The organism is Palaeococcus sp. (in: euryarchaeotes) (assembly GCF_053987695.1).
Map to the genome: position 1 here is coordinate 1 of NZ_JBMXHE010000002.1, position 49,438 is coordinate 49,438.

The 49,438-nt window shown below is 45.7% G+C and carries 47 protein-coding genes, 1 other RNA gene and 2 pseudogenes; 14 read left to right on the forward strand and 36 right to left on the reverse strand.

Going from position 1 to position 49,438, the window contains the following annotated elements; genetic code table 11:
- From ACXJGZ_RS00055 to ACXJGZ_RS00065, 3 genes and pseudogenes are all read left to right on the forward strand, one after another.
- Positions 1 to 322 (forward strand): annotated as a pseudogene (locus tag ACXJGZ_RS00055) (hypothetical protein); the annotation flags it as partial.
- Positions 323 to 326: 4 nt separating this feature from the next.
- Positions 327 to 1,115 carry a 4-phosphopantoate--beta-alanine ligase gene (locus tag ACXJGZ_RS00060; protein ID WP_456397698.1) on the forward strand — a complete coding sequence of 263 codons (789 nt, stop codon included), beginning with the start codon at positions 327 to 329 and terminating at the stop codon, positions 1,113 to 1,115.
- A gap of 89 nt (positions 1,116 to 1,204) precedes the next feature.
- On the forward strand, positions 1,205 to 1,351 hold the full coding sequence (locus ACXJGZ_RS00065; RefSeq protein WP_456321860.1) for a hypothetical protein: 147 nt from the start codon (positions 1,205 to 1,207) through the stop codon (positions 1,349 to 1,351).
- A gap of 10 nt (positions 1,352 to 1,361) precedes the next feature.
- Here the strand turns inward: ACXJGZ_RS00065 and ACXJGZ_RS00070 are convergent, their stop codons facing one another.
- From ACXJGZ_RS00070 to ACXJGZ_RS00080, 3 genes are all read right to left on the reverse strand, one after another.
- Positions 1,362 to 2,093, reverse strand: coding sequence for a helix-turn-helix domain-containing protein (locus tag ACXJGZ_RS00070; protein ID WP_293257636.1), 732 nt, complete (start codon positions 2,091 to 2,093; stop codon positions 1,362 to 1,364).
- A gap of 129 nt (positions 2,094 to 2,222) precedes the next feature.
- Positions 2,223 to 2,717 (reverse strand): PUA domain-containing protein, encoded by a 495-nt coding sequence (locus ACXJGZ_RS00075; protein WP_456397699.1) that lies wholly within the window; start codon positions 2,715 to 2,717, stop codon positions 2,223 to 2,225.
- Positions 2,689 to 3,210 (reverse strand): YkgJ family cysteine cluster protein, encoded by a 522-nt coding sequence (locus tag ACXJGZ_RS00080; protein WP_456326235.1) that lies wholly within the window; start codon positions 3,208 to 3,210, stop codon positions 2,689 to 2,691. The genes ACXJGZ_RS00075 and ACXJGZ_RS00080 overlap by 29 nt, the downstream gene beginning before the upstream one ends.
- A 62-nt stretch (positions 3,211 to 3,272) precedes the next feature.
- Here ACXJGZ_RS00080 and ACXJGZ_RS00085 point away from each other — a divergent pair, with 62 nt between their 5' ends.
- Entirely contained in the window at positions 3,273 to 4,958 is a 1,686-nt protein-coding gene (locus ACXJGZ_RS00085; RefSeq protein WP_456397700.1) for a M1 family aminopeptidase, read from the forward strand.
- Positions 4,959 to 4,967: 9 nt separating this feature from the next.
- Here the strand turns inward: ACXJGZ_RS00085 and ACXJGZ_RS00090 are convergent, their stop codons facing one another.
- Positions 4,968 to 6,710 carry a tRNA uridine(34) 5-carboxymethylaminomethyl modification radical SAM/GNAT enzyme Elp3 gene (locus ACXJGZ_RS00090; RefSeq protein ID WP_456397701.1) on the reverse strand — a complete coding sequence of 581 codons (1,743 nt, stop codon included), beginning with the start codon at positions 6,708 to 6,710 and terminating at the stop codon, positions 4,968 to 4,970.
- A 74-nt stretch (positions 6,711 to 6,784) separates the two neighbouring features.
- Here ACXJGZ_RS00090 and ACXJGZ_RS00095 point away from each other — a divergent pair, with 74 nt between their 5' ends.
- On the forward strand, positions 6,785 to 7,540 hold the full coding sequence (locus tag ACXJGZ_RS00095) for a Nif3-like dinuclear metal center hexameric protein (protein ID WP_456397702.1): 756 nt from the start codon (positions 6,785 to 6,787) through the stop codon (positions 7,538 to 7,540).
- 32 nt (positions 7,541 to 7,572) lie between these two features.
- Here the strand turns inward: ACXJGZ_RS00095 and alaS are convergent, their stop codons facing one another.
- The 3 genes from alaS to ACXJGZ_RS00110 all read right to left on the reverse strand — a co-directional run bounded on the left by alaS (position 7,573) and on the right by ACXJGZ_RS00110 (position 11,274).
- Positions 7,573 to 10,299, reverse strand: coding sequence for an alanine--tRNA ligase (alaS, locus tag ACXJGZ_RS00100; protein ID WP_456397703.1), 2,727 nt, complete (start codon positions 10,297 to 10,299; stop codon positions 7,573 to 7,575).
- Between the two features lie 187 nt (positions 10,300 to 10,486).
- Complete coding sequence (locus ACXJGZ_RS00105) at positions 10,487 to 10,852, reverse strand: hypothetical protein (protein ID WP_456321854.1); 366 nt, start codon at positions 10,850 to 10,852, stop codon at positions 10,487 to 10,489.
- 158 nt (positions 10,853 to 11,010) lie between these two features.
- Entirely contained in the window at positions 11,011 to 11,274 is a 264-nt protein-coding gene (locus tag ACXJGZ_RS00110) for an initiation control protein YabA (protein WP_293255102.1), read from the reverse strand.
- Between the two features lie 275 nt (positions 11,275 to 11,549).
- Between ACXJGZ_RS00110 and ACXJGZ_RS00115 the strand changes: the two genes are divergently transcribed.
- Together ACXJGZ_RS00115 and ACXJGZ_RS00120 are read left to right on the forward strand one after the other, a co-directional pair.
- Complete coding sequence (locus ACXJGZ_RS00115; RefSeq protein WP_456321344.1) at positions 11,550 to 13,097, forward strand: alanine/glycine:cation symporter family protein; 1,548 nt, start codon at positions 11,550 to 11,552, stop codon at positions 13,095 to 13,097.
- Positions 13,098 to 13,136: 39 nt separating this feature from the next.
- Complete coding sequence (locus ACXJGZ_RS00120) at positions 13,137 to 14,516, forward strand: alanine/serine racemase family protein (RefSeq protein ID WP_456397704.1); 1,380 nt, start codon at positions 13,137 to 13,139, stop codon at positions 14,514 to 14,516.
- Between the two features lie 179 nt (positions 14,517 to 14,695).
- On the opposite strand, the gene ACXJGZ_RS00125 is transcribed toward ACXJGZ_RS00120, so the two are convergent.
- From ACXJGZ_RS00125 to ACXJGZ_RS00135, 3 genes are read right to left on the reverse strand one after another with little or no spacing between them, the layout of a single operon-like run.
- A complete protein-coding gene (locus tag ACXJGZ_RS00125; RefSeq protein ID WP_456321346.1) occupies positions 14,696 to 15,697 on the reverse strand; it encodes a tetratricopeptide repeat protein in 1,002 nt (333 codons plus the stop codon).
- Positions 15,685 to 16,212 (reverse strand): methylated-DNA--protein-cysteine methyltransferase, encoded by a 528-nt coding sequence (gene otg, locus ACXJGZ_RS00130; protein ID WP_456321347.1) that lies wholly within the window; start codon positions 16,210 to 16,212, stop codon positions 15,685 to 15,687. Before otg ends, ACXJGZ_RS00125 begins: the two co-directional genes overlap by 13 nt.
- Entirely contained in the window at positions 16,199 to 16,927 is a 729-nt protein-coding gene (locus ACXJGZ_RS00135) for an RNA methyltransferase (RefSeq protein WP_293255091.1), read from the reverse strand. The genes otg and ACXJGZ_RS00135 overlap by 14 nt, the downstream gene beginning before the upstream one ends.
- 46 nt (positions 16,928 to 16,973) lie before the next feature.
- Here ACXJGZ_RS00135 and ACXJGZ_RS00140 point away from each other — a divergent pair, with 46 nt between their 5' ends.
- Together ACXJGZ_RS00140 and ACXJGZ_RS00145 are read left to right on the forward strand one after the other, a co-directional pair.
- Positions 16,974 to 17,870 carry a 2-dehydropantoate 2-reductase gene (locus tag ACXJGZ_RS00140; RefSeq protein ID WP_456397705.1) on the forward strand — a complete coding sequence of 299 codons (897 nt, stop codon included), beginning with the start codon at positions 16,974 to 16,976 and terminating at the stop codon, positions 17,868 to 17,870.
- A 43-nt stretch (positions 17,871 to 17,913) separates the two neighbouring features.
- Positions 17,914 to 18,507, forward strand: a complete 594-nt coding sequence (locus tag ACXJGZ_RS00145; protein ID WP_456397706.1) for an ATP-binding protein — start codon at positions 17,914 to 17,916, stop codon at positions 18,505 to 18,507.
- Position 18,508: 1 nt separating this feature from the next.
- Here ACXJGZ_RS00145 and ACXJGZ_RS00150 read toward each other — a convergent pair whose 3' ends face one another.
- The 8 genes from ACXJGZ_RS00150 to bpsA form a co-directional block, all read right to left on the reverse strand.
- Complete coding sequence (locus ACXJGZ_RS00150; protein WP_456397707.1) at positions 18,509 to 19,648, reverse strand: pyridoxal-phosphate-dependent aminotransferase family protein; 1,140 nt, start codon at positions 19,646 to 19,648, stop codon at positions 18,509 to 18,511.
- An 85-nt stretch (positions 19,649 to 19,733) separates the two neighbouring features.
- Entirely contained in the window at positions 19,734 to 23,561 is a 3,828-nt protein-coding gene (locus tag ACXJGZ_RS00155) for an adenosylcobalamin-dependent ribonucleoside-diphosphate reductase (RefSeq protein WP_456397708.1), read from the reverse strand.
- Positions 23,562 to 23,745: 184 nt separating this feature from the next.
- Complete coding sequence (locus ACXJGZ_RS00160; protein ID WP_456321353.1) at positions 23,746 to 24,210, reverse strand: phosphoribosyltransferase; 465 nt, start codon at positions 24,208 to 24,210, stop codon at positions 23,746 to 23,748.
- Between the two features lie 148 nt (positions 24,211 to 24,358).
- Positions 24,359 to 25,690 carry a pyridoxal-phosphate dependent enzyme gene (locus ACXJGZ_RS00165; protein WP_456397709.1) on the reverse strand — a complete coding sequence of 444 codons (1,332 nt, stop codon included), beginning with the start codon at positions 25,688 to 25,690 and terminating at the stop codon, positions 24,359 to 24,361.
- Positions 25,691 to 25,749: 59 nt separating this feature from the next.
- Positions 25,750 to 26,601, reverse strand: coding sequence for a polyamine aminopropyltransferase (speE, locus tag ACXJGZ_RS00170; protein ID WP_293255070.1), 852 nt, complete (start codon positions 26,599 to 26,601; stop codon positions 25,750 to 25,752).
- Between the two features lie 32 nt (positions 26,602 to 26,633).
- Positions 26,634 to 27,002: an adenosylmethionine decarboxylase gene (speD, locus tag ACXJGZ_RS00175; protein ID WP_456321355.1), complete on the reverse strand. Its 369-nt coding sequence runs from the start codon at positions 27,000 to 27,002 to the stop codon at positions 26,634 to 26,636.
- Between the two features lie 31 nt (positions 27,003 to 27,033).
- Positions 27,034 to 27,507 (reverse strand): pyruvoyl-dependent arginine decarboxylase, encoded by a 474-nt coding sequence (locus ACXJGZ_RS00180; protein ID WP_293255064.1) that lies wholly within the window; start codon positions 27,505 to 27,507, stop codon positions 27,034 to 27,036.
- A 242-nt stretch (positions 27,508 to 27,749) separates the two neighbouring features.
- A complete protein-coding gene (bpsA, locus tag ACXJGZ_RS00185; RefSeq protein WP_456397710.1) occupies positions 27,750 to 28,802 on the reverse strand; it encodes a N(4)-bis(aminopropyl)spermidine synthase in 1,053 nt (350 codons plus the stop codon).
- Between the two features lie 77 nt (positions 28,803 to 28,879).
- Here bpsA and ACXJGZ_RS00190 point away from each other — a divergent pair, with 77 nt between their 5' ends.
- The 3 genes and pseudogenes from ACXJGZ_RS00190 (at position 28,880) to ACXJGZ_RS00200 (ending at position 30,315) form a co-directional block, all read left to right on the forward strand.
- Entirely contained in the window at positions 28,880 to 29,620 is a 741-nt protein-coding gene (locus ACXJGZ_RS00190; protein WP_456397712.1) for an ATPase, read from the forward strand.
- Positions 29,621 to 29,685: 65 nt separating this feature from the next.
- Positions 29,686 to 29,985: pseudogene (locus ACXJGZ_RS00195) on the forward strand (metal-sulfur cluster assembly factor); the annotation flags it as partial.
- A gap of 129 nt (positions 29,986 to 30,114) precedes the next feature.
- Positions 30,115 to 30,315 (forward strand): ferredoxin, encoded by a 201-nt coding sequence (locus ACXJGZ_RS00200; RefSeq protein ID WP_293255055.1) that lies wholly within the window; start codon positions 30,115 to 30,117, stop codon positions 30,313 to 30,315.
- Between the two features lie 56 nt (positions 30,316 to 30,371).
- Here ACXJGZ_RS00200 and ACXJGZ_RS00205 read toward each other — a convergent pair whose 3' ends face one another.
- Positions 30,372 to 31,544, reverse strand: coding sequence for a nicotinate phosphoribosyltransferase (locus ACXJGZ_RS00205; protein WP_456397713.1), 1,173 nt, complete (start codon positions 31,542 to 31,544; stop codon positions 30,372 to 30,374).
- Between the two features lie 98 nt (positions 31,545 to 31,642).
- Between ACXJGZ_RS00205 and ACXJGZ_RS00210 the strand changes: the two genes are divergently transcribed.
- Both ACXJGZ_RS00210 and ACXJGZ_RS00215 read left to right on the forward strand, forming a co-directional pair.
- Positions 31,643 to 32,095, forward strand: a complete 453-nt coding sequence (locus tag ACXJGZ_RS00210; protein ID WP_456326973.1) for a flavodoxin family protein — start codon at positions 31,643 to 31,645, stop codon at positions 32,093 to 32,095.
- An 81-nt stretch (positions 32,096 to 32,176) separates the two neighbouring features.
- On the forward strand, positions 32,177 to 32,347 hold the full coding sequence (locus ACXJGZ_RS00215; protein ID WP_456321360.1) for a hypothetical protein: 171 nt from the start codon (positions 32,177 to 32,179) through the stop codon (positions 32,345 to 32,347).
- Between the two features lie 45 nt (positions 32,348 to 32,392).
- Here the strand turns inward: ACXJGZ_RS00215 and ACXJGZ_RS00220 are convergent, their stop codons facing one another.
- The 17 genes from ACXJGZ_RS00220 to ACXJGZ_RS00300 form a co-directional block, all read right to left on the reverse strand.
- Positions 32,393 to 33,298, reverse strand: coding sequence for an MBL fold metallo-hydrolase (locus ACXJGZ_RS00220; protein WP_456397714.1), 906 nt, complete (start codon positions 33,296 to 33,298; stop codon positions 32,393 to 32,395).
- A gap of 56 nt (positions 33,299 to 33,354) precedes the next feature.
- An RNA gene (rnpB, locus tag ACXJGZ_RS00225) (RNase P RNA component) lies at positions 33,355 to 33,670 on the reverse strand.
- A 37-nt stretch (positions 33,671 to 33,707) separates the two neighbouring features.
- Positions 33,708 to 35,327, reverse strand: coding sequence for a COG1361 family protein (locus ACXJGZ_RS00230; RefSeq protein WP_456397715.1), 1,620 nt, complete (start codon positions 35,325 to 35,327; stop codon positions 33,708 to 33,710).
- 58 nt (positions 35,328 to 35,385) lie between these two features.
- Complete coding sequence (locus tag ACXJGZ_RS00235) at positions 35,386 to 35,658, reverse strand: hypothetical protein (protein WP_293255037.1); 273 nt, start codon at positions 35,656 to 35,658, stop codon at positions 35,386 to 35,388.
- A 5-nt stretch (positions 35,659 to 35,663) separates the two neighbouring features.
- On the reverse strand, positions 35,664 to 36,074 hold the full coding sequence (locus ACXJGZ_RS00240) for a DUF61 family protein (RefSeq protein WP_456326174.1): 411 nt from the start codon (positions 36,072 to 36,074) through the stop codon (positions 35,664 to 35,666).
- Between the two features lie 63 nt (positions 36,075 to 36,137).
- The gene (locus tag ACXJGZ_RS00245; protein ID WP_293255031.1) at positions 36,138 to 36,779 is read right to left on the reverse strand and encodes a V-type ATP synthase subunit D; all 642 of its coding nucleotides are present in this window, start codon (positions 36,777 to 36,779) and stop codon (positions 36,138 to 36,140) included.
- A 23-nt stretch (positions 36,780 to 36,802) separates the two neighbouring features.
- Positions 36,803 to 38,194, reverse strand: a complete 1,392-nt coding sequence (locus ACXJGZ_RS00250) for an ATP synthase subunit B (RefSeq protein ID WP_293255105.1) — start codon at positions 38,192 to 38,194, stop codon at positions 36,803 to 36,805.
- A 5-nt stretch (positions 38,195 to 38,199) separates the two neighbouring features.
- Entirely contained in the window at positions 38,200 to 41,244 is a 3,045-nt protein-coding gene (locus tag ACXJGZ_RS00255; protein WP_456326175.1) for a V-type ATP synthase subunit A, read from the reverse strand.
- Positions 41,245 to 41,249: 5 nt separating this feature from the next.
- Positions 41,250 to 41,558, reverse strand: a complete 309-nt coding sequence (locus ACXJGZ_RS00260; RefSeq protein WP_293257772.1) for a V-type ATP synthase subunit F — start codon at positions 41,556 to 41,558, stop codon at positions 41,250 to 41,252.
- Positions 41,555 to 42,673: a V-type ATP synthase subunit C gene (locus tag ACXJGZ_RS00265; RefSeq protein ID WP_456321137.1), complete on the reverse strand. Its 1,119-nt coding sequence runs from the start codon at positions 42,671 to 42,673 to the stop codon at positions 41,555 to 41,557. Before ACXJGZ_RS00265 ends, ACXJGZ_RS00260 begins: the two co-directional genes overlap by 4 nt.
- The gene (locus tag ACXJGZ_RS00270; RefSeq protein ID WP_456321136.1) at positions 42,673 to 43,284 is read right to left on the reverse strand and encodes a V-type ATP synthase subunit E; all 612 of its coding nucleotides are present in this window, start codon (positions 43,282 to 43,284) and stop codon (positions 42,673 to 42,675) included. Before ACXJGZ_RS00270 ends, ACXJGZ_RS00265 begins: the two co-directional genes overlap by 1 nt.
- 33 nt (positions 43,285 to 43,317) lie before the next feature.
- Positions 43,318 to 43,803, reverse strand: a complete 486-nt coding sequence (locus ACXJGZ_RS00275; RefSeq protein ID WP_293257765.1) for an ATP synthase subunit C-like protein — start codon at positions 43,801 to 43,803, stop codon at positions 43,318 to 43,320.
- Between the two features lie 14 nt (positions 43,804 to 43,817).
- Complete coding sequence (locus ACXJGZ_RS00280; RefSeq protein WP_456326180.1) at positions 43,818 to 45,794, reverse strand: V-type ATP synthase subunit I; 1,977 nt, start codon at positions 45,792 to 45,794, stop codon at positions 43,818 to 43,820.
- A 1-nt stretch (position 45,795) separates the two neighbouring features.
- Positions 45,796 to 46,107: a V-type ATP synthase subunit H gene (locus tag ACXJGZ_RS00285; protein WP_456321142.1), complete on the reverse strand. Its 312-nt coding sequence runs from the start codon at positions 46,105 to 46,107 to the stop codon at positions 45,796 to 45,798.
- A gap of 108 nt (positions 46,108 to 46,215) precedes the next feature.
- Positions 46,216 to 47,292: a pyridoxal-phosphate dependent enzyme gene (locus ACXJGZ_RS00290; protein WP_456326176.1), complete on the reverse strand. Its 1,077-nt coding sequence runs from the start codon at positions 47,290 to 47,292 to the stop codon at positions 46,216 to 46,218.
- A gap of 133 nt (positions 47,293 to 47,425) precedes the next feature.
- Entirely contained in the window at positions 47,426 to 48,118 is a 693-nt protein-coding gene (locus tag ACXJGZ_RS00295) for a potassium channel family protein (protein ID WP_456397716.1), read from the reverse strand.
- A gap of 4 nt (positions 48,119 to 48,122) precedes the next feature.
- Positions 48,123 to 49,438 (reverse strand): preprotein translocase subunit SecD family protein (locus ACXJGZ_RS00300; protein WP_456397717.1); only part of this gene is annotated, 1,316 nt, incomplete at its 5' end.

Below are 49,438 nucleotides of genomic sequence, written 5' to 3' on the forward strand. Positions count from 1 at the left end.
ACCTATTAAAGGAGATGCCATGTTAATCAAGTTTGCGGAGTCGCCGGCACCTTCGACGACAACCACGACTCAAACTACGACAAACATAACCACGACTACCACCTCATCTCCAACATCCTCAACCACAACGGAGATTACATCCACGACAACTAGTGAGAGCTCCACAACTACGCAATCCAAAGAAACGATTGTGGTAACAACGACGGTTTACACTTCCTCCGCGACTCCAACAACGACAAGTGAGGAGAAAGGGGGAGTTTGCGGGGTTGGATTCATACTCGGGTTATCGATAATTCCGCTCATAATAAGAAGGAAGAGGTGAAATAATGGGAGAATTCAAAGTTCCAAAGTCCCATCCAAGATATTGGAGCCTTTACTACAGGCACAAGATTGAAGAAGCCCTGGAAGCGGGGATTTTAGCAAAGGCGGGTACAATGGCACATGGAAGAGGAGAAGCCTTTGACTATCTCATAGGCGAAAGAACCATAGAGCCTGCTGAGAGGGCAATGAGAGCTGCAGTTGCAAAGCTCCTACTTGCAAAGCATCCCGTGGTTTCCGTAAATGGCAATGTTGCGGCTCTTGTCCCTAAAGAAACCATAGAGCTCGCCAAAGTGCTTGACGCAAGGCTCGAAATAAACCTCTTCTATCGCACTGAGGAGCGTGTGAGGGCTATAGAAGAGGCTTTGAGGAAGCATGACCCTGATATAGAAATACTCGGCATAAACCCGACCAAGAGAATCCCAAATCTGGAGAGCGAGCGTGGAAAAGTCGATGAGGAGGGCATATGGAAAGCTGATGTCATTGTGGTTCCCCTTGAAGATGGCGATAGAACGGAGGCGCTCGTTGCGATGGGAAAGTTTGTGATAACCGTGGACCTCAATCTCCTTTCAAGAAGTGCTAGAATGGCGGATATAACCATCGTGGACAACATAATAAGGGCGTATCCTAGGATGATTGAGATTGTGGAGGAGCTGCGGGAGAAGTCGAAAGAGGAGCTTGAGGCGATTTTAAAGGGATACGACAACGAAAAAACGCTGAGTGATGTTTTGATTTATATCCGGGATAGATTGGGGGACCTTGCAAAAGAGGGGATCTGGAGGAGAAGAGAGCTTTAACTTTAACTTTAAAAACTTTAACTCATCGGGCGGGAAGACCTCTTCCGAAAGGGAGGGGATGAAAGCCCGAAAGCCTTAAATATCTCCATTTGAAAAGGGGTTTAGATGAAGGGCTGGGACAGCCCGGACTGCCTGTGGAGGGAAGACCTCTACCCCGCCTCGTGCCTTATCGGGCAGTCATCACGGGGCAAGTCTTCCTGATGAAGCAGGAAGCCCCACCCTTACGGACGGGGTAGTTCACAAACTTTAAATCTCCTTTTCCTTCTTTTCCACAAGCCTTCTCAGGTTCATTATAAGTGTCTCCTCATTCTCGACGTGAGATATCACGAGGGGGACCCTTTCCCTTTCAGCTATCTTGACGGCAAGTTCGTCTAATTTTTTGACTCCATGGAGGATAACAACAGCTGGCTTCATCCCCTGAACCCTTATGGCTATCATTGGGCTCCTTCCCGTGGTTACTTTCGTGAATATAAGTGCCCTCTCCGTTGTCCAGCCATAGAGCTTTAGGAAGTCCTCGCTGCTCATCTCAAGAATCGCATGGATGCTGTCGACCACAGTGTAACCATAGAGCTTTCTATCGAGCAAGTCCATGTTGGCGACTATCTCACCTTTTATTGTATCAACGAGCTCCTTAATTGTAACTGGAAGAGAAAACTCCCTCATATCAAGAATGGCTTCCGTTGGCAGGTCGCTCCCTATGGTTTTGCTGAAAGCCCTTATTACATTGCTTCCACGCTTCTCATCTATGCTTATCAAAGCTTCCACGAACTTCCGGATGGTAGAAGCACCCGGGCTTTTTCTCCTTCCTCCTTCATAATCGCTGATCACAGAAGAGGAGACTCCTAAAAAATCTGCTAATTCCGTTTGGCTGACCCCAAAAATCTCCCTCCACTTTCTCATGGTTTTCCCGGGGTCTGCTGAAAGCGTTATTTCCCCTGCTATCCTCTTCGCTAGGGCTTCTTTCTCCTTTTCCAACATGGATTAGTATTCGCACAAAAAACATATAAGCTTTTCGGCAATTGCCTACATACTGTTAGGATTATTGTGACATGCTTAACAATAGTAATAGTATAGTTTTAGTCTCTTAAGGGCATTATCTGGGATTGCCTAACTCTTGTGTCTCCTCAAAAACTCTCCAACGTCTGTTATATTCTTTATGAAATTCCTCTGGATTAATCCAAGTCCAAGAACAATCCCGTTCTCATCAAGGATCACAAGTTTCCTGCTTCCCTTCCATCTGTACTCCCTCACGCCTTCTCTGAAAACTCCCTTCCCAGTTGTGAACATAAAAGCTGAGCGGGGCTTCAAAACGGCGTAATTTCTCTCAACGTTCACGAAATAGAAGAACTCTATGTTGGGGTAGAACTTCTCGACATCTACCTTTATGGTTCCAACGAAGGTTCCAAAGGCGTAGGGCTTAATTTTCATGCTTTCTATAGTGTTCCACACGTTCTCATTGATGGCGTAAACATCTCTGAACCTGCCCTCCACTACCCCAAAGAGCTCGTGGGTGAGCTTACCGTATTTTTCAGCCTCCTCCATTATGAGGTCAAGCTCCCGGGAGGAAGCTCTCCTATAGCGAAGTTCCACTTTTATCACCATCCAGCATCTCATTAAATCTATCCATATCTGTCATGTCCAATTCTCTCTTAAATTTCAAGCCAAGTTCTGCTATTTCTTCTCTTCTTATGATTCTATCACCTTCACCAACTCCCGGGCAATTCTCATCGTAGTAGATCCAGAGCTTCTCACCTCCATATTCAAGTGGCTCCTCTCCTTCAACACCCAGCGGTTTGTGAGAAACCATAAATGGATAAATCTGACAGATCAGGGGCTTATACTCGTGGATTTTACACTTTCCCGTTTCGGGATCTTGGAAAATACAGCCCAAGTCCCACTCTCTATATGATAGCACAAATCTTATCTTCCCCTCTGAACTTGTCAGGGTGATAAATTCTTCTACATCATGTCCATTTTCGGATATCCGCCTTATATCATAGAGTGTTAGATAGATGAAGCGTTCTTTACAGCAGTCGAGGCAAAACTTGCACTCAAAGCTTACATCTTTTTTCAGGGGTCTGGGTTTAAACCTCATGCTTTCCCTCATGTGGATTAAGGCGTCGAAACTTTTAAATTTCCCGAATGGGAGATGAAAACATGAAAGCACGTTTTTCCATGGTAATTATTGTGATAATATTCACCGTAACCCTACTACTGGCATACACTCCGCTGAAGGTCTTTGAAGGGATTACATTTTCAAAAACAAACAATGTGAAGCTTCTCTTCGAGAGGAGCGGCACAATCAGCGGGGCAAAAGTTCACATCTCACTGGATGTAGCCTTCGATGGGTGGAACACCAGCATCACTGGAGTTCAGGAGGTTGAGCTCTCCCTAAAGTCACCTGCTGTTGTTCCCTTCCTCTTCGAGAATTCGTCCATTTTGAATATGAAAATTGAGAGAATTGAGGTAAGCGGTGCGGAAGCGGCTTTAAAGGCGTTTCATGATGGAAGGTATGATCTCCTTCTTCTTAACATCACTCCAACGGATGATGTTCAGCGTATTAAAATTCTCTACACTTCAGACTATCAACCCCTGCTGGATATAAACACAAGAGATCCAATTGAATGGGAAATAGCGTCAAATAAAAATTTCTTTTATCTCCCGCCTGAAGCATACATGCCTGTTCCTGGATTAAAAGGGAATTTCACAGTGGAGGTGGAATCATATCCCGAAGGATATACTCCTGTGGGCATTCTAAAATTATCGAGCGCTGAATACAAAGCACTTCTTCCGGAGAAGAACACTTTCCATACTCACGGGAACAGATTTTACGTCCTCTTCGGAAAGTGGAATGTCTATAGGAAGAGCGTCGCAATCAATGGAAAAAATGTGAATGTGGTAGCTCTTACCGATGAGGGGAATGTAACGGATGAGATTACAAAGATACTCAAGGTTTATTCCTCTTATCTCATTCCCTATCCTTATGATGAGATGATCTACATACGGGTTAAAGGGCATGCCGAATACAGCGGGCATGGTCTTTACGGTGGAGCGTTGGCGACCCAGTTTAATAAGGTTGTTCCCCATGAGGTCGCTCACAACTGGTTCGGTGCATATGCCAACTTCTGGATACTGAATGAACCATTTGCCACGTATGTCTCGATTTCTCTGAACAATCTAACCCTCGAACGCGTGGATCTATGGGAAGGGCTCTGTTTTAGTTCAAAGAGAAGAACACCAATAGTGAAGATGAGAGGTGTGGATATATCCCGGATGAGCGACACGACCGCAAACCTTTACTATCGTGGGGGCTTCATCCTCCGCTCCCTTCAGTTCGTCGTTGGCAACGAGACATTCTTTAAGGGGCTTAGGGAGCTTCTTGAGGTTTGCCACGTTAAAGAATGCACAAAAACTGAAGAAACGCTAAACCTGCTCAGGAAAATTTTTGAAAACTCAACACATCAAGATCTGGATTGGTTTTTCAAAGAGTGGTTTTACAGAGCAGATTACCCAAATTTCACGGTTTCCACCTTAAAGCTCATTCAAAATGATGGAGGATACAGTTTAATGCTCAACATAAGCGAGGAGAATGGCTTTGCAATGCCCCTTGAGGTGAAAATTGTCACACCGACGGAGAACATAACGAAAAGAATTTTCGTGAACAGCTCGTCGGTTTTGAGTGTTGAGACCAGAGAGAAACCCATAATGGTGATTTTAGATCCCAACGACTGGATTGCCAATGTTAATGGTTCATCCTATAGACTCAACTGGGAGAAACTTACATTCGAGAAAATCGAGAAAGAGGAAATGGAAATCAACGGGATAAAGATAGTTATAAACTGAGTCAGGTATTCAGGCTCTACCCGTTATAAAATCTGCATATCCCTTTTTATCGAGCCTTTTGCTCACGTAGGGCCCGTCCTTTCTATAGCCGAACTTCCTGTAGTAGTCCCTCACTCCAACGCCGCTTATAATGAGCATTTTTTTCACGTCAAACTCTTCTCTAGCGATGCGCTCAGCTTCAGCTAAAAGTTCCTTTCCATAGCCGCGGTGTTGCCATTCATATTTGGGCTTCCCTCCTATGGGTACTAAGGGCCCGTAGACGTGGAGTTCTCTAACAATCGCCGAGGAGATGCGGTTTATCTCTTTTCTATGAGCTTTTTCGCTTGGAATTCTCAGGCGAATAAAGCCTATGAGAATATCATTTTTCACATCTTCGAAACTGAGGAATATCTCTCTACCTCCACTGGCTTCGTAATCTTCTCTAAGGAGTTTAATGTGCTCTATCTCGGGCTCTACCCCAAAGTTCTGCATCATGTGGCCCACTTCTCTAAACCTTATTTCCTTCGGCTTTATACCACGCTTTATGAGTTCATTGAAGACAAGCTGTCCCAAATTGGAGTGCTTGACACCATCCACTACCAGCTGCACAGGAATATCCCTCTGGATTCTCATTACACGAACCCATTTTGGAAGGAACTTATAAACCTCCACGAGCAACTTGACTGCATCTTCGGTGTGATATGGCTTGTATTTTCCCTGCTTCCACCATTTGTAGAGCACGGTGTCCCCCGTAACCAGCGTGGGGTAAACCTTGAGCATGTCCGGTCTGAATCTTGGGTCTTCAAAAATGATCTTAAATGAGAGTAAATCCCTCTCAAAGTTGCTTCCCGGCAGACCGGGCATCATGTGGTAGTTTATCTTTAAGCCGGCGTCCTTTAGGAGCTGTGTTGCTTTAATCGTATCCTCAATCGTGTGCCCTCGTTTAACGCGCTCATAGATAAAATTGAAAACTGTTTGGACTCCAAGCTCAACCCTAGTTGTCCCAAGGTGGAGCATCCTGTCTATCTGTTTTTCCATTGCCCAGTCAGGTCTGGTTTCAATCGTAAGTCCTACCATTCTAACCTTTGCTCTCTCATTTTTGCGCTGCTCATCTTCAAGGTAGTAGTAGGGTTTTCTGTGTGTTTTCTCCCATGCACGTCTAAATAGAGGATCCTCATCAACTTCTCCAAAAAGGACTGCCCTTCTTATCTTTCCCTCAAGATCTTCGATATCCTTAAAGTATGGAAAATCATTCATTGCCTTGAATGCCTCTTTTATAAACCATTCTTGATAATCAAGATCAACAGCGGGGAAAGTTCCGCCCTGAATTATGACCTCTACCTTGTCTACATCATGCCCTATGTCGTAGAGCTGCTTTAAGCGGTTCATCATAATGAGATAGGGGTGATAGGCATTTTGAAGTGCTCTAAGAGCCGAAGGCTCTTTTCCCGTGTAGCTTTGAGGTGAACCTTCTCCGGGACCTCCAGGACAGTAAATGCAGCGTCCGTGGGGACATGGGAAGGGCTTTGTCATCATTGCAACGACTGCAACGCCACTTATGGTTCGGGTAGGCTTCTTTTTGAGGAAATCCTTGAACTTTTTCCTCTCTTCTTTTTTCATTGCCCTGAGAATGTCCGAATTAGCAGGAATTTTGCTCAGATGATACTTTCTCGCAATTTTGATTTTAAAGGTATTCAACTTCTTCCTATCCTTAATCTCGCCGGAAATTATGGCATTTGCAATCTCCTCACAGGCTTTCCAGTAATCCTCCATTTCTCTCACCTTTGGTTTAACAAAAGTAGGGATGTTTAAAAATGTTGCCTGCGGAGTATAGAGGGGTGAGTGTGGTGGCGGATCTTCATGGAATCGTAGGATTTCTCGATGAGTATTTAAGAATTAACGAATTTCCGGATAAATCGAGGAATGGCCTCCAGGTTGAGGGGAAAGGCGAGGTCGAGCGCATTGCATTTGCCGTTGACGCATGCATGGAAACCTTTGAGAGGGCTTTAAAGGGCAATGCAGACATGCTCATAGTGCATCACGGCATCATATGGGGAGGAATAGAATACGTTAGAGGACTGGTTCAGAGGCGCTTGAGGTTTCTCCTGAATGATGAATTAAACCTTTATGCTGCCCATATTCCATTAGATGCCCATCCCGAAGTTGGAAACAATGCCCAACTTCTCAAACTTCTGGAACTGGATCCCAGAGAGCCCTTTGGGGAGTACAATGGAGTTTACATAGGGTTTACAGGGGAGTTTGAGGAACCAAAGCCTGTTTCTTTAATAGCTCAAAAACTTGCCGAGGGGCTGGACACGAATGTTAGGAGCTTTGAATTTGGCGGGGAGGAGGTGAAGAGCATTGCTGTGATGAGCGGGCTCGGCAGCTCGAGCATTTATGAAGCCGTTGAAAAGGGGGTAGACCTCTTCATAACGGGGGAGTTCCTCCATCAAGACTTCCATGTAGCAAAGGAGGGAGGGGTTAACGTGATTGCAGCTGGACATTATGCCACCGAAACTCTGGGAGTTAAGGCATTGATGGAAATTGTTAAAGGAAAGTTTGATGTAGAAGTGTTTTTCATAGATGCTCCAACTGGATTGTGAGTGAAGATTAAAAAGAGTCAAAAGATTGAAAATTAGAGCTTCTTCTTCACTTCTTCCAAAGCTTCTTTTGCTTTTAATATGTTCTTTATCTTCCCTTGTGCTAGGTCTTTCTTTCCTCCTCCCCCACCACCGGCTACGGAGGTGATAATCCTCACGAGATCTCCGGCTTTGTGATCCACATTATCACCAACGGCAACCACTACGGCACCGCTGTCCTCACTTATTATCGCTATCACCCTGTTGGGCTTCTTTAGCTTTAAAGCTGCTTCTCTGAGGTGTTCTATGTCTCCTTCCACAACATCCCCTATAAATTCAATATCTCCTATCTCCTCCACCTTACTTTCGAGCTCGTAGACTAAAAGTTTGGCGAGCTCTCTCTTCAGCTTTTCTACTTCCTTTCTGGCGTTCTTCCATTCATCGAAGAATTTTTGGGCTGTATCCGGGAGCTTCTCGGGAGGAACCCTAAATATGCCGCTCGTCCTCTTTATTATGCTCTCGCTCTCCTGCATCCACTTTATGGCTGCCTCCCCAGCGGCGAATATAATCCTCTCAACTCCATCCTGTATTCTCTCCGTCCTCAGAATCTTTATTGGACCTATGAGCCCGGTATTTGGTAGATGGGTTCCACCACACGCCTGAACATCCCAGTCTTTTATGTTCAAAACCCTGATGACCTTCCCGGGAACGACGCCTCCCTGATAAAGTCTAAATCCATACCTCTGCTCTGCTTCTGTTCTTGGAAGCCACTCCCATCTTACTTCCCTGTTTTCCATTACGACCCTGTTGGCAAGGCGCTCGATTTCCCTAAGCTCCTCCTCACCTATACGCTTGTAGTGGGCTATATCAAGTCTTGCCCAGTCCGTATGAAGCTGCGAACCGCTCTGCCACACATGACTTCCCAAAACCCTAACCAAGGCACCCATTAGAACATGGGTTCCCGTGTGGTGTCTCATGTGCTGTATTCTCCTCTCCCAATCGATTTTTCCATGGACTCTTTGCCCTTCCCTGAACTCCATGCGTTCAACTTTGTGCAGGATTACCTTTCCTACCTTCTGCACATCGAGGATTTTTATACCATCTAGAGTTCCTAGGTCGCATGGCTGTCCTCCACCCTCGGGGTAGAATGCCGTTTGATCCAGAACTACCCACTCCCCAAGGATTTTGAGCACTTTCGCGTCAAACTCCTTCATCATTGGATCCTCATAGTAGAGGGTTCTCGTGTCGGGCAAGTCTTGAAGGAGTTCGAAATCCACTATGCTCTTTTTTTCCTCCTCTTTGACCGTTCTTTCGGCTTCCTTTGCAACCAGCGTGTAGAAGTTGTCAGGTATGTGAACCCTTATTCCTTCCTTCTCAGCCACTTCCTTAACAATTTCGGGGGTCAAACCATGGCTCTCGTAGTATAATATCAGATTCTCAAGGGGGATCTCATCCTTTCCACTTTTCTTCAGCTTTGCAACCTCGCGCTTCACCAGGTTGCTTCCCCTCCTCAGCGTTTCCTGATAGCGCTTCTCCTCAACGTCTACTATGTCGAGAATTACATCCTCCATCTCCCTAAACTCAGGATACGTTTTATGGAGGGCTTTAATGTGCATTGCCACTATCTCGCTCAGAGGAGCATTGATGCCAAGTTCCCTCATGTTCCTTATGCTCTTCCTTATTAATAGACGCGCCAGATAACCAGCTTTAACGTTCGACGGAATTACACCGTCGGCGAGCATGAAGGTTAGTGCCTTTGTGTGATCCGCTATGGCGTAAATAAGCTCATATGGCCTGACAGCTTTTTCGAGCTCCTCAACACTTATCCCCACCTTGTTTGCCACCTCTCTCCTCAGCACCTTCAGGTCGCCCATGTCCTCTATATCAAACATTCCGGCCAATCGTGAGTTTTCCATGAGTATACGCTCGTCTATCCTATCAACGCCTGCCATTCTCTTAAGTGGCTCCACGACATAACCCAAAACGGCATCATAAGCTGTTGGGGTTCCTTGGCTCATCCAAACGAGCCTTTCCAATCCATAACCCGTGTCAACAACTCTAGTTTCCATTGGAACGTATTTATCCCCCTTAATCTCGACAATTTGACTTGGATCAGCGTTTGGAGGAGCCAGCTTGTACTGCATGAAAACGAGTGTAGCAACTTCTAAGCCTCTGTAGAGAACTTCAAAGGCCGGACCGGCGTTTCCTCCCCCTGCCCAAGGATTTTCTTTGAATGTTATGTCCTCCCCCTTCATTCTTAAGTCCTTTGTGAAGAATTCATAGGCATATTCAACGGTCTCATCCATCCAGTATATCGGCTTTTTGGGATAGTTGAAGGCATGATGAGCCATCATCTCGAATATCGTGAAGTGTCTTCCGGTTATTCCGACGTTGTCTATGTCCGTGAATCTTATTGAGGGCTGGCTTATCGTGAGCGGATTGGCCGGAGGATCGGCTTCGCCACTTATGACCCACGGCTGGAAGTCCATGATTGAAGCTCCAACGAGGAGAACGTCGTCTCTCCAGCGGGGTAGAACGGGATAGCGCTTAACTCTCCCGTGGCCGTTGCGCTCGAAGAAACCCAGAAAAGCCTCACGCATCTCTTCAAGGGTGTACTTCTTCGGTATCCCCGGCTTTCCTATGAAGGCGTACTCGTCACAGGGCGGATCTCCACAGGTCTCTCTATCCGGGTCGAGCGTCCAGAAGTATTTCCCGCACTTGGGGCACTTTTTTCTAACCCATCCTTCCTCCTTGAACATCCTTGTCGTCATATCCATTGACATAACAATCACCTCTATGCTATAATCAAAAAATAGGGGAGGTGTTAAAAAAGGCTTTCGTTTGCTTCTAAGATACTGTTAGGGTTTGAGTTTTTGATGATTCTTCAGAAAAAGAAGCCATCTCTCGCAGTGGTGATGCCCCGTTATCCTGACAGTACCGCTTCTAAAATATAAAAACAAAAACCAGTTATCATCTGACCGCGATGCTCACTATAAGGTGGGTCAGGATTAGAAGAGGCACTATTATGAGAACGATGGCTGTTGCTACTGAAGCGAGGGTGCTTGTGACATCATTTAGGGGCAGCTGTGAAGCCATTGAATCCAGATGATATGCAATGTTGAAGAGAGCATCTTGGCCCTTTTCAATGGCTGTTAGGACGCGGGGTGTAGTTTCATTTACGGAGGCAGTTACAACCTCGCTCTCATTTAGAGTCACTGTCATGAACTCGTTATTTTGGCCTCCATGGAATCCTCTAACTATGTAATAGCCGAGATTGAGATGGAATACTGCTATGATAATCAAGAGTATCAGCACAGCATTGACTAGTTTTCCCATTGCTCCTTCCCCCTGCAACTCTGTTGCAGCTAAAAGTTTATTTTTAGCGTTATTCTAGCCATCTGATTCGTAGGGGGTCTGAGAATAGATTTTAGATTCATCAGTTATTAACGTACTTCAATTATTTAAGCCTTACGCCCATATGCTCTATGGAGATATCACCTCTGTTCGTCATCCTCATCGAGGAGTATTATGGGAAATTTCATCTTTTTGAGGATTTCAACCATCTGAGCATACGTTTTCTGAAGTCTCTCAAGCTTGTATCGCAAATTCTCATTTTCTATGGCTAGATTATTAACCTCCTCTGTTTTGGCTTGAATTTGGGCTTTAAGTTGGATAACCTCATCCTCAAGCTCGATTATGGATTTTTCAAGCCTCTCAATTTCTTCATAGAGATCCTTGCATATTCTTTCCTTCAGCATCTTTAACACCGGTCAGCCCCGCGAAACATCTTCATCATATCAGTGGGCTCCAGACTCATCATTCCAGATAGTTCTTGGTAAATGAGGTATTTATAAATTGCCTCGAAAATTTTGCATAAATTCTTTTTCATATGTTTAATAGTCAAACAATATTCCATAAACCTTAAATAAGTGAAGTGGATTTAAATTATATTTGTAAAGTACATCGACGTCAGTATACCTGCTTTAGTGAACTCTCAGGAACTTCAATGAAACAATATCTGGGAGGTGTTTGTATGGGTGCAGTAATGGATTTTATAAACTGGCTTGATGGTATAGTTTGGGGTCCTCCCATAATGATTTTACTTGTTGGTACAGGGCTTTTCCTTAGTATAGTACTGGGGGGAATCCAACTTAGACGTCTTGGGTGGTCTATTCGCTTTACCCTTTTCCAAGGAAGGAAGAAGCAGGGTGAAGGGGATATTACGCCATTCCAGGCATTGATGGCTACTATTGCAGGAACCGTAGGTATAGGTAACATAGCTGGTGTTGCAACGGCAATCTACCATGGTGGTCCTGGTGCTCTGTTTTGGATGTGGGTGACTGCTGCGGTCGGTATGGCCACCAGATATTCAGAAGGTCTCTTAGGAGTTGCATTTAGGGGCAAACTCCCCGACGGAACAATGATTGGAGGTTCTTTCAATGCCCTGGAAAAAGGATTTAAAGAAGCTGAAATATCACCAAATGCAAGGTACTTAGCAACAATATTTGTGTTGATATTTGCTGCATTTATAGGATACGATGCCACAAAACTCGGTGGAGGATTAATGATAATAGCCTACATAATAGCACTACTGTTCCTGATACTTGCATACTACCTTGCGAGAGGGCATGCCATGGCATCGGTAGGGAAAGTTCTTGGAATCCTATTCTCCATGTTTGCAGCAATTGCAGCTTTTGGTATTGGAAACATGACTCAATCAAACTCTCTGGCACTTGGAATGAACGTGGCATTCCATGTTCCGTTCTGGGCAACTGGCCTAGCCTTTGCAATCCTAACGTTCATCGTTACCATCGGTGGAATTAAAAGGATAGGTGAATTCACAGAGGCTCTGGTTCCCTTCATGGCAATAGTCTACTTCATCTTTGCAATTGGCGTATGGATAAAATACGCGGGACACTTGCCAAGTGCAATAGCCTTAATATTTAGAGACGCTTTCACGGGGAAGGCTGTTGCCGGTGGTGCTGTTGGTACAGTTATAAGATGGGGTGTTGCCAGAGGTCTATTCTCCAACGAGGCAGGACTTGGAACAGCGAGTATGGCACACGCCGCTGCTAGGACAGACAACCCATCGAGACAGGCACACGTTGCAATGCTGGGTCCATTCATTGATACGATTATAATCTGTTCACTCACGGGAATTTCAATCGTTGCTACGGGTGCATGGCAGACGGGTAAGACGAGCACCGCTTTGACCCAGGAAGCCTTTGCAAGGGCATTTGGACATGTCGGTGAGGTCATGGTCGTTATAGGTGTTATCCTCTTCGCCTACTCAACGGTTCTTGCATGGAACTTCTACGGAAGGCAGAACATAATGTACTTGGCAAAATGGCTTGAGAAAGATCCCGAGAAATTCGCAAAACTCTATCCAAGGCTTCACCTTATCTACAACATACTCTGGGTGATCTTCATATACATCGGTGCAACAACGGTCCTGGAGAATGTTTGGACATTCTCGGACATGATGAACGGTCTAATGGCCATACCCAACCTGCTCGGGCTGGTGGTGCTGTACACCGTCATCAAGAAGTACACGAACGAATTTATAGCCGCCAATCCATAACGCCTTTTCCTTTTTCTAAACAATTTTGGAGGGAGTTCTATGAGTTTTGAGTATCCTAAGATTGTGGTTAAGCCTCCGGGGCCTAAGGCAAAGGAGCTCATTGAGCGTGAGAAGAAGGTTGTTTCTCAGGGGCTTGGTGTCAAGCTCTTCCCGGTCGTCCCGGAGAGAGGTTATGGGGCATTGATAGAGGATGTGGATGGGAATGTCTTCATAGACTTTTTAGCCGGCGCTGCTGCGGCTTCAACTGGGTATGCTCATCCAAAACTAGTAAAGGAAGTTCAAGAACAAGTGAAAAAGATACAGCATTCGATGATAGGGTACACATACAGCAAGAGGGCTATAGAAGTTGCTGAGATTTTGGCTGAAAAAGCTCCCATAAGGGATGCAAAGATTCTCTTCGGGCTCAGTGGAAGTGATGCAATGGATTTAACAATGAAAATTGCGCGTTTTGCCACGAGAAAACCGTGGTTTATCGCCTTCATAGGGGCATATCACGGACAAACCTATGGAGCAACTTCCATAGCGGCATTTCAGAGCTCTCAGAAGAGGGGTTTTTCCCCAATGGTGCCCAACGTGGTTTGGGTTCCATATCCAAATCCCTACCGTAATCCATGGGGAATAAATGGGTATGAGAATCCTGCAGATCTTATAAATGCTTTCCTTGATTATCTGGAGCACTACGTACTTGCCCATGTAGTTCCCCCGGATGAAGTGAGTGTTTTAATTGCAGAGCCTATTCAGGGCGATGGTGGAATAGTGGTTCCCCCCAAGAACTTCTTTAGTGAGTTGAAGGGAGTTCTTGAGGAACATGGAATCCTCCTAGCGATGGATGAGGTTCAAACGGGCATCGGGAGAACGGGCAAATGGTTTGCAAGCGAACATTTTGAAGTTGAACCCGATTTCATAGCCTTTGGAAAGGGCGTTGCAAGTGGGATGGGACTAAGTGGAGTTATAGGAAAAGCGAAACTTATGGACATGACCAGCGGAAGTGCCCTCTTAACCCCTGCAGCAAATCCCGTGATCTCAGCAGCTGCCTATGCTACTCTCAAGATAATAGAGGAAGAAAAGATACTCGAAAATGTCAATAAAGTAGGAGAGTTCATCAGAAAGCGTCTCCACGAGATGATGGAGCGTTACGAGGTTATCGGAGATGTGCGGGGAATGGGCTTGATGAATGGTGTTGAGATAATAAAGAGCAATGGAGCACCTGATCCGGAGCTTACAGGAAAAATATGCTGGAGGGCTTTTGAACTAGGTTTGATACTTCCGAGCTATGGCATGTTTGGAAACGTGATAAGGATAACACCTCCACTCGTAATTACGAAGGAACAGGCTGAAAAAGGCTTGGAGATAATGGAGCAGGCTTTGAAAGATGCCTTAGCGGGGAAGGTGGTGCACAGAACGGTTACGTGGCATTAATGAATTTTCCTTCATAATTTGCTTTTTAAAGCCTCTTTCCTATTTTTATGGTTGGTGTCATGATCAAGGAGTTCCTTGCTAAATAGAGAAAGAGATGTCCCTTTGTCAGGACTATAGAGAAATGGCGCTTTGAAAGGAGAAAAAAACAAATTTGAAGTGAAATCTGTTAATAAAAAGGGTTAAGTTTCTTCAGAACCCTTCATTATCTGTTTTCTATATTCTTCATACTTCCTCTTTGCGTCTTCTGCCTTCTCCTTATCGCCGAGATATTCATATGCTTCTGCTACATGCTTCCACCACATAGGATCTTCTTCCGCCTCTTTGATGCAGTATTCAAGGAACTTTTCGTATGCCTCACGGGCGAGCTCTTCATTCCCGAGTTTGTGCGCTATGTTTCCAACATCCTCCCAGAAAACACCCTCTTCTTTGGCTTCACCTTCATAATACTTTAAAGCTTTCTCCCAAGCCTCTCTAGCCTTATCTTCCATCCTAAGATCCTCATAAAGTTCAGCCACGTCCTCCCAGAACCACGGTTCTTCCTCGGCATACTGCTCAAGGGCTTTAGCTGCACGCTCCATATCTCCTGCCTTTTTCCAGTATTCATGGGCTTCCTTGAGATAGTATGTATCCTTCTCTTTCTCATAGAGCTTCTCATAGATCTCGGCTGCTTTTTCATACTTCTCCGCCTTTTCATAAGCCCATGCTGCACTTTCCATCCATCCAAGCTTTTCATACATCTCAGCTGCTTTCAGATAGTTTCCTTTCTTCTCATACTTCCTAGCCGCCGCTTTGTAATTTCCTGATCTTTCGAGGCTCTCTGCACTCTTGAATCTGTCCATTAAACCCAAATCCGGTTCGCTTATGTACCATATCCCGAAAACCAGTCCCAGAACGAAGAGGACTATTATCCCTCCCACGATTTTAAGATTCTGCCATGTTGCACTTAAATATGTGGCGTAGGCGCTTAGAGCTGTTGGGATAACGAGATAGGCCCCATACTTCCAGCTCTCGGCATAGAGCGTTAGCGCTAGAAAGAAAGCGAGCATCAATGTTACTCCAAGGAATCCAAGGCTTAATACAATCCTTATAAGCATCAAGAAGCCCCATTTGTATATTATGCCTGCTGCTATCGCTAAAACTAGGATGAGGAATCCTATTATGTAAGCTTTCAGCTTGTCCACTTTTCCACCCCCTCTATTTCGAGCAGGAATTTTTTATATTCAATTTTTGGCGTGTAGTAACCAATACCATTTGATGAGACAACCCTGTGACAGGGAACCACTATTGGATAGGGATTTCTCTTCATGGCTCCTCCAATGGCTCTCGGTGAGGTTTTTACTATATCTGCCAGTCCTTTGTAGCTTATCACTTCCCCACGTTTAACCTTTTTTGTTAGTACCTCATAAACTTTCCGCTCAAAAGGAGTTAATCCTCTGAGGCTCAGAAGTTTGAATGCCTCTTTATTATCCATTTCCCCGATAATTGTCCTAAAAATAATCTCTGGAAGTTCACTCTCCCCTTCTTTGAGATCGATCGTGACATCTCTTTTGATCAGGAATGATGTCAAGTTTTTCAGCCTCTCATCGAGAAAATCCCTCCCATCAAGCGAAAAAATTATTCCATGGATCTTTCCATTGTGGATGACTGCTATCCACATTTTACGCCCCTTAACTTCAAATGACTCAATCGTCAGCATGTTTACACCTCTTAAGCTCTTCAACTGCCCTTCGTAAGGGCCCCAAAATTGCATGGAGCTCTCTTTCATAGATAAAACTTCTTCCCAGCACCCGGCGCATCATAATCTCCGTGTATTTCTTTTTATAGTTATCCCTTGGGGTATCCAGAACTCTCATGAGCTCTCTCCAGAACTGGATGAATATCTCTCTATCCCTCCTCGTTGATGTTTTTATAGTACTGTCCTCTGTTCTTCTCTTATAAAGCTCATACAGGATTACAGCAACCGCGTGACTTAGGTTCATTATGGGATATTCCTCGCTCGTTGGTATAGTCACGGTGAAATCAAGCTTCTCAAGTTCTTCATTGTTGAGTCCCCTACTCTCCCTTCCAAATACAATTCCCAATTTTCCCTCTATAGAAGGTAGTCTCCTCGCAAGACCCTCTGGGGTTATTGGACTCCTCTGGGGTATATATCTCTGTCCTCCAACTCCACTTGTCCCGATGGCAAAATTGACAAGATTTAATGCCCCATCCAGATCTTCCACGATTTTTGCATTCTCCAATATATCAACTGCATGAACAGCAAACTTTCTCGCAAGCTTGTCCTTTGGATTAACCTTCGGACTAACGAGGATAAGCTCTTTAACCCCGAAATTCTTCATAACCCTTGCTATTGAACCCAGATTTATGGGATATTCGGGCTCTACTAGGATCACGGCTATCTCCATATTCATCGGAAAGGCTTTAAGCTTTCTTTTTAAAAATCCTTTTGGTGGGAAGATGAGGATTTATGTTCTCGGCGCGGGTTCTATCGGTTCTCTCTTTGGGGGTTTGCTCTCCAGAGGAGGGCATGAAGTCCTACTTATTGGAAGAGAGAAGCACGTGAAGGCTGTAAATGAGAAGGGTCTTAGAATTACGGGTGTTGAGGAGTTCGTGACCTACCCAAAGGCTTCTCTTTATGCTCCAGAGGAGACTCCGGATCTTTTAATAGTATCCACAAAAGCTTATTCAACAAAAACAGCCTTAGAGTGTGCGAGCAGATGCATAGGAAAGAATACGTGGGTCCTGAGCATACAGAACGGGCTGGGAAATGAAGATCTCGCATTAAACTACACTAGGAAAGTTCTGGGAGGCATAACCACCAATGGAGCGGCGATGGAAAGGTGGGGGGTAGTGAGGTGGACCGGAAAGGGAATAACCAGAATAGGCGTCTATCCAAAGGGTGAAGACGATTTTGTCGGGGATGTCGTGAGAGTGTTTAATGAGGTAGGAATTAAAACTGAAGCCAGCACAAACATAATTGGATGGAAATGGATCAAAGTTATTGTGAACTCCGCGATAAATCCCATAGGGGCTCTTTTGGAAGTTAAAAATGGTTATTTGCTCGAAAATGGATACTTACAAGGGATTTTGGTGGAAATTGCTAGGGAAGGATGTCAGGTAGCACAGCAGCTTGGAATAGAGTTTGAGGAGCACCCTATAGATGTTATAATTGATACCCTTGAGGACACAAAGGATAATTACAACTCCATGCTTCAGGACATTAAAAGGGGGAAGAGAACCGAAATAGATTATATAAATGGCAAAATAGTTGAATATGCGGAGAGTATCGGGCTAAAAACCCCTATGAATGAGCTCCTTGTAGCACTGATTAAAGCGAAGGAGAATCTGAGGTGAAGGTTTATATTTTCTCCCGGCGTATATTTTATGGTGATTAAAAATGACGGTTTACATATTTACTCCAGAAGATCTTCTCAGATATGGAAGCATAAATGAGGAGCAGCTTGAGCTTTTGAAGAAAACCCTTCTAGAAAAAGATGACATTTTAATAGTTGGAAGGAACCGAAGCGGTAAAACAAAACTCGTTGAGGCACTAGTTCACTTAATCCCGGAGGAATGGAAAATAGCTGTGGTTACAGCCTATAACGAGTTTAAACCCTTTAAAGGGAACATACATATAATAAACACGGAGTTTAATTCAGAGTCTCTCGAAAGGAGGACGGAAGAGGTCATAGAACAGATAAAAAGGCTAAATCCTGACTATGTTATCATAGACACACTCCACACGGTGAGCGTCCCTCAACTCCTGAAAAAGCTCATAGATGAATATCCCTTCATAATTACATCGCTCGTGCTCTCAAATGACCTAATCAGTGAGATAAAGCACTGGCTTAAGATTGATGAGGATACTCTTGGGAAGTTTGAAATCGTGGTGAAGCTTGCCTTTGACTTCAGGACACATTCAAGAAGCGTTGATGCTATCTACAGAATTGCAGAAGAGGGAGAAAAGGTAAAACTCGAAAAGATTCTCTAGCTCACTTTCTCAATTTTTCCACGACTTCCTTAAGGTTGGCGAGCATCTCTTGAATGTCCTCAAAGGTCATGTATCCCATGTTTCCGATTCTAAAGGTCTTCTCCTTTATTCCCTCACCGTAGCCCTTGGCCAGCTCAAAGCCACGCTCGCGCATTGCATTGTAGATCTCAACTCCCTTAACTCCTTCAGGGGTTAATACTGCTGTAATTGTTGGACTCTCATAGCCCGGCTCTGCCAGTATATCCAAGCCCATTTCCCTAACTCCGCTTCTTATCATCTCGCTTCTCTTCCTATACATGCCGAGCCACTCGTATTTGCCACCCATCCTCTCTATTATCCTCAGGACAACGTTTAATCCAAACTCCTGCGGCATTGCCGGGGTTGAAGGCGGTCCCTGCTTCTCGTTCTGCACCTTTATATATCTCGGGATATCAAAGTACCATCCCTTTTCCTCCATTCCACGCGCTATCTCGATGAACTCCTCGCTGAAGGCTCCAATCGCCAATCCCGGCGGAACACCAAAGGCTTTTTGGGAGCTTCCAAAGACAACATCAATTCCCCATTTTGTGACTTTGATGTCGGCACCGCCCATCGCACTTACGGCATCAACGAAAACAAGCTTTCCATGCTCTTTTGCAACTTTAGCCAGCTCGGGAAGTGGATTGAGAACACCTGTGGATGTTTCGTTGTATGTTATCGTCACTGCTTCAACATCAGGGTTTTTCTTTAATGCCTCGTCAAGATCCTCGGGCTTTGCGGCTTTTCCTGGCTCGTATTCAAGGGTTATTGCTTTCCGCCCGTTGCTTTCAACCACCTGCTTGTACCTCTTCCCAAAAGCACCGATTACCGTTACGAGAACCTTTCCGCCCTTGGAAACGCCGTTCCTTATGCTGGCTTCCATTACTCCAGTGCCGGAGCTTGGAAATAGGAGAACCTCTCCCCTCTCAACTTCGAGGAATTTTTTAAGCTTCTCAACTGTATCAACATGCATCTCTTTGTATTCAGCCGCACGGTGGCTGAACATCTGCACCTTCATTATTTCAAGAACCTCAGGAAAGCATGCAACAGGGCCTGCCGTGAAAAGCCTGTATTTTGGTTTCACAATTTCGTAAACCTCTTTGTAAGCATCCTCAAACTGCATGGTATCACCTCATTCGAGAATAGTTTCATAAATATAAAAGTCTATCTCTAAGGAAAACCTGTACGGTACTGGAAAAAGGAAAGGGTCAGGAGATGACGCACTTGCTCCAGCCACACTTTGGACATGTGGCACATCCACTCTCCATTCTAAGCTCCACAAGTTCTCCATCCTTCTCATAGCAGACAGGGCAGTATACAACCCCAAGGAGCTCTTTAATATCCTTTGACGGTTCCTCCTTCTTTGGGGCGGGTGTTCTGTTTATTGTAAAGGTTATTCCCTTCTTTCCATTGCTCCCGTTTATTATTGCTTTCACATCTATGAAGCGTTCCAGCCATGGTTCCCTTTCAACAATGTCCTTCAAGACTTTAACGGCATAATCACTTGGTTTTGCCTTGATACGCTGCTTTTTCTGTCCCTCCACATTATAAACCTGAACGCTTAGAGAGCCATCCCTGTAGACGGTCACACCCTTGCATCCCAGTTTGTGGGCTATGAGATAAGCCGCTTTGACATCCTCCACAGTTGCATCGTTTGGCATGTTTATGGTCTTGCTTGCGCTATCGGTGAGCCACAGCTGAATTTCAGCCTGTGCGAGCAAATGATCGAGCCAGTGCACGTCCATTGAAGTTACAAAGATTCTTTGCATATCTTCTGGAATCTCCTCAAGACCCTGGATGCTTCCGTAGTTATCGCTTATCTTCTGGAGTATTTCATCGCTGTACAGTCCCCTCCTCTTTAGCTCCTGCTCAAAAACGGGATCAACATAGTAGAACTCTCCCACAGTAACGCTCTTTTTGTAAACTAGGGCAAATATTGGTTCTATCCCACTGGAAGTATCGGCAATCATTGAGACGCTCCCCGTGGGCGGGCATGTAGTAATCATACCATTTCTAACACCGTATTTCTTAATTTCATCAACGAGTTCATCCCATGGTAGGTTCCATATCTCCCGGTGATAGAAACCCTCGACGGGCAGTTCGCCCTCGGAGTACTTTGTTCTTTCATAGAGCGGAAATGTACCGCGCTTTTTGGCAGCCTCAACGCTGTACTTATAAGCATAGAAGGTGAGGTATTCGGTGGCCTTGCGCATGAAGTCATAACCTTCCTTACTGTTGTACGTTATACCGAGCTTAAAGAGGGCATCTGCTAAACCCATTATTCCGACACCTATTCTTCTCGTGAGCTTCGTGTTGTGATCTATCTCGGGAAGTGGAAACTTATTGACATCTATTGCGTTGTCGAGGTATTTTGTCACTCTCTGAATCACATAAGCATACTCATCCCAGTCAAAGTATGGCTTTCCGTTTTCATCATATCTCACAAATTTTGCAAGGTTTATAGATGCCAAGTTGCATGATTCGTAGTCATAGAGAGGCTCTTCTCCGCAGTTGTGGCTCATGAAGCCGTTGCTTATGTAACTGTGCTCACCTGGGACGGTGAAGTCGTAGACGATCTCCTCGCCAAGCACGTCAATGCTCTCGACCGTGACTATCGCTTCGTCCCTCTTGGTCTTCTTGAGGCTGAGTTTCTCCGTCTTGTATCCTTCGAAGCCTATGTTATCCACAAAAAGCTTTCTACTGTAGTTCGCTATTACGAGTTCATAGTAGCCCCCGGCTTCGTAAGTTCTCTCCTTGCCGTTCTTGGTGGTGTACTTGAACTCGCTCTTATACGGCCTCTCGTATATCTTGGACAGGATTCCAAAGAGCAGCAGTAGGTTCTGAACGTCCCGGAGGAGCTCTCTGTCGCGGGAGGTCAGCCTTATCGCCATGTCATTGTCAACGTAGCCGTCGGCGCTGAAGAGACCGCGGAGGAATGAAGCAATCTCGTTGGGTTTAAGCCGGTATACCAGCTCTGGAACGCGCTTTTCATTAGTCTTAACGATGTTTTCAATCCATTCATATGCCTTTCCGCGAACACCGAGCTTAATCTGGTTGTCGTAGCGGTGTGGTTCAGCCTTGATTCCGAAGTGTTTAACCAGTATCTCTCTGACCTTCCAGGCGATTTCTTCCTCCTTCTCGGCATTGAAGTAGAACCACGCCCTTTTATCCTTGGTGTTGAGGTATCCATCCCCGATGAACCATCCTAGGACGAAGGCGATATCCTCACCTATGCTCTCGCTTCCAAACTCGTCCTCGACTTCGAAACGTGGCAGGATTATTTTATCGCCAGGCTTAAGATCTTCTACCTCCTTCCAGCCTTCTGGCGTCATCAATCTGTGGTCAAGCGTTGCCGTTATCTCGTAGCCTTCCTTGGTCCTGACTCTTGCGACGGTCTTCTTTCCGACCTTCCAGACGTAAGCCGGAACCGCTATTGGGTCGGCTATCACCAGCTCTTTGCCGTGAGCCGTTCTGTACTCGACCTTTTCTTCTCCGGGCAGGAGAACTTCAACGGAGTACGCGTAGGGTTCACCTTTCTCTGCTATACCCTCCACTGCCACGGCTTCCCTCTTTCCGCGCTCCTTTGCGAGGCGGAAGAGCTCTTCAGCCTTTATGTAGCCTTCTGGCGTCAGAACCCTGGTCTCGCCGACAACACACGGGTTGGTAGCCCGTATTTTTTCACCCTTTGCAGGCTCGAGAACGTTTCTTTTGTTGATAACATCGAAGAAAACCACACCTGGATCTGCCTTGCTCCACGCCATGAATGCGAGCTCCTCAAAAAGTGCCTTGGGGTCGACCTCCTTCTTCTTTTCCCCGTTCCTCGGGTTTATAAGTGGATACTTCTTTCCTTCCTTGAGGGCTTCCCAGAAGTCCTCCCAGAGCCCCACGCTTATGTTGAAGTTGCTTAGGACGTTTGTTCCCACGTTCTTCTCCTTCGCGTGGATGAATTTCTCGACATCGGGGTGCCAGACTTCGAGAATCCCCATGTTAGCCCCCCGTCTCACGCCGCCCTGCTTTATGACATCACTAACGGCATCTATGAGGTGCATGAATGATATGGGCCCACTTGCAGCCCCCGTTGTGGTTCCAACAATATCACCCTCAGGGCGGAGTTTTGAGAAGTTTAAACCTGTGCCACCCCCCATTTTTTGTATGATGGCTACATCGTGGGCAGCTTTCATTATGCTCTCCATATCGTCCTCTATGGGCACAACGAAGCATGCCGAGAGCATTCCCAAAGGTCTCCCCGAATTTATCAATGCTGGAGTGTTTGGCATGAATATCTGGGAGGTCATGAGTCTAAAGTACTCCTCAACCTCATCTTCATACTCATCAAACTCTCCATGTTCGATCATTTTAATGAGTTCATCTATGCTTATTTTCATATGCCCTTTCTGAGCAAGCTCCTCATAGAGGTTTAGCAAACGTTCGAAATGATATTTGTTGAGCTTGAATCTTCCGATGCTGAGTTTTCCGTCGTATTCATCCATAATTTCATGGTAGTAAATCAAATTGCTCAAATCCTGCTTGAAGCCCCCCTCTTTGGAGAATACTCTCTCGTCGTAGAGGATGTCGGGGATGACGGCAAGGGTAGCGACGCGCTCAAAAAGCTCCTTCGGGCTCTCTATTATCTTCCCTTCCGTGTTTTTTATTAAATACCTGCTGGCAAGAACCCTCAAAGCGTTTATCGAGAATCTCTTATCGATATCATCGAGCTTGTCCTTGTTCAGTACCTTTCTCTTCTCTTCCCTTATCTCCGCTTTCTTTTTTCTATAGATGATATAGGCCTTTGCGACATTAAAAAGACCGTTGCGCATCAACTCAAGCTCCACAATATCCTGAATATTTTCAATATTTGGTATCTGCCCATCGTAGAGCTCATTAATCCTTTTTACAACTGCCCTCAAAACCTTCTCTAAAAGTTCTTCATCCCCTACTCCTACTTCAAGCATTGCCCTTTTTATGGCCCACTTTATACGCCCTTCATCGAAAGGCACAATTCTACCATCCCTTTTCATCACTTTTTCAACCGGCATACAAACACCCCGTCATTTTATCTGAACATTTTTGCATAGTTGTTAGAATGATGGGTAGTATAATGAAGGGTGTTGAGTGCTAAAAGGTTTGCCCATTAAGAGTTGGCATGATGGCAATATTGCAAAAAAATTTTGAACGACGAATTAAAAGGTGTGGAAAAAAGTTGTCGGATAATTTATCCATCTACTCCCTCGAAACCGCTGGAAATTCCTCCCATGGGAAGACTATCCACTTGTCCGTCCTGAATACGTAGAAATCGGGAACTACTGAGGTCCATGGTTTCATTGAGAGGCATACAACTTTTATTTCCTCGGCCCCGAGCCTTTTAACTTCTTCTATAACGACTTCAAGTGTTTTTCCTGTATCGCTGACATCATCCACTATTGCGACCTTCTTTCCTTTTAAATCCCCGTGAATGGGTATTCTTATCACGGGCTTTTCATTGTGGGTTCCGATATCTACATAAAACTTTACATCTACAACCCTTAGCTCTATATCCCCCAGAATATGGCTTAATCTAACCGCGGGTATTAATCCCCCTCTGGCGACCCCAATAATCACATCAGGCATGAACTTCTTTCTGAGCTCATCTGCGAGTGAGAATATCGCTCTATCAATCTGCCACCAGGTTAGATAGACCTTATCCATAACCTCCCCCTCCTCTGATGATAAAGAAAATGGTCTCGAGGGTTTAAAAATCTACCCTATTATGTCTCTTGACTGGTTGGATATTCACATGTGAGCATTTAGCATCTCTACCGGCCATCTGAGCCAATGGCGGGAATTAAGGTGAAATCTACTCTTCTATGTTCTCAAGGAGCCGCAGTCCTTTGCTGCTCAGCTTGTAGTAAATCCTTCTACCTCTTTTATACGCTTCTTCCACAAGCCCCAATGCTTGAAGCTCCTTTATATGCTGGTAAACAGCTTGGTATTTCATGGGCTTTGCAAGCTTTTCCCATATCTCATACCCATAGCTCGGGGAATCCCGGAGTATCCTAAGTATTTCAAGTTTTGTTCCTGTTATCATAGACCTCTCACGCTCTTCATAAACACTCTTTAGCCCTGAACCTGTGATAACGAGGGCTATTTTGTCATCCTTCTCGAAGTAACCATCTTCTTTGAGTTTGAAGAGTGCGGGTACCACAACGGCTGAGGCATACTCCGCAAAGACACCTTCTTTTGCAAGGGCTTTCTCCCCAAGATCAAGCTCTTCTTCATTCACAATGACAGCCGTTCCACCGCTTTCCCTGACGGCTCTGACCGCTTTTTCCTTGTTTATGGGTTCTCTAACGTAGAGGGCTAGAGCCTTTGTAAATTCTGTTTTACCACTTATATCAAGGATTTCGCTTGCAATTGGAGAGCATCTCTCGGTCTGAACTGCTACAAGTCGGGGCATCTCCTCTATGGCACCAATTTCTAGGAGCTCCCTAAATCCTTTGTATATGCTGTAGAGGTTGCTCCCGCTCCCCGTGGGAACTAGGATATGAGTTGGCATCAAATCCTCCCATAGTTCAAATGCAAGGGTCTTTTGCCCCTCCAGCCCTATCAGATTGCTCGAAGAGGTTATATCGTAGAGCCCATTAAGCTTGGCAAGCTCCTTCGCATAGGGGATTGCATCGTCCACGCTCTCTCCGTATCGAATTATCTTTCCCCCGAAGGCTATCATCTGAATGAGCTTTCCCTTATCAACCTTCTTGGGAACGACCAAAAAAGCGTCCCTGTTGGCTCTTGCGGCATATGCTGCCAAAGAAGCGGCACTATTTCCATCGCTCGCAACTATAAACCCATTCTCTGCATATGGAAGGCCGTATGAGACGGCAACCGTCACGAATCTATCCTTAAAAGAGCCCGTCGGGTTTCGGGTCTCATCCTTGATGAATATATTTAAATTAAGCTCCTCACCGAGTTTGGCTTTAAAAAGAGGGGTGCCTCCTTCCCGCATGCTTATCACTTTTCTAACGTCCGGAAGAAGCTCTTTATACCGCCATACTCCCCTGTTTCTTCCGCTCCACCTTTTCACGTCCACTATTGAATAATCATAGGTAATCTCAAGCTCTTCCCCGCAGACACATTTTGGAGGTATTACCTTTGAGTAAGTTCTACCGCACCGAGGACACTTTACTTCCATGCTTTCACCATAAGGAATAGGAAAGGAAAGTTAAAATAGTTTGGGATTACCTTACGAGCCTAACAGCATGATCCTTCAAGAAGCTCTCTGACATACTTGGGCATCTGAAACAGTGTCTCATGCCTCTCGGGATCATAGTACTTTAAGTCGAGCTCCTTTGCTCTTTCTAAATCAACTTTCTTAAAGTCCATGTCTCCTTTTATTCCAACGAGGAAGCTCCAGGGAGATGCATATCCAATTACGGGGAAGCTAAAGTAGTAAACTTTATCAAAAACCTTTCTCATGTTTTTATAAGCATCCAGGAGTTCATCTGTAAAGAGATAGACACTTCCAGCCTGTGTTATGTAGATTCCTCTCTCGCCTAGGGCATTATAGGCGTTTCTGTAAAATTCTTCGCTGAAGAGTAGCTTTGCGGCTCCCACAGGGTCTGTGGAATCCACTATTATTACATCAAACTTTTCTTTGGAGTTCTTCATATATGCGACGCCATCTCCTATTATGAGCTCTCCCCTGGGCTCTTTTCCCTCCAGCAGGCGCTTTAAAAGTCCTCCATCAATTCCAAGATGATTCATTGAGATATCAACGACAACCCCATCTATTTCCACCATAACCGCCTTTTCCACGCTCTTGTGCTTGAGAACTTCTCTGATTGTCCCCCCATCTCCTCCTCCAATTACCAGAACCTTCTTCGGCTCTGGATGGGCAAGCATAACCGGATGGACAAGGGGCTCGTGATAGCTCTCCTCTCCTATCTCCACAAGCTGCACGGTGCCATCTAGGACGAGGAGCTTCCCAAATCCCTCCGTTTCATAGAGTTCAAGCTTTTGAAATTCACTTTTGGTTTCAAGTATCTTTTTCTTGATCTTAAACCCGACTCCATATCCTCTTGGATACCACTCTATAAAATGCATTGAATCTCACCCCTTAAAATGAAGGGGAGGGTTTAAGCCCTCCTGAAAAGGAGACCCCTATCAACTTTAACCACTGTGGGGTTTTTGCACTTAAGCTCCCTTATAATATATTCGCCCGCCTTTATGGGCATGGTGTGATCCCCACAGGTATAGACATCAACACTCGCATATCCATGCTCGGGCCAGGTGTGAATTGTTATGTGACTTTCAGAAACGATGACGGCACCAGAAACGCCCTGAGGAGAAAATTTATGAAACCTCTTATCTATAACCGTCGCGTTAGCAACTTCTGCCGCCTTAGTGAGGATCTCTTCTATTTTTTCCATATCGTCCAATATATTCGGGTCGCATTCGTAGAGGTCCAATATGACATGCATTCCTAATGGATTTTCGACACCCATCCTCGTCACCTCCTTCCACACCCAACACCTCCTAGTAAGGAAGCATAACAACCGCAGCTAAAGCCGCGGCAGGCTTATCTTTAACAGTAATCTCCGAAACAGCAACTTTAAACTCCTTCAATTTCCATCCCCTGACTCTGAATCCTTCTTCCACCATTTTCTTCACCATAGCTATAGCCTCCTCTTTTGTGCACTGTCCGCTGTATTCATAGATCAATCCTCCCTCATTACCCTCGCTCAATCCTACGCCGAGGGCTGCGCTTATGGTTATTCCTGGTTCATCGCTTTCTATATGTGCATAAACTGTTGGGAGAAGCATTCCTATGGGAATTTCGGGCATTTTATCTATCCATTCAATGTGAGAGGGGATTACGCTGCTCAGCTTGACCAGATTAACGTTACCAATCCCCATTTTTAGGAGGGCGTTATCGAAGGCGTTTAGCTTAGTCCCACCTTCAGCGCTCGCAGCAACCATAATAGCTTTTTTTGGTGTTATCCAGCTCATATCTCTCCACCATCCATTTTTTCCAGTGAAATACTCCTTTTAGTAATTTGAATACCAATGCTTCATTTGTTTTAACTTCTACAATTTATGGCTTGGGAATTTGCTTATAAATCTTTCGTTTTCAGCCCAAAGTCAAAATAGCCAGAAAGTTTCCGAGAATTGGCTAAAAGGTTTAATTATAACAATTCTGAGCAAAAAAGGCTGCCTGATATCCGTTCTTCGTTTCTAAAAAATAAGAGATATTAAGTTGTTGAGCTCTCCTCATCATCATAAAGCTCTTTTCCCGCGGTTATTTCTCCTTCAAAACCTTTTGAACCACGTAAAGTCTGTATCCTAAACATGTAGCTCTTGTACCAATTGTGTTTTGGTTTTATTTTGACCGGAATAAGCTCCCAGGCTCTTGTCTCTTCCTCGTAACCCCAGTTTACGTATTCATTAAAATTCCTTATAATGTCAGTTATGACAACATTGAATTCGTTTAGAAGAATCCTTTGAATCTCGCGCCACTTGTCGAGCGAACTTTCGCGCCTCGTTATTCCAAAATATCCAGCACATCCAGGTCCCCTTAAAGTAGCAATTCCACGCCCGACGAATGCTCTAACTGCATCCACAGTCTCAGGAGGGTCTGTTATGAATGTATCAAACTTCTTAAGGGCATATTCTGGAAGGGGCTTCCTCAAATCAAATGTGAATATCTCTACATTAGAGTACCCAATTTCATCCGCAACCCTCTTGATAAACTCTATAAGCCGGTCATCGATATCCAGAACTGCTATTCTCTTTGGAAGACCTGAGAGCATCAAAGCAACACTTGTCAAATCATCATCTCCGAGAACAAAAACCTCCTTGTTCTTGAGATCTCCCCGTGTGTGCATTAGGGTTATTCTAGCTATGGTTGTCTCGGGAGTAACATAAGCTTGGTCAAAATCATGCTTCGGCTGGGGTCTGTTCTTCACGATGTCCTTAAATTCCTTGAGGAGTTCCTTAAAGGCATCGAGCCCCACCGTTTTTCCTTGGCAGTGCCGGCATGTGTAGTCCTCCCTCTTGCCTATCCCGTACTTCTCCACCAGCTCTTTTCCCTTTTTTGTGAGGAGGATCTCCTCATTGAACTCAATATATCCAAGTTCATTTAAAGCTTTCAAGACTGCTGTTGCCAGGGGGAGGGGTTCTTCGCTCAGATCAATAATCCTCCACAGATCCCCGCTTGCCAAGACAGCCCCCAGAACGTTTTCAACAGTTCTCTCGTACACGGGAATTGTCGTTTTTTCTTCCACCTTTGCTATAATTCCTCTCACGCTCTCACCTCCAAGCTCTCAAAAACAGTGCCACTAAGGTTTTAAAGGATACTCCATTTAAGGTTTTTGGGATTTGAATGCTGGAGACTGTGGAAAATAACTTCATCAAAAGCTATCGCGTCAGAAATTCCATGAAAGCACTGGATAGAGTTAGGAAAGAGCTTAGCCCTCCAGCTTACAGGAGATTTAAGGATCTTTTGAGATACCGGCTCTATGGGGAGGACTTTGATAAAGAACCCCTAGATTATAAAATTGCAGTTGCTTTTTCTATGGGGAGCGACAGCACAGCCACCCTTTTGATCCTTAGATGGGCAGGTTTTAATGTGGTTCCGGTCATGGTAAGGCTTCCTCAGATGAGTGATGTTGTTCTCATGAGGGCGGGGGAGTACGGTGCGGTTCTGGTGAAAGCTCCAAACTATATGGAAATCATGAAAGAGCAGATAAAGAAAAAGGCTCCAATATGCGGGCGCTGTCACTCCATGGTCATGGATGCCGTGAAGGATTATGCTAGGAGGGAAGGGATAAAAATTGTGGCTTCTGGGGATTTGCTCAGTGTGGGCAGCCTCTCTATATACAAGCAGGAGGATCTGATAAACCTAAACTTCCCGGCATTCCTTGCGATGGACAAGGAGGAGACAATTAATGTTCTCAACAGGAAGTATGCCCTCGGGTTTGGGTGCCCTCTTTGGAGAGCCGCATCAAAAAATGCTTCCATATTAAAACGCTTTGGAATCCAGAGGGTTATGAGAGAATTGAGGGCAGGAGCCCTAAATGAAAAGTTTGCCAAAAAGCTTATACTGGACATTCTTGCTCAATAAGGTTTAAATGTGATAAATTCAACTTTTCTTAGGTGAGAAGAATGACCGAAGCAGAAACCCAAACATTAACAAAGGAGCTAATCCTTGAAAGGCTCAAAGAGGTAATTGATCCCGAGATTGGGATTGACGTAGTGAATCTCGGGCTGATTTATGAGGTCAACGTTAGAGAGGATAGTACGGTTTATGTTAAAATGACCATGACAACTCCTGGCTGCCCATTAACCATGTGGATTCTCCAGGCGGTGGAGCAGAAGGTTCTGGAGATTCCGGGTGTTAAAGATGCCGAAATAGAGCTCACTTTCGATCCACCTTGGACTCCGGATATGATAAGCGAGGAATATAAAAAGCGGCTGGGACTAGGTTAGGGCAAGTTTGAGCAACATATTACAAAAGTGGGTTCTTCTCTTATTTTCGGTATCTAAACTTTTTAGGGGCTCCTAACATCCCGAAACCTTTATATTTGTCTCCCCCAAAGCTAAGAGTGGTGATGTTTCATGGCTTGGAAAGTTAGGGTTGACCAGGATGTTTGTATCGGAGATGCTATCTGTGCAAGCCTCTGCCCGGATGTTTTTGAAATGAACGACGAGGGTAAGAGCCAGGTTATAGTCGAGGTTGTTGGCGAAGACCTCATCGACTGTGTCAACGAAGCTGCTGAGGCATGCCCAGTCAGCTGCATTTACGTTGAGGAGGCATGATTTCGCTTCTTTTCTTCCTATTTCTTATTCCTGTTCCTAAAATTTAAATAGAAAAATCATTCGAGAGTTAAATTGAACCTTTTTGCCTGTTCTAAAACATACGCCCTGATTTCTCTGGCTTTTGGAAGTTCTGCAACAATTTCTCCATCCTTAATGAGCGGCTTTAAGAGAGGTTCGACCTTTGCACCACATACTGGACAGCGTTCGAGCTTTTTAGTCGCTGGAACTCTGTGGTAGTGCCCTTTTTCACAGCGATATATCTGCTTTCTTCCGCTCAGCTTTCCGCGCTTGGTTATTGGCTTTCCTTCTATCTCGACTATATCGAGGGAGAAATCTATTGGTTTGGCGCTCGCTATTGAACCTCCAACACCGAAGGCGTCGGCAACGTCGGCAAGCTCCTTTAAGCTTTCTTCATCCAGCCCTCCGCTCAGGAATATCTTAACCCAATTATATCCTCTCAACTCCAGTTCCCATCTAACTTCTTCCACTATCCTTTTGAAATTTCCCCTCCTAGAGCTTGGTGTATCCAGGCGAATAGCATTTAACCTTTCGCCCAGAGCCTCGGCTGCCATGAGAGCTTCAAATTTCTCATCATAGAGTGTATCAACCAAAGCTGTCCTAGGAACTCCTTCCTCCATAACCTCATCATAGTACTTCCAAGCTTTAACCTGGTCTCCAATTACCAGAATCAGGGCGTGAGGCATCGTACCAACGGGCTTCTCTCCAATCATCTCAGCTCCAAGGACTCCGCTAACCCCATCGCACCCACCTATGAAAGCCGCCCTATCGATCATGGGGGCAATAGCAGGATGCATATGCCTTATTCCAAAGGAGTAGACCGGTTTGAATTTTGCAGCTATCTTCATCCTCAGCGCAGCGGTGGCTATACCGCTTGCCTGGCTCAGCATTCCAAGTAAAGCCGTCTCATAGATCCCAAACTCCTTATAGTAGCCCTCTATCTGCAGAACTGGTTCGTAAGGGTGGAATATCGTCCCCTCGGGCATCGTGTAGATGTTAACTGGCATTCCCTCAAAGAGCTTTGCCACTTCCTCAACACCGGCTAAAATGCCCCACTTCCATCCCTTTGGAAGGGATGTTGTTGTTACATCGGCGAGAACCTTCCTGTGAATTCTCTTGGTTTCGAGTATCTTCTTCGTCCTAATGAAATAAACATCGGTTGTTTTTCCCCTTTTTATATCCTCCTCATGGGCAATGTAGAAGTCTTTCATTTTATCACCCAATACTAAGTTATCGCCATTTGATTTAAGGCTTTCCGGGGAGAGAAAGGTTATAGGTGTTAAAAATCGAGTAACCTGTAGGTGAGAGGATGAAGGTCTGCATAGTCTACGACTCCAGGAGGGGCTCGACCGAGAGGGTGGCGCGGGCGATGGAGAATGCCCTCAGGGAGAGAGGCTTTGATGCCCGCGCATGGAGCGTAAAGGAGAACCCGGATGTTGATGATTGCGACCTTATAATTCTTGGGGCGCCCATCTACTACGAGCGCCCCCTAACAGAAATCCGGAGGTTCGTTGAATCGAAGAACGGCTTTAAAGGAAAGAGAATCGCGGTCTTCATACTCTGCATAGCCCAGAAGTTCGGGAGGCTCGGGAAGGAGTACACTGAGCGGAGATATCTCAGGATGATGAGCGATCCAATTAAAGGGAAAATAATCGCCGCCAGGGCCTTTGAAGGGTGGCTTTTCGGGGAAAACAATATCACGATCGTCGAAGCCCAGACCTGGGCTGTGAAGGTCGCGGAAGCCGGCACCAAGGGCGAATGAGTTGAAGGCTCTTATCAACTATGTTATGGAAAAACCAAAAAGTGGACGCCATATTCCCAGATATCCTGAGGTAGTTTTGATATGGCTGTTCTGACAAGGGAAAGGGAACAGGATATTCTGGTGAACAACGCAGGTGTCTACTGGTTCAGGGACTTCACGGAAGTTGATGAGAAATTTGAAAAAATCGGAATTTCCTTTCATTTCAACTTCCAATGGGGCGCTTCGGAAAGCCCGATGAGGTTGCACGTGTGATAGTATTCCTAGCAAGTTACGTTAACGGCGCGATAATTCCAGTTCTCAGCCTAAACGGAAGGGAACCTCCGCATCTTCTCCTCTCTCTATTTTGTGGAGCTCCCTTCTGTAAGCTTCAAGGGGTTTATCCTCCTTCTTAAGGAAGCGCGCAAATGTTAGGGGCTCCTTCTCAAGTTCCTCAAAGAACTTTGGATAGCGCTTGTCTCTGATTAGATGGTGGTCGAGTATTATCTTTGCACCTGTTTCTTTGATTACTTCGTTTAAATTTTTTCTTCCAGTTGTCCATGCATCCTTAACGCGGTAGCCTTCAAGATACGTGGGTGGACCATCGCCTATTATCAAGTCAGGTGCTTGCTTGATTATCCACTCAACGGAAGTCCTATTCAAAAACTGGGTATCGCTCGCATGGATTATCCTTTTGGTACCATCATCAATCATTACCATGAGGACGAAGCCGAGTTTTGTGCCTTCACTTCCATGGGGAACCGCTGGAGAAAACTCCATTATGAAATCTCCGAAGTCAAAGAGCCTCCCGTCAGCATATTCGATGCGCTTTGCTATTGGCTCCGCATTTTTCAGGAATGCCCATGCCCTTTTTCTCTGGCTGAAGTTAATGTTCTCTCGTGGGTGCTTTATCAAGAGAATTTTGCCTTCATAAATTTCCTTAGCCCTTTCGGGAGATGAACTCTCATAGAGACCTTCAAAGAAAGGTGTGTGGTGGTCGTAGTGGTAATGAGAAATCGTTATTATATCCGCTTTTTCAGCGTAAGCCTGGATTTTTTCCCTACTTTTGGCTAAGGCTTCAAGCTCTGCATTTGCAGGGGGCAACGAATAGCGCTTCGGACCGAGTGCCACGCCGGGGTCTATGAGAATTCCTCTCTTACCAACTTCAACATATACCGCAAGACTCCTGACACCGAGGCTCTCCGATGCTAGGGGTGTTATTTTCATAAGCTCACCAAAATAAGTTCTCTAAACTTGCTAAAAATATTGTGTGGAAAAGTTAGGCGAGAGGGCTATAGCCCGCCTTCTGTATTCAGGGGCATTCGACTGAGCGGCCTACCACGGGGCTCGCACCGGGACTTCATCGCCCCTTTCTCGGCCTTGCACCCCGCGGGACGGCCGTTTCACCGATCCCCGGCAGGTCGTCTGCGGGTTAGCTCGGCCTTCGTTGCCGAAGGCCTTCGCCGCCTTCATACCCATATCCGCCGGGACGTGTCGTTTCTGCGCCGTTGCCCTCCCTCTCGGGAGGTGCCTTGCGGCACCGCGGCCCCGGTGGGGTGGGCGGAACTTCCTCCTTGCGGAGAGCCCCAGCCCTCTCGCCAATTATAACTCTCCCTTGAGGTTAAAAACATTAGCGCTAGCGCTTTTTCCTGGGCAGATTTTTCAGCTCTTTAAATTGGGGTATTTTAGGCTTCTTAAATCTCCCCAGTGGGGATTTTTTCTTGGGCTTCGGTCTCTCCCTTTTTTTCTGCTCCCTTGGAGCAAGGGCAATGTATGTGAGTATTGCCAGCAGAATTATCACTGCGGCTATGGCTATCCCAATTCCCAAATTACTTTCCCCTCCTTTCGGTGTTGTTGTGGTCGTGTTTGTGTTTGAGATGGTTGAGGTCGAGCTCGTTGTTGTGGTGCTCGTTGTGGTGCTCGGCGGTACCTCTATTTTAAAGCTTCCCTCTTTTTTCACGCTTTTTCCAAGTTCCCTGAGATACAGCTCGTACCTTACTTCCTCTCCCTTTGGAATCTCCACACTTATTTCAACTTCGTTGGTGCCTTTTTGGAGCATTAACTCTTTTTCCTCCCACTTAAAGGGTTTATCTTTGACGTACAGGATGTATGTTAATTTTGAGGATATCTCGAATTCGTTTGGGTTCTCAATTTCAACCCTGAGGATCGCATGCTCATTCTGGAGGAGCACGCTTGTATTTCCTATCCTCGGAAATGCTGTTACCAGGAATTCATCCTCAGCCTCGCCCAGAAGCACCTCTTTGTATTTAAGTTCCGCTTTTACGTGGATTTTTCCGGTTCTTGAGGCGGGGACTTTAAATTTGAAGTAGTTGCTTCCAGCGGATATGCTAACGTCTTCCTTAATTTTCTTTAGGATATTGCCTTTCTCGTCTTGGATATTCAGGATTACCGTGGCGTTGATATTCCTGTCCGAGTTTACATCCATATAAACTTCGTTCTCTTCTCCCTCTAAAAGATTCTGGGTTTTCAGGGACATTGAGGCAAGCCTGACCCCGAATGTTATAAAATACTCTTTGGAGAGAGTGAACGTGTCTTTGGGGTATGATATCACATATTTCAGGGTGTATTTCCCTTCGGGCAGGTTGTAGGGAATTTTCAATTTATCCTGCAGGAGATAGTTATCCCCGCTTACATTGAAGCTGTTTCTGCTTTCCAGAATGGCTTTGTTTCCCCTGAGGAGCTGCAGCGTGGCGTTGACCTCAACGGGAGAACCCTTAAAATTTTTAATGTGGGCATAGGCAATTAGATTCTCCCCGTTCAGAGCATAGGTCATCTCATGAGGCTTTCCTTCAATGTAGGCGCCCATATCGAGGAGTTCAAGGGGTTTTTCTCTGACTTCGAGGGGAAGTCTTGCAGTTATTATATACATCTTTCCCGTTTCGGTGAAGCCCCATAGATTCAGCTCTATCACATAACTACCGCCTTTTAGCCCCTCACTCACGTTCAATCTGTAATAGAAGCGTTTGCTCGTCCTTTTCTTCCATTCTCCGCTTTTATCCGGGATGAGCTCAAATGAGACCCCCTGAACTTCATTGGAGTTCTGATCATAGACGTGGTATTTAACGAAGGAAACGACGTTGAAATCTATGTTCAGTGCATTTGTTAGCGTGATGTAGCCATCGCTTGAACCCCCGGAGACGACGGTAATCTTGTCCTCCGTGGTAAAGCTTCCGAACTGTGCGGATGCGAGGGGCATCATTATCATCAGCATCAATAACATTATTACCTTCTTCAATTCACCCCACCGTTAATTATTCCTCCGATCTCCTATAAATCGTTTGCTAAAGGCAAACTCAGAGGTGGGGGAGGATTAAGAAGAGTCCCATCAGGATTAAGGATATGAACCCTAAGAGGCTTATCCTGTAAAGTCCGAGCTTTCCAAACTGCGGTCTCACTATCATGGCGATTATTGTGAGGGAGGTACCATAGAAGATGGAGAATAAGCCTAGAGCGAGTTTAACGTCGAGCCTCAGAAGGAGCAGGAGCCCAAGTATTGCACCGCTGAGTACCGTAACGTGGGGAACCGTCATCATGTAATAGTTGAGAAGTATCTTCTCGTCCTCCATCCATATCACCCCATTATGAATGCATACGTGGTCGTGGTTGGAAGCATGCGTCTGATCTTCGGGAGCAGGTATCTCGGGAGGGTAAGTTCCTTCTTTTCCTCAAGGATATCGTATGTTCCGAGTATCTTCTCTACGACCTTGACGGCTAGAGTGCCCCGGACCTTAAAGTAGCCGTGCCATGTTGTCGTTATCTCAAGTATTATGGGGAGGTAGAGCCTTTCCTTCTCTTCCTCTTCCAGAAGGGATGCCAGAAATTCAAGCTCGCTCTTCTTGAAGTGGTGCTCACTTCCGTCCCTGAGCTTTATGCTCGGATTTTCTTCCTCAAGAAGCCTAGCTAAGCTCTTCTTCTGACGCGGAAGGTGGAGATTTATTCTCGAAAGTTCCTTGTTTATAACTTCATCGGGTTCTCTTGGCATGAGTGATATTAGGTGGGAGCTTTCATAAAGTTTTGCCCGTATCAAAAATAATGAAAATCAAAATCAGGCGCTCTTGGCTTCGAGGATCGCCTTAATCCTCTTGAGCCTGAAGAAGTTCTCCCTCTCCATCTCATCGAGGCGCTGCTCTATGAATTTAACCGTCGCTTCCATCCTGGGGATTATGATGTACTCCAGGGCGTTCACCCTGCGTTTGGTCTTCTCTATCTCTCTTGCGAGCCTCTTTAGAGTCTCCTCCACCTCCGCCAGGCGTATTGCAAGCTCAAGAACCTCTTCAAACTTCTGGGCTGCAGTGTCAACACTCGGTGAGGTTGAAACAAAGGAGTACCCTCTGTCCTCTATGCTCCTCTTGAAGGACTCCGCTTCTATGAGGGGAACGGGAACTCCCATGATGTTTCTCCTTCTTATTTCAACTTCCTTGTTGGGTGAAACGCCGAGCGCAATCTCTTTAATTCTCGAAACGCCCACATCTATCTCAGCCATTCTGAGGGTATCAAAGGCTTCAACCATCTTCTGATTTAGCTCTTTCCTGAGGCTGAGGGCTTCATCATAGATTGTAAAGAACTCCATTATCAGTGCATCCTGCTTCTCCTTGAGGAGCTTGTGCCCTTTTGAAGCCAGTTTGATCCTCTTCTTGAGCTTCAGCAGTTCCATTCTCGTTGGTTTCACGTTGAGTATCTCTGCCATTCATATCACCTCAAGGAGAAGGGCTAGGCGCCCTTCTTCCTGTACTTGGGGTGGTACTTCATTATCTGCTCCTTCTTGACACGTTTGAGCTCGCTCTCGGGGAGCATCGCCAGAAGTTCCCATCCAAGATCGAGGGTTTCGAATATACTTCTGTCCTCATCATAGCTCTGTGCCACAAACTCCTTCTCAAACCTATCGGCAAACTTGAGGTAAAGTTTATCCGTCTCTGATAATGCTTCCTCACCGACAACTGCTACAAGATCCCTGAGGGAGCGCCCTTCAGCGTAAGCGGCATAGAGCTGCTGGCTGAGCTGTGGGTGCTCATCTCTTGTCATTCCCTTACCAATACCGTCCTTCATCAGTCTTGAGAGGGATGGAAGAACGTCAATTGGTGGATAAATACCCTTTCTGTGAAGATCTCTGCTCAGAACTATCTGCCCCTCCGTAATGTATCCCGTCAAATCTGGAATGGGATGCGTAATATCATCGTCGGGCATTGTTAGGATTGGCATCTGGGTGATGCTTCCCTTCCTCCCCCTAACTCTTCCGGCCCTTTCGTAAATTGTTGCCAGATCCGTGTACATGTAACCTGGATATCCTCTTCTTCCGGGAACCTCCTCCCTCGCCGCTGAAATTTCACGCAGAGCCTCAGCATAGTTCGTCATATCCGTTAGGATGACGAGAACCTGCATGTCATAGTCGAAGGCAAGGTACTCGGCAACCGTTAGAGCCATTCTCGGCGTGATTATACGCTCGATAGCAGGGTCGTCGGCAAGGTTAAGGAATAGTACGGTTCTCTCAATGGCTCCCGTTTCCTCAAAGCTCTTCTTGAAGAAGTTTGCTTCCTCGTAGGTGATACCCATTGCACCGAAGACGACAGCGAACTGCTCTTCTTCACCCAAAACTTTAGCTTGCCTCGCAATCTGGGCGGCGAGCATGTTATGTGGCAAACCGGAACCTGAGAATATGGGGAGCTTTTGCCCTCTAATGAGCGTGTTCATTCCATCTATTGCCGAGACACCAGTTTGAATGAAATCCCTGGGGTAAGCCCTTGCAACAGGGTTCAATGGAGCACCGTGGACGTCTCTCCTATCCTCGGGAATTATCTCGGGTCCTCCATCGATGGGCTTACCTATACCGCTGAAGACCCTTCCAAGCATGTCAAGGGAAACCGGGACTTTTAAGGTCTCGCCCGTGAAGCGAACCCTCGTGCTTTTCACGTCTAGGTCTCTCGTACCCTCAAAAACCTGCACGATGGCAAGATCCTCTCTCGCCTCGAGAACCTGTCCCTTCCTTTTTTCTCCCCCTTCGACTTCTATTTCCACGACTTCACCATAGGCAACTCCTTTAACGCCCTGGACAATCATAAGGGGACCGTAAATCTTGCTAATTGTTGAGTACTCCTTACCCACCATCTTCCTCACGCTCCATACTTCCTGATGAGTTCTTCAAACTGCTCCTTCGTCTCATCTATGAGCTTCTCAATGTTCTCTATTTTTGGCTCAAACTTCATTCTGCCTATTTTCTCCCTTACAGGGAGCTTTGCTATTTCTTCTACAGGAACCCCGCTATCAACAGCTCTCATTGTGTAGTCATAAAAGTTGAGCAAAATGCGCATCATAGTTATCTGCTTCTTCGGGGAGCAGTATGTGTCCACGTCATCAAAGGCATCCTGCTGAAGGTAGTCCTCACGGATCATCCTTGTAACCAGAAGCACGGCCCTTTCCCTATCGGGTAGAGCATCGGGACCCACTATTCTAACGATTTCCTGAAGTTCGGCTTCCTTCTGGAGGAGCTGCATGGCTCTGTTTCTCATATCCTTCCACTCTGGATCTACGTTATTGTGCCACCAATCTCTAATTGCATCCACATACAGGGAATAGCTTGTAAGCCAGTTAATTGCAGGGAAGTGCCTCCTTCTTGCAAGGTCCGAATCAAGGGCCCAGAACACTTTAACAACTCTAAGCGTGTTCTGAACGACAGGCTCCGAGAAATCACCACCCGGCGGCGAGACTGCACCTATGACGCTCACACTTCCAACCCTATCATCGCTTCCAAGTGTTCTTACTCTCCCGGCTCTCTCGTAGAACTCCGCAACTTTCGATGCGAGGTATGCGGGGTAACCCTCCTCACCGGGCATCTCCTCGAGACGACCCGAAATTTCTCTCAATGCTTCGGCCCATCTTGAAGTTGAGTCTGCCATCAAAGCTACATCGTATCCCATATCCCTAAAGTATTCGGCTATGGTAATTCCTGTGTAAATTGAAGCTTCTCTTGCCGCAACAGGCATGTTTGATGTGTTTGCTATGAGAACGGTTCTCTCCATGAGGGGCTTTCCACTTCTTGGATCCTTGAGTTTGGGGAACTCTTCAAGAACATCCGTCATCTCGTTACCGCGCTCGCCGCATCCTATGTATACGACGACTTGGGCGTCACTCCACTTTGCCAGCTGGTGCTGTGTAACGGTGTTGTGAAGTAGCGTTGGTAAGTTTCCTCCAATGAAGTTATGGGTTTCAGTTGTAACGTCGTAGACCTCTTGAGGCTCATCTATGTACCTCACCTCAACGATTTCATCGAAGAGCACGTGGCTTAGATGGTTCTCCGCTATCTCTTCCATGCCGACGAACCTTGCAAACTTCCTGAAGGTTTCATAACTCATGTTCTCCCCTGAGATGTAGTTGTGAATTTCCACCCCGGCGTCTTTGAGCTTGGCGTATGGCCTTCCAATTGCCTCATAAAGCTCTTCAATATCTACCGGAATCACGTCAATGCTGGTATACCCTCTTCTTTTCCTTTCAATGCCGAGTTTCTCAAGATTTGTCTTGCCGCTTATAATTACCCTGTAGTACTTTTTGTCCTTCACTTTTTTCTCCCTAATGAGAGAGTATATTCCAATCCTCGCGAGGAGGTAGCTTAGGCCATAGGCACCCTCCTCTGAAGCAGTTGCTATCTCTATCTCTCCCTTCTTCTCATTATAGTGACCATCACAAGCTATGTAAGCCTTAATGAATGCCTCAACAATGCTTGGCTTGCTCATAAGAAGCTCCTTGGGAACTTTCCAGTTCCTCGCCTTCTTGACCCCAGGAACTCCCAAGGCCTTGAAGAACTCAACTAAGGCTTTGCTGTGTATTAGGAGGACCTTTACAGTTCTATCCTGTACTATCTTCCCTTCAATTCCAAAGAGTTCTCTGGCGAGATCGTTAGCCCTCTTCAGAAGAGATTCATCGTTGTTATATATTGCAACTGTTCTTGGCTTGAGCGTTCCATCTGCGAGGAGATAGCCCAAGAACTCTGCTAGCCTTTCATCGAAGACTTCTGGTATCCTGACTTTCTTTGGAGATCTAACGGTGACTTTAACGTTAAGCCTAACCTCCTCTCCCCCATCAATCTTCTTCGCAACCAAAATTCTGTCGCCCTTCTTCAGGTGCATTGCTATTACTTCTTCTATAACGAGTCCGTCTTTGGTTACTCTACCGGTGAAGAGCTTGTGTATTGGAGTAACTTTTATCCTTCTTCCAGTTCTAGTCTTTATCTCGATCATTCCTTGGGAATATCCCTTGTACACGTGAGTTGCCTTTATCTCTACAATCTTTCCATCCTTGTATCCGCAAAGGGTTATTGGTTCCTCAAGCTCGGTCCACTCCTCTCCCTCTCTAACAGTCTTCTTGCCCTTTCCGTCAAGTTTCTCATAGAGCTCCTTGATCTTTATCAGCCCAAACTCCTTCGTTAGAACTAATGTATCCCCATCAACACACTTTCCACTCCCGAAGGGCCCGGGAATTGCAGCGGTTCCACCCTTTGCCTGCGGGAAGAATGTATCAATAATTCTCTGCCCTGTTACGAGAGGAACCTCGGGTGGAAGCTTCTCCTTGTAGGGTCTCTTAAGTCTAACGGGCCACCTCTGATACATCTTCAGCTCCTTCACTTCACCGCTCGGGGTTTTCACCTTTGCGATAATCTCCTCAATTGTGTATTCTCCTTCTTCGGCAATTTCTATGAGTTCTCCCTCAACCCCGGGAGGAACCATTATCTTGTGCTCTATCAAACTTGTTTCGGGGACAACACCGAGTACATCCCCGCCGACCACTTTATCCCCGACTTTTGCCTTCGGGGTGAACTTCCACTTTTTATCCCTCGGAAGAGCAGGTGCGCTCAATCCCCTCGATATGAAGTCCCCACTCTTTTCTCTCAAGGATTCAAGGGGTCTTTGGATTCCATCGTAAATCGATGTCAGCAGACCGGGACCAAGCTCGACACTCAATGAAGCGTTCGTTCCGGTGACTGGTTCCCCCGGTCTTATACCTGCTGTTTCCTCATAGACCTGAATTACCGCCGTGTCTCCTTCGAGCCTGATGATCTCCCCTATGAGCCCCATTTCACCTACTTTAACCACCTCATACATCTTGGAGCCTCTCATCTCATCGGCAACAACCAGCGGACCGGTAACTCTAATTATCTTTCCCATTTCCTTCACCTCTTTATCTCAACACCTATTGCCTTCCTAACTATCTCCTTAAGCTGCTCTTCACCAAAGATAGAGCCAAACTTATCGGGAATTTGAAGAATGATTGGGAACGTGACCTCCGGAATGCCAACCCTCTCAGCCAACCTCTCTGTAATTAAGATAATCCCGACATCTCCCCTCTCTATGAGCTCCTTAAGCTTGTTTTTTGCTCTGTCCGTTTCGAGGGAGGATTCATCAAAGGCGTAGGTCTCGTGAACTCCTGCGAGCTTGAAACCCAGAGCAGTATCCATATCTCCCATAAGTACGATCTTCATAAGGCTTCACCAATAAGGGCTTTTATGCTCTCTGGCTTTATCTTATCCTCAATAAGTTTCGCTATTGCTTTGAGCTTTTTCACTTCGTGCTCCTTGAGGAGTATGTAGTTTATAGGTACGGCAACGCTCAGAGGATAGAACCTTGTCATCTCCCCAATTTTTTCCTGTATGAACTTTTCGAAGCTCTTATCGAGTGCGCTTAAGTCACCACTCTCCAGGGCTTCCCTGCTCTCCCTCAAAACCTGGGAGTATCTCGTGGAATCGAGTTCTGCAAGTGCCATGCTCAAATCCTCGACATTTAGGAGTGTGTCTATGATCCTCTGGTTCAGGCTGCCTCCTTCAATTATCATGGGTCTTATCTTCTCGGCGCTCATTCTGTGGAGTTTGGCTCTGAGTATCGTCATCACATTTATTTTGTCAATTTTAAGCTTCAGGAACTCTTCGATTATCTTTTTCTCCTCTCCTTTTCTGCTCTGTGCATAGCTCATGAGTTTTTTATAGTGGATCCTGTAGAGTTCTGTTTCAAATTCTTCGAGATTAATTTCATTCAGGAGGAGCTTTTGGTACACATCCTCGTATTCGGTTCCTTCAAGTATCACGAGGATCTCTTCTAGGGTTTTCGTCTCGGCTATTGCCTTTATTTTATCGACCATAGTTCCGAGCTCCACTATGTAATCCCTCGCAACATCCCCCATTATCTTGGCTTTGACTGCGGCTGCCAGGTTTCTAACATCCCACTCCTGAAGGAGGAGTTTAAAAAATCCGTTCGATCTCTTGGGGAGAATCTTAATCATGAGTGTGTACATGTCGGCTAAAGCATTATCCAGTGCCCTATCTATTTTTTCGGCACTGTAACCCTCTATGTTGCTCAGATAAGGTTTGTAGTCGGTATCCTCCAGATTCATGACGAAGTTATTAAGGGTCTTGCTCTCTGCAAGCTCTGAGAACTTCTGGTCGCTGAAGAGCCTTGCTTCCATAGCTTTAATCCTTGCATTTGGATAGGAATAGGGTGTATACTTCCACAGGATATCCGCGGTCTTGTATCCCACCCATGTAAAGACGATTGCAAGTGTTGTATCCAGAATTGCTGTTATGGTTCCTACTTCCACACCCATCACCCGAAGATGGCTTTTGCGATTTTAGTCCTGAGCTCACTTTCCATTCTCTCCATCCTGGCTTCAAATGTGTTGTCAACCCTAACGCTCCTGTCGGAGCTTTGCACCAAAACTCCACCTATGGTGTTTATTGGCTCTCCAAATTCAATCTGCACCCTTTTTCCAAGATTCTTTGTTATGAAAGCCTTGATGCTTCTGCTCTTATTCTTCAGGAGGTTTAGGGTCTCCTCATTTGAGCTCACGATTACGCTATCCACTTCGAGCTCTTTAACTGATTCTAGGATGAGAATCTTCAGGGTCTCAAGGTACTCCTCTTCGGGCATTGAAGCGAGTCTCTCCTTTAATGAAGTGAAAACCTCTTTTATGATTCCTTCCTGAATCTGGAGCTTCTTTTTTCGTGCTTCAAGCTTCGCATTTGCTATTATTCTCTGCTTTTCAATTTCTGCTTGAGTTTTGGCTTTCCTCATTATCCACTCCGCCCTCGATCTTGCCCTTTCCTCTGCTTCCTTTTTTATGCTTTCAGCCTCTTTGTTCGCTTCTCCTAGGAGGTACTTGATTTTCTGGTCTGCCTCTCTGTGAATTTCCTCGATGATCAGTTTTGCTCCTTCCATTGCTCATCCTCCTAAAATTGATAGGGAAAGGCTTCAGAAGCCTACTCCCGTAACTATCATGATTAATGCGCCGACCAGACCGAAGATTGCCATTGTCTCGGCCATGGCCGCAAATATAATTCCCTGGGTGAATGTCTTTGGATTCTTTGAAACGGCGCCTATACCTGCTGAGGATATGATACCCTGTGGTATGGCAGAGAGTCCTGTAAGTCCAACTGTCAGACCTGCTCCCAGAAGGATTGCGCCCTTAATAATGTTTTCTTGGGTGGCTTCGGCAAACTTAAAGCCGCCTCCGAGTATTCCCGAAACGAGGAGTATCAGGAACAGGGTTATCAAACCGTAGATGCTCTGGGTCATTGGAAGACCCTCTAATATCAGGGCGTTTCTGAAGTTTTTCTCATCCTCTGCAACTGCTCCTGCCGCGGCTGCCCCCGCCACACCAACACCAAATGACGATGCAGCTCCGGCAATACCAGCCGCCAGTGCGGCACCTAAAGATACGTAAACTATCGGATCCATATTTCACACCTCCGTTAAATCTCCATTTCGAGTTTTGAAACATTCCTTTTGGATTTGAAAGGTTCAAACTTTTTACCTTCTCCGGAATAGAATGTTCCGAAGAACTCAACATAGTGTAAACGTAGAGCGTGAACGAATGCTCCCAGGGCGTTTATGGCTGTTGAAAACAGCTGCCCCCCTATAAAGAGTATCAAACCAACGGCTATCCCTATGGGGATTGGGCCTATCTTGATTCCCCATATCATGCTCACCAGTATGTTTATAACGAGGGCAATTCCCGAAGTTGCCAGTGCCAGTGCCATTAAACGTGCATAGCTGAGCCAGTTTCCAATGAACCCGAAGAAGTCCGAGATTATTAAGAGTGCAGCAAGCCCTCCATTTGAGAGCTCGGATATCACGAAAAGCACGAAGCCTATGCCAAATATTGCCTTTGCTGGTGTTGCTAATGTGATACCCTTGAGGCTCAGAGCAAACATACCTATTCCTATTATTATTAGCATCCACGAGAGCTGTTCTGTTAAAGCGGCTTTTTTCTCGCCGTTCCTCCACTTGACTATGAATCCAATTGTGTATCCGATGAAAAGATGGATTATTCCGATTATCAGGGCAATTATGAGCACCGTTAGGGCACCGCGCATTGCATCTATTGCATAGGGAACTTTGATTCCCATTCTCTGGAGGGCATCGCCGAAGTAGCTTCCGAACACTACTCCCATGAGCATTGTGAAGAAGGAGCTCCAGAGAAGAATCTTTGAGAATATGTAGGTTCCATCCTTTAGATGCTTGTGTCCCTTAACGAGCATTGCGGCGACCACTCCTATTATGAGACCGTACATGAAGTCCGTGAGCATGAATCCAAAGAAGAAGGAGTAGGTGAATGCAAGTATTGGAGTTGGGTCAATTTCGTTGTACTTTGGAACCCCGAACATCTCCGTAATCATCTCAAAGGGTTTTGCCCACCCGGGGTTCTTCAGCTTGATGGGGATGTCTTCCAGGTCATCATCCTCAGCACCTTTGATGTTTATATAAACCTTACCTTCCGTGATCCTCTTTACTCCCTCGACAACCTTCTCCACATCCTCCTTTGGGGTCCATCCTGAGAGGGCAAAGGTCATATTAGTCCTGGCAAGATTTCCGAGCATGTTTGCCTTTTCCCTTTCATTCTCCATGAGTTCCTGGTAAAAGGATAAGGTGTCGTGGTATTTCTCGGCAAGTTTCTTTGCCTCCTCCTTTATCTCATCGAGCTTCTTCTCCCTTTCGGCAAGCATTACTTCGTACTCTTTAATGAGCTCTCCTGGTGTTCCCTTTCCTTCGGGAATTTCTATCCTTCCGAAGGAGTATTTAGCCAAAACAGGGTTTGCTTTATCGTAATCTGTTTTTAAAACTGCTATAACAACAAGATAAGCCCCTCTAATTTCTTTTGAAACATACGCTATTCTGCCCTTCAGGGTTTCTTTGAGCTCGTCGATCATTGGCGTGAATTTATCTTTATCAACCGTCCCTGCAACTATCTCCAAAAATTTGGTGCTCTTCATGTAGGATACATCCAGTTCCAGAACCGAGAGAAGCTCCAGGACGTTTATGTTCGTTTTTATCCTCTCTATCTCTGTGCTTGTGGAGTTCAGCTTCTGTTCGACCTCTTTTATCTCGGGTTCTGCCTCTTCAAGGAAGGCTTCGACCTCTTTAACGAGGCTTTCAATGCTCCTGTATCTGTAGGGTTTCTTTGGTACAGGCTCGGGGAACAGAAAACCCTTTATACCTCCCTTTGCCTCCTCTTTAAATGCCCCCAGAAAATCCACAAGCCTTGAGAGTCCGATGCTGTGTGATGTTGCCTTTCTATAAAATTCGTTCGGTGTGTCTTTCTGGGCTATTTCAACACTCACTTCCCTTATTTCAACAACGCCCTCCTCGTGAAGGTACGTTAGAAGCTTGTCCTTATATCTGTTAAGGCTGATGACCTCGAGTTTAACCATCTCGTGGGGTTTGAACATATCAAATCCCTCTGACAACTTTCAAAGCCTCTTCAATAGCTTTTTCAAAGTTTTCAGATGCTCTGCTTTTCATCTCCGCAAGCTCTTTCTCTCCCTCTTGAAGAACCTTTTTGGCTTCCTCTTCACCCTCGGCCCTTTTCTCTTCCATGATTTTCTTTGCGTCCTCTTCGGCTTTTTTTATTATCTCACTCTCAATTTTTTTCGCATCTTCTCTTGCCTTTAGAACGATTTGCTTTGCTTCTTCCTTGGCTTTTTCAATCCTGGCTTCTGCTTCTTTTTCAGCATCAACGATTTGTTTAATAACGTTTTCCATGAGCATCATCTCCATCGTGAATGTGAAAATTTGCACATTTTTGGGTTTTCTAATCTGCTTAAATACTTTATGTTCCTGAAATGCTCCTTTGTCCAATTTTCAGCATATTCATGAAAAAATTTTCATCATTATGTCAACATTTTTGAGTCCCGAACCTGTCAGAGGCATTAGAACTCTGGCTTCCTCTTCAAAGAAGCCCTTCTTCAAAAGCTTTTTAAAGGCAGCAAACGCCACTGCAGATGTAGATTCCACCAAGAAGCCCATCGAAACTAGATCTTCCCATGCATCTCTGGTCTCCTCTTCGCTCACAGATATTACTGCCCCTTCTGTCTCTCTAATCACCTTCATCATCTGTGCCTTTCTGGGAGGTTCTGGAATTGCAATTCCTTCAGCAAGCATGTTTTTTTCGCGGCTCCTTTCTACAAGGCTCTCAAAGCCTCCAGCCTGAACTGCAATGAGCTTTGGAATTTCTTTTAATTTCCTGAGCTTCTGAAGCTCTTTAAATCCTCTATACGCACCCAGGAGCAAAGTACCGCTCCCTGCAGGAATGATGGCGTAGTCAAATTTTCCTCCTCCTTCAAATGCTTCATAGGCGAAGGTTTTGGTTCCTTCAAGAAAGTAGGGGTTGTACCAGTGGGACACATAAACTGCCCCTCTGAACTCCTTCGCCTTTTCATGGGTTTCCATCCTGGAACCCTCGACCTCGTGGATCTCCGCCTTTAAAAGCTTCAGGATTTTCTTTTTTCCTTCGCTCGTGTTTTTGGGTATAAAGACGTGCACTTTAATTCCTTCACTCCTCCCGAAAAGGGCGAGGCTTATTGCAGCGTTTCCGGATGAATCGAGGCTAACTTCCCTTATTCCTTCTTCCTTTAGCTTTGCAATGGTTACATATGTCCCTCTATCCTTGAAGGAACCGCTGGGCATCAAATATTCAAGCTTGAAGGAAACCTTGGTCCATTTGAATGCCTTCTCTATAAGGGGGGTTATTGGGGGTGTTATGGAGGGCGCAAACTCCTCCTTCATTGCCAGAAGATTCAGATACCTCCTTATATCCATGTGTTCTTTCTTCAGGAGCTCTTCAAAGGATTCTTCGAACTCGTGAATAACATCTAGAACTCCTCCGCAGTCACACTTCAAACGGAAAACATCCGGATAGGTCGCATTGCAGAGCCGACACTTCAACATATCCCATCAAGAGAGAAAACTACTTCAAAGTATTTAAAATTAGGCACGTCTGTGTATTGTGACAATGGTTTCTCTAAGTGTTCATTGCGAGTGCCCCCTTAGAACCAGCACCAGCTCCTATATGAGCGTAAAATTAAAGGGAGGAATTCTTCCTCTTTTTTTCGAATATCTTCTTGATTTCCTCCAGAGCACTATCCCTTGCGAATATTATGATCTGTCCTTTCTTTGGAAGCTTGGTTTCACCTGAGGGTATAGTCAAATTGCCTTTCTCATCATAAACTGCCATTATGAGCGAATCTTTTGGAAGTCCGAGCTCTTTCACGAGCTTTTCAGATATCTCGTTTTCATCGTTTATCTCGAACTGGACTATCTCCGCACCTTCCTTCGGGAGCATAACCCTATCGAAGCCTGGAGTAACGATGCTTCTGAATATGTAGTGCGCCGCCATCTCCTCCGGGCTCACAACGTAGTCAAAGTACCTTTTTAAATCCGCTACCTGTTCAAAGACTTTCTTGTTCTTTATGTTGCTGACCCTGAGTATGGTCGTTATTTTGGGGTTTAGGTGCTTTGCAAGGATGCATGCAAGCAGATTGGCATCATCCTGTCCGGTAAGCGCGGCAAAGGCATCGGCCTGCTTGATGTTAGCCTCCTCGAGAACGCTCTGATTTGTAGCGTCTCCGTTTATGACGAGGCCATTTATGAGGTTTGCCAGTTCACTTGCCACCTCTTTATCCTGTTCGATTATGGTCACATCATGCCCCTCTCCCTCGAGCATCTTTGCAACCAAAAATCCAACCCTGCCGGCACCCATTATGATTACAAACATCCCATCACCTCTTCTCCCCAAGGAGGAATTTGGCTATTTCGGCGTATGCTGGCCTCGTAATCGTTATGCCTATCAGCACGCCGAGTATTGTTGTGAATGCAAATCCCCTGAGTCCTCCGACGAAGAACTTGAAGAGGAAGCTCATTGCAACAACGGTTGTCGTTGCCGAAGCCAGGATAACGAAGAAAGCTCTTCCCATCCGTTTAAGCATTCCACTCCTCTTTGTGATTCTTGTCTTCTCCCTTGAGCCCAGAAGTTCGTCGGTTATAACTATTTGCTGGTCTACACCTGTACCTATTGCAGCAATAATGCCCGCTATACTTGGAAGATCCAGGTTCCACTTAATCAAGGCTGCAACACCGAGGATTATGATTATTTCACTCAGGCTGGTGCTCACAACGGGTATGGCTATTTTGAATCGTCTGTAGTGGGCGTAAACTATTGCTCCAACCATTAGAAGTGCGGCAATACCGGCTATGAGCACCTGTCTCTTGAAGTCCTTTCCGAGCTCTGCGGATATGAACTGGGTTCCCTCCACATGAACTTTGATGGGGAGTGAACCGCTTGCGAGGACGACCGCTATGACGCTTGCCTCCTGCTGAGCGAGGTACATGTTGGGGGATGAACCCTTTATCTCGACGTTGGTTGAAGCCTGACCGGTAGTGAGCCCCTCGCTGACGCTGTAGGGGCCGTAGAGACCGAGTGTTCTCACCACGAGTTCTTCGTCTGTTTCACCTTTCCCTCTCTCAACCACCCTCACATTGAGATTCTTCTCCTCGAGGTACTTCTCGAGACCTCCGTTAACGTCCACGAGCACCACGAGCTCCTTACCTTCAGCAGCCTTAACTATCTCGTCAGGGGTCTGGTTGGTGTAGATAAGTGTATCAATGTTAAATGCGTTCTTTATGCGCTCGGGGAGCGAGAGGGCATCGGGGGCAGGAGTGTTAAATTTGGTAAGCATGGTGTTATAAAGGTCGGGAGAGACCACTAGGAGAGAATTCACGGGTGGATCGAGGAACATGTCCACGGGGTAGTTGGGCTTTCCAAGGGCAAGCCGGGCAAACTTCTCTGCGGCACTCTGGGAGAGCTGGAATGGCACGTGCCACGTCCCGCTCTGCTCTACTTGGAAGGCAAAGACCTGAACTATGTCCTCTCCCGTCGCAAATACCTCTCCATTAAAAGCGGCATAGAATACACCCTGCTTTTCAATTGTGTCTTTAATTCCGGCAACAGTCTCGGCACTGACATTTGCAACCTTCACGATGATGTACTCATTTCCCCAGGGCTCAACTTTAACGTCGGCAACACCCAAACGGTTGA

Coding starts and splice junctions, on each gene's coding strand:
- ACXJGZ_RS00200 (WP_293255055.1), top strand. CDS start 30,115: ATGGCTTGGAAAGTTAGGGTTGACCAGGATGTTTGTATCGGAGATGCT.
- speE (WP_293255070.1), bottom strand. CDS start 26,601: ATGCATTTTATAGAGTGGTATCCAAGAGGATATGGAGTCGGGTTTAAG.
- ACXJGZ_RS00075 (WP_456397699.1), bottom strand. CDS start 2,717: ATGGTGATAAAAGTGGAACTTCGCTATAGGAGAGCTTCCTCCCGGGAG.
- ACXJGZ_RS00080 (WP_456326235.1), bottom strand. CDS start 3,210: ATGAGGTTTAAACCCAGACCCCTGAAAAAAGATGTAAGCTTTGAGTGC.
- ACXJGZ_RS00255 (WP_456326175.1), bottom strand. CDS start 41,244: ATGGGAAAGATAATTAGAGTTACCGGTCCGCTGGTTGTTGCCGATGAG.
- ACXJGZ_RS00205 (WP_456397713.1), bottom strand. CDS start 31,544: ATGAAAGACTTCTACATTGCCCATGAGGAGGATATAAAAAGGGGAAAA.
- ACXJGZ_RS00090 (WP_456397701.1), bottom strand. CDS start 6,710: ATGGAGGATTACTGGAAAGCCTGTGAGGAGATTGCAAATGCCATAATT.
- ACXJGZ_RS00215 (WP_456321360.1), top strand. CDS start 32,177: ATGGCTGTTCTGACAAGGGAAAGGGAACAGGATATTCTGGTGAACAAC.
- ACXJGZ_RS00085 (WP_456397700.1), top strand. CDS start 3,273: ATGAAAGCACGTTTTTCCATGGTAATTATTGTGATAATATTCACCGTA.
- ACXJGZ_RS00115 (WP_456321344.1), top strand. CDS start 11,550: ATGGGTGCAGTAATGGATTTTATAAACTGGCTTGATGGTATAGTTTGG.
- ACXJGZ_RS00245 (WP_293255031.1), bottom strand. CDS start 36,779: ATGGCAGAGATACTCAACGTGAAACCAACGAGAATGGAACTGCTGAAG.
- ACXJGZ_RS00270 (WP_456321136.1), bottom strand. CDS start 43,284: ATGGAAGGAGCAAAACTGATCATCGAGGAAATTCACAGAGAGGCAGAC.
- ACXJGZ_RS00070 (WP_293257636.1), bottom strand. CDS start 2,093: ATGTTGGAAAAGGAGAAAGAAGCCCTAGCGAAGAGGATAGCAGGGGAA.
- ACXJGZ_RS00145 (WP_456397706.1), top strand. CDS start 17,914: ATGACGGTTTACATATTTACTCCAGAAGATCTTCTCAGATATGGAAGC.
- ACXJGZ_RS00165 (WP_456397709.1), bottom strand. CDS start 25,690: ATGGAAGTAAAGTGTCCTCGGTGCGGTAGAACTTACTCAAAGGTAATA.
- ACXJGZ_RS00110 (WP_293255102.1), bottom strand. CDS start 11,274: ATGCTGAAGGAAAGAATATGCAAGGATCTCTATGAAGAAATTGAGAGG.
- ACXJGZ_RS00140 (WP_456397705.1), top strand. CDS start 16,974: ATGAGGATTTATGTTCTCGGCGCGGGTTCTATCGGTTCTCTCTTTGGG.
- ACXJGZ_RS00295 (WP_456397716.1), bottom strand. CDS start 48,118: ATGTTTGTAATCATAATGGGTGCCGGCAGGGTTGGATTTTTGGTTGCA.
- otg (WP_456321347.1), bottom strand. CDS start 16,212: ATGCTGACGATTGAGTCATTTGAAGTTAAGGGGCGTAAAATGTGGATA.
- ACXJGZ_RS00220 (WP_456397714.1), bottom strand. CDS start 33,298: ATGAAAATAACACCCCTAGCATCGGAGAGCCTCGGTGTCAGGAGTCTT.
- ACXJGZ_RS00260 (WP_293257772.1), bottom strand. CDS start 41,558: ATGAAGATCGTACTTATGGGAGATATGGATACTGCTCTGGGTTTCAAG.
- ACXJGZ_RS00275 (WP_293257765.1), bottom strand. CDS start 43,803: ATGGATCCGATAGTTTACGTATCTTTAGGTGCCGCACTGGCGGCTGGT.
- ACXJGZ_RS00180 (WP_293255064.1), bottom strand. CDS start 27,507: ATGAGCTGGATAACACCAAAAAAAGCTATTATGGTTGCTGCGAGCGCT.
- ACXJGZ_RS00285 (WP_456321142.1), bottom strand. CDS start 46,107: ATGGAAAACGTTATTAAACAAATCGTTGATGCTGAAAAAGAAGCAGAA.
- ACXJGZ_RS00105 (WP_456321854.1), bottom strand. CDS start 10,852: ATGGGAAAACTAGTCAATGCTGTGCTGATACTCTTGATTATCATAGCA.
- ACXJGZ_RS00135 (WP_293255091.1), bottom strand. CDS start 16,927: ATGAATATGGAGATAGCCGTGATCCTAGTAGAGCCCGAATATCCCATA.
- ACXJGZ_RS00155 (WP_456397708.1), bottom strand. CDS start 23,561: ATGCCGGTTGAAAAAGTGATGAAAAGGGATGGTAGAATTGTGCCTTTC.
- ACXJGZ_RS00160 (WP_456321353.1), bottom strand. CDS start 24,210: ATGGATAAGGTCTATCTAACCTGGTGGCAGATTGATAGAGCGATATTC.
- ACXJGZ_RS00280 (WP_456326180.1), bottom strand. CDS start 45,794: ATGTTCAAACCCCACGAGATGGTTAAACTCGAGGTCATCAGCCTTAAC.
- ACXJGZ_RS00060 (WP_456397698.1), top strand. CDS start 327: ATGGGAGAATTCAAAGTTCCAAAGTCCCATCCAAGATATTGGAGCCTT.
- ACXJGZ_RS00120 (WP_456397704.1), top strand. CDS start 13,137: ATGAGTTTTGAGTATCCTAAGATTGTGGTTAAGCCTCCGGGGCCTAAG.
- ACXJGZ_RS00290 (WP_456326176.1), bottom strand. CDS start 47,292: ATGTTGAAGTGTCGGCTCTGCAATGCGACCTATCCGGATGTTTTCCGT.
- ACXJGZ_RS00240 (WP_456326174.1), bottom strand. CDS start 36,074: ATGCCAAGAGAACCCGATGAAGTTATAAACAAGGAACTTTCGAGAATA.
- ACXJGZ_RS00235 (WP_293255037.1), bottom strand. CDS start 35,658: ATGGAGGACGAGAAGATACTTCTCAACTATTACATGATGACGGTTCCC.
- ACXJGZ_RS00250 (WP_293255105.1), bottom strand. CDS start 38,194: ATGGTGGGTAAGGAGTACTCAACAATTAGCAAGATTTACGGTCCCCTT.
- ACXJGZ_RS00190 (WP_456397712.1), top strand. CDS start 28,880: ATGCTGGAGACTGTGGAAAATAACTTCATCAAAAGCTATCGCGTCAGA.
- ACXJGZ_RS00210 (WP_456326973.1), top strand. CDS start 31,643: ATGAAGGTCTGCATAGTCTACGACTCCAGGAGGGGCTCGACCGAGAGG.
- alaS (WP_456397703.1), bottom strand. CDS start 10,299: ATGTCAATGGATATGACGACAAGGATGTTCAAGGAGGAAGGATGGGTT.
- ACXJGZ_RS00265 (WP_456321137.1), bottom strand. CDS start 42,673: ATGGGTGTGGAAGTAGGAACCATAACAGCAATTCTGGATACAACACTT.
- ACXJGZ_RS00150 (WP_456397707.1), bottom strand. CDS start 19,648: ATGCAGTTTGAGGATGCTTACAAAGAGGTTTACGAAATTGTGAAACCA.
- speD (WP_456321355.1), bottom strand. CDS start 27,002: ATGGGTGTCGAAAATCCATTAGGAATGCATGTCATATTGGACCTCTAC.